This is a genomic window from Streptomyces sp. CNP082 (assembly GCF_059570535.1).
Map to the genome: position 1 here is coordinate 1 of NZ_JCANSZ010000061.1, position 42,526 is coordinate 42,526.

A 42,526-nucleotide genomic window follows, 5' to 3' on the forward strand; every position below is an offset into this window, starting at 1 on the left:
GGCGAGGGAGGCGAGGGAGGCGAGGGAGGCGGGGGTCGCGAGGAGCTGCGGGCGTTTCACGATCTGTACGTCCACACCGCCGAGCGCGACCGCTTCACCCCCCGGCCGCTGCGCTACTTCGAGACCATGTTCGCGGCGCTGCGCGCCGAGGACCCCCAGCGCATCTGGCTCTACCTGGCCCGCCACCGGGGCGACCTGGTCGCCGCCAGCATCCTGGTCCGCGTCGGGGCCCACGCGGTGTACGCGTACGGCGCCTCCGCCACCGCCAAACGCGAGGTGCGCGGCTCCAACGCCTGCCAGTGGGCGATGATCCGCGACTCGCTGGCGGCCGGCTGCGACGTCTACGACCTGCGCGGCATCACCCCCACCCTGGACGCCGACGACCCGCACGTCGGGCTGATCCAGTTCAAGACCGGCCTCGGCGGCCAGGCGGTGCGGTACGTCGGCGAGTGGGACCTGCCGCTGCGGCCGGTGGTCTACCGGGCCTTCGACCTGTATCTGAGGCGGCGCGAGTCCCTCAGGCGGCGGGCGCGTACATGAAGATCCGCTCGGCGCGCGGCGCCGACGCCCCGGCCGTGAGCGGACTCCTGGGGCAGTTGGGCTATCCGCAGGCCGGCCGGGCGGCGACGGCACGCCGCATCCAGACCTGGGCCGAGGATCCGTCCGGGGCGGTGTACGTGGCCGAGGCCGGGGGCGGCGTGCTGGGGGTCGTCGCCGTCCACGTGTGCCCGTACTTCGAACGCGACGGCGCCTGGGGCCGGATCGTGGCCCTGGTGGTGTCCGAACGGGCCCGCGGCCGGGGCGTCGGATCGCAACTCGTCGCCGCCGCAGAGTCGTTCGCCGCCGCGCGCGGGTGCCTGCGCATGGAGGTCACCAGCGCGGACCGCCGGCGCGCCGCGCACGAGTTCTACCGGCGCCGCGGGTACGCCGGCGAAGCCGGCAGGTCCTCCCGGTTCCTGCGCGACCTGCCCGGTCCCGGCTCGCCGGACGGCCGCGAGCCGGAGCGCCGCGAGCCGGAGCGCCGCGAGCCGGAGCGCCGCGAGCCGGAGCGCCGCGAGCCGGAGCACCGCGAGCCGGAGCGCCCGGCTAGGTGAGCGCGGCGGCGACCTCGTCGAGGCATGCCGCGCGGGAGCCTTTGACGAGCACCACGTCGCCGGCGGCGAGGTTGCCGCGCAGCCAGTCGACGGCGGCGTCGTTGCCGGCCAGCGCCACCGCCCCGGCCCCGTAGCCGTCGGCGATCGGCCGGGCGGCCTCGCCGACCGCGAGGACCAGGTCGGCCCGGGAGGCCGCGTACGCGCCGACGGCGCGGTGCTCGGCGTCGCTCTCCTCGCCCAGTTCGAGCATGTCGCCGAGGACGGCGATGCGGCGCCGGGCCTCGATCGCCGCGAGGGCGTCCAGGGCGGCGCGGGTGGAGTCGGGGTTGGCGTTGTACGAGTCGTTGAGGAGCGTGGCGCCGCCGGCGAGGTCGCGCAGTTCCATGCGCCACTTCGACAACGAGGCGGTGGCCAGGGCCGATGCGGCGAAGTCGAGGGGAAGTCCGGCCGCAAGTCCCGCCGCCGCGGCGGCGGACGCGTTGAGCGCCTGGTGGGCGCCCACGAGCGGCAGCGCGACGCGGGCCGAGGCGTCGGCGGTCCGCAGCGTGAAGGAGGGCCGGCCCCACGCGTCCAGCGTCAGGTCGTGCACCCGTACGTCGGCGTGCTCGGCCCGGCCGAAGGTCAGCACCGGGCCCTCGGTGAGCGAGCGCATCGCGGCGACCTGCGGATCGTCGGCGTTGAGGACGGCGGTGCCGCCGGGCGGCAGGGCCCGTACCAGCTCGCCCTTGGCCTCGGCGATGGCCTCGCGCGAGCCGAACTCGCCGAGGTGGGCCTGGCCGGCGTTGAGGACGACGGCGATGTCGGGCGTGACCAGGCCGGTGAGCGCGGCGATGTCGCCGACGCGGCGGGCGCCCATCTCCAGTACCAGGAACTGGGTGCCCAGGTCGGCGCGGAGCATGGTCAGCGGCACCCCGAGTTCGTTGTTGAACGAGCCGGCCGTCGCGATCGTCGGCGCGGCGCCGGACAGGACGGCCGCCAGCAGGTCCTTGGTGCTCGTCTTGCCCTGCGAGCCGGTCAGCCCGACCACGGTCAGCCCGTGGCGCAGCCGGGCCACGACGTGGGCGGCGAGCGCCTGCAGCGCCGCCTGGACGTCCTCGACGACGACGGTGGGCAGCGGCGTGGGCCGGGAACCGAGCACGGCGACCACGCCGGCCCGGCCGGCCTGACCGGCGTAGTCGTGGCCGTCGACGCGCTCCCCGGCGACGGCCACGAAGAGGCCGCCCGGCTCGGCCTGCCGGCCGTCGAGCACGGCCGGAGCGGTCACCGTCACGGCGCCGTCGCCCTCGACCGTCCCGCCGACGACCTCGGCGATCTCGCGGATGCCGAGCGGGATCACGCCCGCGCGGCGCGGGAGCCGGGGAGCGGGAGTGAGGCCGGAGAGGTAGAGGTAGGAGGAGGCTGGCTCGTTGGAGGTCATTCCTTCAGCGAAGGCAGCGCGGTGTTGTGAGTGCGTATGCGGATTCCGATATGCCGACGATATGCTACCGGCAGGTAATGTATCGTCAGGATATCGGAATCCGCATACGTTCCGGCGACATCGCGTCCCGTTGACTGCAGGGCATGACCACGGCGGGAATCACCCTGTACGGCTGCGAGCGCGACGAGGAGATGCTTGTCCGGGAGCTGGCGCCGCGCTTCGGCGTGGTGCCGACCATCACGGCGGCAGCGGTCTCGGAGGCCAATGCTCAACTTGCGTCCGGAAACCGGTGCATCAGCGTCGACCACAAGACCCGGATCACGGACTCCGTTCTTCGTGCGCTGAGTCGTGCCGGCGTCGCGTACATCTCCACCCGGAGCATCGGCTGCAACCACATTGACGTGCGCTACGCGGCGGACGTGGGCATCTGCGTGGAGAACGTCGCCTATTCGCCCGACAGCGTGGCCGACTACACCCTGATGCTCATGCTGATGGCGGTGCGGCACGCAAAATCCACCATCCGCCGCGCGGACGTCCACGATTACCGGCTGCATGACGTGCGCGGGAAGGAACTGCGCGATCTGACCGTCGGGGTGGTGGGGACGGGACGTATCGGCGCGGCCGTGATGGACCGGCTGCGCGGCTTCGGCTGCCGGATGCTGGCCCACGATATCCGCTCCGGGGCCCCCGCCGACTACGTTCCCCTCGATGAACTGCTGCGGCTGAGCGACATAGTGACGCTCCATACGCCGCTCACCGCGGAAACACACCATCTTCTGGGCCGCCGGCGCATCGAGCAGATGAGGCGCGGCGCCGTCGTCATCAACACCGGACGCGGTCCGCTGCTGGACACCGAGGCTCTGCTCCAGGCGCTGGAAGACGGCAGGCTGGGCGGCGCCGCGCTGGATGTCCTCGAAGGCGAGGAAGGGATCTTCTACGCCGACCGCAGAGAAAAACCCATCGAGAGCGGAACGCTGTTGCGGCTCCAGGAACTGCCGAACGTGCTCATCAGCCCGCACACCGCGTACTACACGGACCACGCCCTGAGCGACACGGTCGAGAACTCCCTCACCAACTGCCTGACATTCGAAAGCAGGAACCAGCATGGGTAGGCTGAAGGTCGGAATCGTCTTCGGGGGCTGTTCCGAAGAACATCCCGTCTCCCTGAAGTCCGCGCGGGAGGTCGCGCGGAACCTCGATCCCGAGAAGTACCAGCCGTTCTATCTCGGGATCACGGAGAGCGGCGCCTGGCGGCTTTGCGAAGGACCCGGCCCGGACTGGGAGAACGGCAGCCGCCCGGCCCTGCTGTCACCGGACCGGGGCGCACGCGGAATTCTCGTCCTGGAGCAGGGACGCTACGGGACGATCGGTCTGGACGTCGTGTTGCCGGTGCTGCACGGCAAACTCGGCGAGGACGGCGCGATACAGGGCCTGCTGGAGCTGGCCGGCATCCCCTACGTGGGCTGCGACGTCCAGAGTTCCGCCCTGTGCATGGACAAGTCCCTCGCGTACGGCGTCGTCAGGAGCGCGGGAATCGCCACGCCGGAATTCCGGGCCGTCACGGCGGACGAGGACGTCGAGGCCGACCGGCTGGCGTATCCCGTGTTCGTGAAGCCCGCCCGTTCCGGCTCGTCCTTCGGCGTCAGCAAGGTGTCCCGGCCGGAGGAACTGCCGGACGCGGTGAAGACCGCGCGGCAGTACGACTCGAAGGTGCTGATCGAGGAGGCGGTGGCCGGCAGCGAGGTCGGGTGTGCGGTCCTGGGCAACGATCCGGATCTGATCACGGGCGAAGTGGACCGGATCGCGCTGTCGCACGGCTTCTTCAAGATCCATCAGGAGCAGGACCCCGAGAGCGGCTCTGAGAACTCGACCCCCATCGTGCCCGCCGACATTCCGGCCGAGTCGCGCTCGCTCGTCCAGGAAACCGCGAAGGCCGTGTACCGCGCCCTGGGGTGCCGGGGGCTGGCCCGGGTCGACCTGTTCCTCAAGGGCGATGGACAAGTCGTCCTCAACGAGGTCAACACCTTTCCCGGCCTGACCTCCTACAGCCGTTATCCGAGGATGATGGCCGCCGCTGGCATGCCGATGTCCCAGGTGATCGACCACCTGATCACGCTGGCTTTGGCGGGCGATGCCCGGTGAACGGCGACTTCGCCTTTCTGGACGAGCTTGCCCCCGGCATACGGTGGGACGCCAAGTACGCCACCTGGGACAATTTCACCGGCAAGCCGGTGGACGGATACCTGGCCAACCGGATCGTCGGCACGCGCGCGCTGTGCCAGGCCCTGGACAGGGTGCGGGAGAAGGCGGAGTCCCGCGGCTTCGGCCTGCTGCTCTGGGACGGCTACCGCCCGCAACGGGCCGTGGACTGCTTTCTGCGCTGGTCGAGGCAGCCGGAGGACGGACGTACCAAACAGCGGCACTATCCGAACATCGGCAGAGCCGAGATGTTCGAGCAGGGATACGTCGCCGCCAAGTCCGGCCACAGCCGGGGCAGCACCGTCGACCTCACCCTCTACCGTCTGGACACCGGCGAACTGGCTCCCATGGGAGGCGGCCACGATCTGATGGATCCCCTCTCCCACCACGGCGCGGAGGGGATCACCCGGCGCGAGAGCGGGAACCGCGCGTACCTCCGCTCCCTCATGGAGACCTGCGGCTTCAGCCCGTACGCGTGCGAGTGGTGGCACTACACGCTGAACGACGAGCCCTACCCCGACACCTACTTCGACTTTCCCGTCGGCTAGCGGGGCCGCCGTCCGTCACTCCTCGCCCGCCAGCGTCAGCGACCGCAGCCGCTGCGCGGCGAACCAGGTCGTGCCCGCCGTGACCACGATCAGCAGGACCGTCGCCACCGGCAGCGCCACGTCGGAGACGACGTGGCCGCCCTGGCCGGTCTTCTCGCCCACCGCCAGCGCCCACTGCTGGATGCTGAGTGTCTTCACGCCGTCGACGAGGCTGCCGAGCAGGGCCTCCCACACCAGCGCGTAGACGAGTCCGAAGACCACCGCGTGCCGCGAGACCGTGCCGAGCATGAGGAAGAAGGCGGCGTACGCGACGGAGGCGACCGCGGCGGCCAGCGCGTACGCGACCGCCAGACGGCTGCCGTTGCCGCCGAGGATGACGCCGGCGACCAGCGTGGGCAGCGCGGAGAACGCGGCGGTCACGCTCACCGCGACGACCAGCTTGGTGAGGATGATCGTCGGCCGTGGCACGGGCTTCGACAGCAGATAGACGATCGAACTGTCGTCGATCTCCGGGCCGATGGCGCCCGTGCCGGCGATGACGCCGATGAGCGGCACCATGGTCGCCAGCGCGAAGCCGCCGAGGAGGTCGGCGGTGACCTCGTCGTCGGCGCCGACGAGGGCGCGTACGACGATGGCGATGACGATGAGCAGCACGGGCAGCAGGAGCAGGATGAGCGCCCGGCGGCGGCCGAGGATGGCCCGCTGGGTGAGCCGGGCGACGGTGGGGTGGTACAGCATCGCGTTCTTCGCTCCTTCTCAGGCCGCGACCAGGTACGAGAAGACGGATTCGAGGGACTCGTCGGACGGCGAGACCTCGTAGAGGCGGATGCCGTGGTCCCTGGCGACGCGCGGCAGCAGCTCGGTGAAGCGGGCGAAGTCGACGGCCTGGACGTGCAGGATCCCGTCGCGCCGGTCGAGTTCGAGCCCGGCCGTGGACGGGTCGGCGATGAGCGCGGAGGCGAGCGCGCGGTCGTCGCTGGAGCGTACGGCGTAGTGGTGCGGGCGGTCGGTCATCAGCCGGCGGATCTTGCGGAAGTCGCCGGAGGCCGCGTGCCGGCCGGCGACGATCACCTCGATGTGCGCGGCGAGCTGCTCGACCTCCTCCAGGATGTGCGAGGAGAACAGCACGGTACGGCCCGCGGCGCCCATCTGCCGCAGCAGGTCCATCAGGTGCATGCGCTGGCGCGGGTCCATGCCGTTGAACGGCTCGTCGAGGAGCAGCACTTCGGGCTCGTGGACGAGGGCGGAGGCCATCTTCACGCGCTGCCGCATGCCCTTGCTGTACGTGTTGATCTTGCGGTTCTGCGCGTACTCCATCTCGACCGTGGCCAGCGCCTTCTGCGCCGCATCAGCGCCGAGGCCGTGCAGCTCGGCGTTGGCGAGGACGAACTCGCGGCCGGTGAGGAAGTCGTACATCGCCTCGCGCTCGGGGACGAGGCCGATCTGGGTGTAGACCTGCTCGTTGCGCCAGATGCGGACGCCGTCGAGGGTGACCGCGCCGGTGGAGGGGGCGAGGAAGCCGGCCATCATGTTGATGAGGGTCGACTTGCCGGCGCCGTTGGGGCCGAGGAGGCCGGTGACGCCCGGGCCGATGGCCATGCTCACGTCGTTGACGGCGACGACGTTGCCGAACCAGCGGGAGACGCTGTCGATCCGGATGGTGGTCACAGCCCGGCCTTTCGGTAGCGGCGCAGCAGGAAGAGGTGGCAGCCGGCGGTGAGCGCGAGCGCGACCAGCAGCGCGACCACCCCGGCCGCGGTGGCCGGGTCGACGGGTTCCGGGCTGGCGGTGGCGGGGGTGGCGCCGAGGAACGTCGACTGGACGTTGTCGATGAGGCCGATGGGCGAGAAGAGCGCGAACCAGCCGATGGCGTCGAGGTTGTCCTGCTCCCACGCGATGCCCTGCAGCGCGCTGACCGCGCCGAACGGTACGGTGAACGCGGCGATGACGGCGGCGACGCCGAAGCCGCGGCGGGGGGTGAGGGCGGCGATGGCCAGGCCGATGCCGGCGAAGAGCAGCGACAGCAGGGCGACGGAGACGAGCGCCTGGGCGAAGCCCTTGGTCTGGTCGGTGAAGTCCAGCTTCGCCAGCAGCGCGCCGACGTAGAGGATCAGCAGGGGGGTGGCGGTGAGGATGAAGAGCGCGGAGGCCATCGCCGCGTATTTCGCGGAGACGTAGTCGAGGCGTTCGACGGGGCGGGAGAAGTACAGCGGGATGGTTCGGAACCGCAGGTCGCGGGAGACGGACACGGGGGCCTGGGCGGCGATGAAGAGGAAGATGACGGGCTGGAGGAAGATCGCGTAGTCGGTGTACTCCAGCGGCAGTTCGTCCATGCCCGTGCCGACGGCGACCGCGACGATGATGAGCGCGACCAGGCACATGATGCCGAAGAGGAGCGCGGGCGGGACCTTGGACTTGGCGGAGCGGCCGAGGCCGTACGCGGCGCGCAGGGACTGGGTGAACAGCGAGCGGCGGGCGTAGCCGCGGCCGAGGCGGGGGCCGTCGTAGTGGCGGTAGCCGATGTCGTGGATGACGTCGGTGGCGGCGGGGGGTGTGCCCGTGCCGGGGGCCTGGCCGGTGTCGCCTGTGGCGGGGGCGTCAGTGGGCATGAGGGCTTCCTGCGGTGTCGGTCGCGGTGTCGGTCGCGGGCGTGCTCGTGGAGGTGCCGGGGTCCGCGGCGGCGTGCGCGCCGGGGTCCGCGCTGGGGGCCGGGCTGGTGGTTGCGCTGGCGGTCGCGCTGGCGCTGGCGGCCCCGCTCGCCGGGAGGGTGTCGTCGTCGCGGAAGATCTCCGCGATGCGGTGCCGGCGCTGCTCCATGCGCACCAGCCCGAGGCCGAGCCCGGCCACCGCGTCCCGTACGACGTCGTACGTGCCGTCGCCCTCCGCCTGGACGTACAGCAGCCGGCCGTCCGCGGTGATCTCCAGACCCGCGCCGGCGAGCGCCTTGCGCAGGGTGGCGGTGCCGTCGGGGTGGGCGTCGGTGTCGGTCACCTCGACCGCGAGGGTGGCGGTGGACTGCGTGAAGTCGCTGGTGGAGCTGGAGCGCAGCAGCTTGCCGCCGTCGATGACGACGACGTGGTCGCAGGTGCGCTCCAACTCGCCGAGGAGGTGGGAGGTGACGAGGACGGAGATGCCGAAGTCGGCGTGTACGCGGCGGATGAGGCCGAGCATGTCGTCGCGGCCGACGGGGTCGAGGCCGTTGGTCGGCTCGTCGAGGAAGACGAGCTGCGGGTCGTGCACGAGGGCCTGGGCGAGCTTGACGCGCTGCTTCATGCCGGTGGAGTAGCCGCCGATGGGGCGGTAGCGCTCCTCGTACAGGCCGACGTGGCGCAGGGTGTCGGCGGTGCGCTCGCGGGCCGCGGTGGCGGGCAGGCCGGACATGCGCGCCATGTGGACGACGAACTCCGTGGCGGAGACGTCGGGTGGGAGGCAGTCGTGCTCCGGCATGTAGCCGACGCGCTCGCGGATGGTGGCGGCGGTGTCGCTGCCGGCGGCCACGTCGAGGCCGAGGACGGTGGCGGAGCCCTCGGAGGCGGGCGACAGGCCGAGCAGGATCTTGATCAGCGTGGACTTGCCGGCGCCGTTGGCGCCGACCAGGCCCGTGACCCCGGGGCCGATGTCGAGGGTGAGCCCGTCGAGCGCGGTGACCCGGGGAAACCGTTTGCTCAGGTTCTCGGTGGCGATGACTGTCACGTTGCACGACGGTAGTGGCGCGGCGGCGCGCGGGCGTCAGACCTGGCGACGGTTGGCGGATACGACCGGGGAGTGACGGACCCGTAGGGGGAGCGGTCCTGGAACCCTGAGGTTACCGGCGGTATCCACAGGGCGACTGAGGGCATTGACGGCGCCATGGGGTGATGTCACAGTCGTTGGTGTCAGCTTTTGGGGCGGCGCCGGCTTCGGGTGAAGTCGGGCCGGGCAGTGCGGACATGAAGTGCGGACATGCAGGTGGATACGGGGCGGGGCGGCCATGGAGGCGGCGGAGGGCCGGGAGCCGGCGGATCGGGCGCCGGGCGGCGGGCGGGGTGTGCGGCGGGAGCAGGAGAAGGAGAAGGGGTGGGTGGCATGAGCGAGTGGGGCGGCGCGGCCGTACGGGAGCGGTGGGTCCAGGCCGCCGGGGTCGAGCTGTGCGTGGCGGAGCTGGGGGAGGCCGGGCGGCCGGTGGTCGTGCTGCTGCACGGCTATCCGGACAGCAAGGAGGTGTGGGCCGAGGTCGCGTCCCGGCTCGCCGAGCACTTCCACGTCGTGCTGTACGACGTCCGCGGCCACGGCCGCTCCACCGCGCCGAAGCCGCTGCGGGGCGGGTTCACGCTGGAGAAGCTCACGGACGACTTCCTCGCCGTGGCCGACGCCGTCAGCCCGGACCGCCCGGTGCACCTCGTGGGGCACGACTGGGGCTCGGTGCAGGGCTGGGAGTTCACCACGGTGGAGCGCACGGAAGGCCGCATCGCGTCCTTCACCTCACTCTCCGGCCCGTCCCTCGACCACTTCGGGCACTGGATCAACGACCGGCTGCGCCGGCCCACACCGCGGCGGGCCGGTCAACTGCTCGGCCAGACCGCCAAGTCCTGGTACGTGTACCTGCTGCACACCCCCGTGCTGCCCGAGCTGGCCTGGCGCGGCCCGCTCGGCGCGCGCTGGCCGGCGATCCTGCGGCGGCTGGAGAAGGTCCCGGGCGACGGCTATCCGACGCCCTCACTGGGCGACGACGCGGCCCACGGCGCCTGGCTCTACCGGGACAACATCCGCGCCCGGCTGCGCCGCCCCCGCGCCGATGCCTACGCACACGCGCCGGTGCAGCTCGTCACCCCCGTCGGCGACGCTTTCCTCTCCCCGAGCCTCTACGACGACCTGGACCGCTGGGTGCCGCAGTTGCTGCGGCGCACCATCGACGCCCGGCACTGGGTCCCGCGCACCCGGCCCGACCAGCTCGCCGCGTGGATCGGTGAGTTCGTGCGCGCGCACGAGGACGGCACCCCGGCCGCGGAGATCGTCCCCCGCTGGCCGTACGCGGACCGGTTCGGCGGGCGGCTGGTGCTGATCACCGGCGCGGGCAGCGGCATCGGCCGGGCCACCGCCTTCGCCTTCGCGGAGGCCGGCGCGCGGATCGTGGCGGCGGACATCGACGCCGAGGGGGCGGCCACGACCGCGGAGTTGTGCCGGATGATCGGCGCGGCCCAGGCGTGGGCGGAGTCCGTGGACGTGGCGGACGAGGCGGCGATGGAGAAGTTCGCCGAGCGCGTCGCCGCCGCGTACGGGGTGGTGGACGTGCTGGTGAACAACGCCGGGATCGGGCTGTCCGGCCCGTTCCTCGACACCTCGGCGGCGGACTGGCGCCGGGTGCTGGACGTCAATCTGTGGGGTGTCATCCACGGCTGCCGGCTCTTCGGCAGGCAGATGGCCGAGCGCGGCCAGGGCGGGCACATCGTCAACACCGCCTCGGCCGCCGCGTATGCGCCGTCGCGGACCCTGCCCGCGTACGCGACGTCGAAGGCCGCGGTGCTGATGCTCTCGGAGTGCCTGCGCGCGGAGCTGGGCGGGCAGGGGATCGGGGTCTCTGCCGTCTGCCCCGGCTTCGTGCACACCAACATCACGGCCACCACACGGTTCGCCGGGGTCTCCGAAGAGGAGGAGCAGCGCCGCCGAAAGAGCGCCCACCGCTGGTACGGGAAGCGGAACTACCCGGCGGAGAAGGTCGCGGAGGCCGTGCTGCGGGCGGTCGTGCGCAACCAGGCGGTGGTGGCGGTCACCCCGGAGGCGCGGGGGGCGCGGCTGCTGGCGCGGTTCGCACCGCGCGCGCTGCGGGCGATAGCCCGGGCGGAGCCGAAGTTCTGACGCCGTGCCGCCGGCTCCCGGTTGCCGGGCCGCAGTGTCCGTCGTCCACCCACCACGTGACCAGATCCACCCCGCCTTCCAGGAGCCGCATCGTGAGCACTGAAGCGCACTTCCCGCACGCGGAGCACCGCGCGAGCACGCACCACCGGGTCTCGTTCGCCCGTTGGGGGATCCCGATATCCGCGCCGGTCGTACCATCCCTCCCAAGAGGGCGCGCCGCGGCCGGGCGCCGGGCGCCGGGTTGACCGGCGTGGCGGGCCGGCCGGGGCATACGGCGGTGAGCGGGGCGACGAGCGGGCCGGGGTACCCGCCCGGGTGCGGGCCGGGCGACCGGCCGAGGGGCAGGAGAGCGGTGCGGGAGCAGCAGGCGGCCGGCGAGTACCGGATCGAGGGTCTGGCGCACGCCAGCGGTACGACCGTACGGACCATCCGCGCGTACGCCGACCGCGGGCTGCTGCCCCGTCCGGAGCGGCGCGGGCGGACGAACGTCTACGGCGAAGAACACCTCGCCCGGCTCCGCCAGATAGCCGGCCTCCTCGACCGCGGCTACACGCTGGCGTCCATCAAGGAGCTGCTGGAGGCGTGGGACGCGGGCCGGGGGCTCGGCGGTGTGCTGGGCCTGGTCGCGGAGGTGCAGGGGCCGTGGACCGACGAGGAGTCCGGGCAGTTGAGCCGGGCGGAGCTGGTGGAGCTGTTCGGCGGGGCGGCGGACGAGTCCGCGGTCGAGGAGGCCGTCGAGCTGGGCGTGCTGGAGCGGGTGCCGGGCGAGCCGGAGGTGTTCCTCGTCCCCAGCCCGCAGCAGCTCACGGTCGCCGCGGAACTGCACGCGGCGGGCGTCCCGTTCGCCGCCCTCACCGGCCATCTGCGCGAGCTGCGGCTGCGGGTGGAGGAGATAGCCGCGGGCCTGCTCGACTTCACCGCCGAGCACGTCTTCCAGCGCTATCTCGACCACCCTCCGTCGGACGCGGAGGCGAGCGAGGCCGCCGGCCTCGTCCGCCGGCTGCGCCCGCTGGCGCAGCAGACGATGGACGCGGAGCTGGCCCGTGCGATGCGCACCATGGCCACGCGCCAGCTCCACGAGCACCTCGCCGGCCCGCCCCAGCCGCCGGCCGCCGCCCCGGAGCTGGTCCCGGCGACGCTCCCGGTGAGCCTGCCGGCGGCCACGGTGGCGGCGGTGCGCGACCTGGTGGGCCCGGCGGCGACGGCGGAGTTCGTCACCTCGGCGACGGAACGGGAGGTCCACAAGCGCCGGATGGACACCCTGGCGACGGGCGGCGGCGGCCCGGACGCCGGCTCCTGACCCGGCTCTGCCCTGGTCTCCTGATCCGGGCTCCTGACCCAGGAACCTGATCCGGGAACTTGATCCGGGAACCTGACCCGGTCCTGACCGAGGCTCCTGATCCGGGGTCCTGATCCGGGGTCCTGATCCGGGCTCCTGATCCGGGGTCCTGATCCGGCTCCTGCCCCGGGGCCTGACCGGGCCTGTGACCCCGGCCGGACGCGGGGTTGACCCCCGGTTACCCGCGGGTCACTCTGGCTCAGCCGTACAACGGGAGGAGAACACGCATGCGCAGACGCAGCTTTGTCAGAGGATTAACCGTCACGACCGCCGCCACCGGGCTCGGCCTCACCGCCGCCGGTCACGGCCCCGCTGCCGCCGCTGCCACCGCCGGCGAGGGCAACCGGACCACCGGCAACGCGCGGCCCTTTGCCGCCTGGCAGGAGGTTGCCGTGCCGGCCGGTGAACCCGCCGCCCTGCTCAACGCCGTCGCCGCCGCGGGTCCCGACCTCGCGTGGGCCGTGGGCGAGGAGGCCCGCAGCGGCTCCACCTCCGGCCGTCCCTTCGCCCGTACCTGGGACGGCTCCGCCTGGCAGCCCACCGACGTCTCCCACCTCGCGTTCGCCGGCAGCCTCCGCAACGTGGCCGCCGCCCCCGCCGGCGCCGCGGGCACCGTCGCCGCCTGGGCGGTGGGGTACGACCGGGCCGGCGCCGACCACCTCCTCGCCTGGGACGGCACCACCTGGCGCGAGCACGACTTCCCCGGACGCGGCGAGTCCGGCACGGAGTTGTGGGCCGTCGCCGTCGCTCCCGACGGCACCGTCCGGGTCTCCGGCACCCGCGACGGCGCCGGGCGGGTGCTGCGCTCGGCGGACGCCGCCGGCACCCGCTGGAGCTGGTCCCCGCCGCTGCCCACCGATGACGGTTCCGTCCCCAGCCTGTGGAACGTCCACGTCGACGGCGCCGGCGCCACCTGGGTCTCCGGTGACGTCGTCGTCGCCCGCTACGACGACAGCTCCTGGCACGTCCTGCCCCGGCTCACCGGACTGCGCCTGTCCGTCACCGACCTGCTCCCCGCCGCCCCCGACGACATCTGGCTCACCGGCCACGACTACGGCGCCGGCGGCCCGATCGGCAAGCCGCCGTCCGTCGTCCTGCGCCACTACGACGGCACGGCCTGGCAGGACGTCGCCGCCCCCTTCACCGTCGGCTCCCTCGGCGCCATCGCGCCCGACGCCGCCGGCCGGCCCGCCGTCATCGCCGGGTGGGACTTCTGGGACGGCACCAGCGCCCACTATCTCCGCTGGGACGGCGCCGCGTGGACCAGCGAGCGCGGCCCCGCCGCGGCGGAGGGCGTGACCCCTGTGATGTCCGCCCTCGCCCCCATACCGGGCACGGCCGGATTCTGGTCGACGGGCACCACGGCACAGTCCCCGTTCCCGCCCGCGCAGGCGCGCATCGAGCGCTACGGCTGACGGTCCGCCCCCTACGCTGGACGCCGGCAGAACGGACGGCGCCGGGAGGGTGGCTGGTGGGCAGCGGACGGATCCCCGTGGTCGTACTCGCGGGGTTCCTGGGCTCCGGCAAGACCACCCTCCTCAACCGGCTGCTGCGCAACAGCGGCGGGAGCCGGATCGGCGCCGTCGTCAACGACTTCGGCAGCATCGAGATCGACGCCATGGCCGTCGCCGGCCAGGTCGACTCGATGGTCTCCCTCGGCAACGGCTGCCTGTGCTGCGCCGTGGACACCGCCGAGCTGGACGCCTATCTCGACCGGCTCGCCGGCACCGGCCGGATCGACGTCATCGTGGTCGAGGCCAGCGGCCTCGCCGAGCCGCAGGAGCTCATCCGCATGGTGCTGGCCAGCGCGAACGACCGCATCGTGTACGGGGGACTGGTCGAGGTCGTGGACGGCGCCGAGTTCGCCGCCACCCGCGAGCGGCACCCCGAGATCGACCGGCACCTCGCCGCCGCCGACCTCGTCCTGCTCAACAAGACCGACCGGATCGACGACGGCGAACGCCGCCGCCTCTGCGAGGTGATCGGGGACCTGGCCCCCGGCACGCCCGTGGTGGCGACGGCGTACGGGCGGGTCGACCCCGGGCTGTTCTTCGACCCGGGGAGCGCCGACGGCCCCGGCGGCGCCGCAGTTCCCCGCCACCGCCAGCTCTCCTTCGCCGACCTCGCCCCGGACGACGGCACCGACGGCCACGGTGGCGACATCCCCGACGGCCACACCGGCGACATCCCCGACGGCCACGGCGGCGACCACAGCGGGCACCTTCACGCGGCGTACGAGAGCGTCGAGTTCACCACCGACCAGCCCGTCAGCCCCCGCCGCCTGCTGGACTTCCTCGACACCCGCCCCGCCGGCCTCTACCGCATCAAGGGCTTCGTCCGCTTCGGCGTCCCCGGCCACCCGCAGAAGTACGGGCTGCACGCCGTGGGCCGCTTCCTGCGCTTCCGCCCCGCCCCCTGGGGCCGCGGCGAGGAGCGCGCCACGCGGCTGGTGCTGATCGGCGCGCGGATCGACGCGGACGCCGTACGCAAGGAGCTGGACGCCTGCCGCGGCCACGGGCCGCGGGACGCGGGCGAGGACGCGATGTGGGGAGTGCTGCGATACGTGGACGGAGGTGAGGAACCGGAGGCGTAGCCGGTCCCCCGGGTTCAACTGCCCGTTGCGGGACAGAAAGTCTGCGGGCCAGAAGACGCCGCACACTTGCCCGCGTCGCGCATCCGACCGAGAGGACTGCCGCATGAGCACGTTCAGCCGCCGCGCCCTGGTCACCGGGGCCTCCGCCACCGGCCTCACCCTGGCGCTGCCCCACCGGGCACCGGCCGCCGGGCCCGCCGCCGTCACCTCCGCCGCCCACGACGACACCGCCCACGACGACACCGCCCACGACGACACCGCCAACGCCACCCCGGCCGCCGTCGCGTACGCCGCCTTCCGCCTCGTCCGCATCCGCCCCGGCGACCCCGCCGTGCCCGAGGTGACGCTCCCCGACGGCTACGAGTTCGTGCCCGGCGAGCGGTACCACGTCGCCAGCCGCGCCGAGTACTACTCCTTCGTCCGCGGCCCCGCCACCGCCGCCGGCATCGAGGTCTCCGTCCGCTGGCCCGGCGTCACCGTCGCCGCCGTCGTCCACATGGACACCCGGCTGCGCATCAGACGCGACCCCGCCGACCGCCACCGCTTCGCCTTCACCCTCCCCGTCACCCAGCCCTCCGCCGACGCCAACCAGCCCACCCTGCAGATCTGGAGCCACCCCGACATATCCCCGGGCATGTACTACAAGCTCGACCACAACGACCCCGACCGCGTCGCCGGCCCCTGGACCACCGTCCCGTGGCCCGCCGCGGAGGCCCGCTCCCAGCTCCACCAGCTCGTCGCCGCACACCGCATCCTCATCGCCTCCGGGCTCAAGGCCACCGCCGCGGCCAAGGGCCACCGCTGGTTCGTCGCCGGCTTCGAGACGAACAACACCCTGCACGCGGACAACCCGCCGCACTGGCACATCTCCTACAACTCCGGCCCCGACTTCAACTCCCCCACCCACAACCCCCACTTCTGGCTCGACGCCGACGCCAGGAACTTCTACAACGGGATGGACGTCACCGGCCTCGGCCGCCTGCGCCACTACGTCGGCGACCCGGCCCACCTCTACGACTTCACCGGCGACGCCAACGACGGCCGCGGCGAACTCGTCGCGACGATGACCATCCGCGAGGACGGCGGCATCGACATCGCCCCGCCCACCGGCCCCGCGTACGCCCTCGCCGCGGGCCGCGACGGGTCGCTGACCGAGGAGGTCACGGTCCTGCGCGACGGCCGCCCCTGGCTGCGCGTGGCGACCGGGGACCGCTACCGCGTCGGCGTGCTGACCATCCGCACCCGCGGCCTGCGCCACCCCGCCGACGACGACGTCACGGTCCTGCGCTACGACCCCCTCACCGGCGTCCTCGCCTGAGTATCCGCCCCACCCCCTGGCGACGCGCGTAGACATCGGGCATCATCCTGCGGTGTACCACCTGCTCAGCCGGCTCCGCCGGATCCCCCCACAACTCCCCCACTCCAGCAGGAGGTTCCCCATGCGGGTACGTTCCGCACTCACGGCCTTCGCCCTCGTCGCCGGCGCCTCCGCGGGCGTCGCCGCGGCCCCCGCCCAGGCGGCGGCCCCGGCGGCCCCCGCGTCCCCGGCCACGGCTCCGGCCGCGCCGCTGGTCACGAAGATCAGCCACTCCCAGGCCACGTCGATGTTCCGCTCCTCCGGCATCACCTGGTCATCCTCCGGCGGCTGCTCCGACCGCAACAACCCCACCTGCACCTCCTTCGAGCAGCTCAACCTCCCCACCGCCCAGGGCGCCCAGACGCTCAAGTCCGCGAGCGGCTGCGCCCTGAACATCACCGGCGGCACCGAGACGGGGCACGCCGGCGGCACGTACAGCCACTGGAACGGCTACAAGCTCGACTACGCCCTCAGCACCTGCCTCAACAACTACGTCACCGGCACCTTCACCTACATCGGCGAACGCGGCGACGGCGCCGCCATGTACGAGTCCGGCTCCGGCAACGTCTACGCCCGCGAGAGCAACCACTGGGACGTCACCTACTACAACTGCGGCGGCTGCTGACCCGCAGTCCAGCCCTCACCGCTCAGCCCTCACCGCGACCCTGCGGCGCCCCCGCGCAGGCCCCGCAGGGTCGCGGAGGCGAGCGCCGGGCCTGGAGCCGCACGTAGGCACCCCGGGTCCGACGTAGGCTCGGCGATATGAGCCTGCGCCTGAGCACCCTGATCCTGCCCGTCCAGCGGTGGCACTCCGGCGGACGTGCGCAGTGGCAGCGGGCGGAGGAGCTGGGCTTCTTCGCCGCGTACACCTACGACCACCTGTCCTGGCGTACGTTCCGCGACGGCCCCTGGTTCGGTGCCCTGCCGACCCTGACCGCCGCCGCCACCGCGACCTCCCGGCTCCGCCTGGGCACGCTCGTGACCTCGCCGAACTTCCGGCATCCCGTCACGCTGGCCAAGGAGTTGATCTCGCTGGACGACGTGTCGGGCGGGCGGCTGACGCTGGGGATCGGAGCGGGGGGCTCCGGGTTCGACGCGACCGCGCTGGGGCAGCAGCCGTGGGCGGCGCGGGAGCGGACGGAGCGGTTCGCGGAGTTCCTGCCGCTGCTGGACACGCTGTTGACGCAGGACACGACGACGCACGCGGGCACGTACTACTCGGCGCACGAGGTGCGGATGATCCCCGGGTGCATACAGCGACCGCGGCTGCCCTTCGCCGTGGCGGCCACCGGGCCGCGCGGGATGCGGCTGGCCGCGCAGTACGGGCAGGCGTGGGTGACCACCGGCGACCCCCGGACCTCCGCGACGGGCACCGCCGCCGACTCCCTGGCCGCCATCCGCACCCAGGTCGACCGGCTCGCCGAGGCGGGGGCCGTCGTGGGGCGGGACACCTCGGCGATGGAGAAGGTGCTGCTCGCCGGCTTCACCCCGGACCGGCCGCTGGACTCCCTGGACGCCTTCGTCGACTTCGCCGGCAAGCACGCCGATCTCGGGTTCACCGAGATCGCGCTGCACTGGCCCATCCCGGACTCGGTCTTCGCCGCCGACGAGCGGGTCTTCGAGCGCATCGCCACGGAGGCGCCGGCGCAGCTCGGAGCCTGACCGCTCACGCGACGGCCCGCCTGACCCCGCACCCGACGGCCCGCAGACCCCTCACCCGACGGCCCGCCTGACCGCTCACGCCGCGCGGAGGGCGTCCACCGCCAGGCGGGCGGTGGTGCCGATCACCGCGTCGGCCGCCGGGAGCGTGACCGCCGTCGCCGCGGCGCGGGTGCACACGGCGACCGCGTAGCGGCCCCCGTCCGGGTACTCCACGACGCCGATCTCGTGCCGCAGCGTCGGCAGCGTGCCCGTCTTCCCGCTGACCCGTACGTCGTCGAAGGGGAAACCGGACGCCAGCCGGTGCCCCCACGCCTGGGTGCCCAGCGTGCGGCGCAGGTCGGCGGCGTACGCGCCGGTGCAAACCTCGTCGCGCCAGACGGCGGCGAGGAGGGCGGTGAGTTCGCGCGGGGTGGAGCGGTTGGTACGGGCCGGGTCGAGGACGCTGAGGCGGGTGACGCGGGCGGGGTCGAGGAGCGCGGCGGCGCCGTCGTCGCCGGCGTCCTCGGCGAGTGCGGCGTAGAGGTCGCGTACCTTCTGCACGGCGGTGGTGCGGGTCAGGCCCAGGGCGGTCATGGTGCGGTTGACGGCCTCGATGCCGACGGTGTCCCACAGCACGTCGGCGGCGGTGTTGTCGCTGACGGAGACCGCGAGCACGGCCAGGTCGCGCAGCGAGAGCCGGGCGGCGTCGCGCATGGCGCCGAGCCCGGTCGGGCCGGGGGTGCGGCCGGCGGCGGGGATGTCCACGGCGGTGGTGAGGTCGACGCGGCCGTGCTCGGCCTCGCGGTAGAGGGTGGCGAGCAGGCACACCTTGTGCACGCTGGCGGTGCTGACCGGGGTGTCGGCGGCCACCGCGACCGCGGCGCCGGTGTCGATGTCGCGCGCGTGGAGCTGGCCGCTGACCCCGGCTTCCGTGAACGCCCGGCGGATGCGGGCCGCGGCGGTGCGGTGGGCCCGGGGCGCGGGAGGCAGCCGCGCGGGAGGGGGCTGCGCGGGAGGCTGCTGTGCGGGAGGCTGCCGGGGTGGGGTCACAGCGGGAACTCCGAGGCGGGGCGGGGGTGGACGGCCGCGGCGCGGGCGGGGCGCATGCCGGCGTGGTCGCGCATCGCCTCGTGGGCGGCCTCCGCGAAGCGGGCCACGGCCGGGTTGTGGCCGTCCGCCGGCCACGCCGCTGACGTACGCCAGCCGACCGGGTCACCGGCCAGCGGGCGCCACACCGTACCGGGGCCCGCGGTGGTACGGGGCAGCAGGGCGACGGCACCGCCGGGCGCGGCGGGTCCCTCCGGTTCTACGGGTTCTTCCTGCCGTTCGGGCTCTCCTGGTGCTGCTCTGGCTGAGTCGGGCGCGGCCGGGGCGGTGGCGGCGGCCGGGGCGGTGGAGAGGACGAGGGCGCGGGTGAAGTCCCCGCCGGACGCCTCGTGGACGGCGGCCGGCGTGCAGCCGTGCCGGGCGCAGGCGGTCAGCACCTCGTCGTACAGCGCGGGATCGTCGGCCCGCGGCGTGAGGACCAGCGCCCGCCCGCTCAGGTCGGCCACGGTCAGCCGCCCGCCCGCGGCGAGCGGGTCGGCGGCGGCGAGCGGGTCGGCGGCGGCGAGCAGCGCGCCGAGCGGCTGGTGGAGTACGGGCCCGAAGGCGAGCCCGGGCGCGGGGCACGGATGCCGTACGACGCCCGCGTCGAGGGTGCCGGCGGCCAGTTCGCGGACCTGCGCGGTGGTGGTCAGCTCGCGCAGCTCCAGCTCGCCGCCCGGGGACCGCTCGCGGTAGCCGGTGATGAGCGCGGCGACGGCCGCAGGACCCAGGTGCGGCGGGACGGCGGCGCGCAGCGTACCGGCCGCACCGCTGCCGATCCGCGCGACCGCCGCGGCGAGCCGGTCCGCGGCGGCGAGCACCTGGTCGGCCTCCGCCAGCACGAGCCGGCCCGCGGGGGTCAGCGTCGTGCCCTGGCTGCCGCGGTCGAAGAGCCGCACGCCCAGCTCGCGCTCCAGCCGGCGGATGCGCTGGGACAGCGACGGCTGCGCGATGCGCAGCCGCTCCGCGGCGCGGCCGAAGTGGCGTTCCTCGGCGACCGCCCTGAAGTAGCGCAGATGCCGGAGGAGGTCCATGGGCAGCGAGGATAGTCAATCGCCTATCGGCCTGTTGATGATATTGGTCTTGGACTGAAGCGCGGGGCTGCTGATCTGCTGTCCGGTATGACAGGACATGGGGTGGGGTACGGGGACGGGTCGCGGGGCTCGTACGGCGACAGTGGCCACGGGAGTTCGTACAGGGACGGGTATGACGCCGGTGCGTACGGCGCGGGTCCGTACCAGGACGGGCCCGTACGCGGGCGGGGGCGCGGGCGACGGCGGCGCCGGCGCGGTCCGGTGCTCGCCGTGGTGACGGTGGTGCTGGCCGGCGGCGGGTACTGGGCGGCGACGGCGGGGCCGCTCGACGGCGGTGCGGACGGCGGCGGGCCCGCGGACCCGGCGGCGCGGCGGACGGCGGAGCGGTACCTCGACGGCTGGTCGGCGGGGCGGATGAAGGCGGCGGCCCGGCTGACGGACTCGCCGGCCGAGGCCGAGCGGATCCTCGTGGCCTTCACGGAGGGCCTGGAGATCGCGAAGCCGGAGCTGACGGCGGGCAGGGCCCGTGCCGACGGCGACGGCGGGGCGGAGGTGACGTACACCGCGAAGATGCCCGTACGGGACCTCGGCACCTGGACGTACAAGGCGACGCTGCCGCTGACCCGCGACGACGGCGGCACATGGCGGGTGCGGTGGAAGCTGGGGCTGGTGCATCCGAAGCTGACGGACACGGAGAAGTTCCAGCTGGTGCGCGAGGAGTCGGAGCAACTGGACGCCGTCGACCGCGACGGCGAGGCCGTCTCCGCGGCGGACCACCCGTCGCTGATGGGCGTGCTGGGCCTGGGCGGCGGGCAGCCGCAGGGCGCGGTGCAGGTCGTCGACCGGCACACGGGGGAGGTGCAGAGCACGGAGGCGCGCTTCGGGCCGCGTCTTGACGCGGCGGACGGGACGGTGCGTACGACGATCGACGCGGAACTGCAGGGTGCCGCCGAGGCGGCGATGGACGAGCACGTCGGGGAGCGCAACGCCGGGCTCGTCGCCATCGACATGGAGACCGGCGAGGTGCTGGCCGCCGCCAACTCCCCGGCCACGGGCTTCAACCGGGCCTTCCAGGGCACGTACGCCCCCGGCTCGACCTGGAAGGTGGCGACGACCGCCGCGCTGCTGGACAAGGGCGCGGTCAGCCCGGGTACGACGGTGGACTGCCCGAAGTACCTGACGGTCGGGAAGCAGTTCCACAACGTGGAGACGTCGGAGATCCCCGGCGCGACGTTCCGCGAGGACTTCATCCATTCGTGCAACACGGCCTTCGTCGCGCTGCGCGACGCGCTCGGCGAGGAGGAGATGACGGCCTTCGCGCGGCAGTACTTCGGGATCGGGGAGGAGTGGAGCACGGGCGTGCCGTCGTTCGACGGGGAGGTGCCGGTGCCGGTGGACGAGACGGAGCACGCGGCGGCGCTCTTCGGGCAGGGGCGGCTGCGGTCGAACCCGCTGGTGATGGCGTCGGTCACGGCGACGGCGGCGACGGGGACGTTCCGGCAGCCGGTGATCGTCAAGGACCAGGAGGAGTCGGACCTGGCGTCGGCGGAGCCGCTTCCGGAGGGGGTGGTGACGACGCTGCGGGAGCTGATGGCGGACACGGTGACGGACGGCAGCGCGCAGGTGCTGGCGGGGCTGCCGGGGGACGTGGGGGCGAAGACGGGGACGGCGGAGGTGACGGCGACGGGGCCGAACAACGGGTGGCTGGTGGCGTATCGCGACGGGGTGGCGGTGGCGTGCGTGGTGGAGGACGCGGACAGCGGCTCGGGGGATGCGGGGCCGGTGGTGCGGGAGGTGCTGGAGGCGGTGGGGTGAGGCGGGTGGCGGCGGGTTGCGGCGGCCGTACGCGATGATGGCCGGATGACCGACGCCGCCTCTCTCGCCGCTTCCCCTTCCGCCTCCCGTCCCCGGCTCATCGCCACGGACCTCGACGGCACCCTGCTGCGGGACGACAAGACCGTCTCCGACCGCACGGTTGCCGCGCTGGCGGCGGCGGAGGAAGCGGGTCTTGCGGTCGTGTTCGTCACGGGCCGGCCGGCGCGGTGGATGGGCTTGGTCGCGGAGCACGTGCAGGGGCACGGGATGGCGATCTGCGCCAACGGCGCCGTGGTCGTCGACCTGCACCGGGGGCTGGAGTCGACCGAGGTCTGCCCGCTGCCGCTCGACGACGCCCTGACGATCGTCGGCGTGCTGCGGACCATCGCGCCGGGTACGGCGTTCGCGGTGGAGCACCTGGGCGGGTTCGGCCGGGAGGAGGAGTATCCGCTGCACCGGGCGCCGGGGCCGATAGCCCCGGTGGAGAAGCTGCTGGCGGCGGACGGGGAGCGGGCGGGGGAGCCGCTGCTGAAGCTGCTGGCGTACCACCCGGGGCTCGGGGCGGACGAGTTCCTGCAGGCGGCGCGGGCGGGGGCGGGGGCGTACGGGGAGTTCACCCGGTCGACGCCGAGCGCGCTGCTGGAGGTCAGCGGGGTGGGCGTGAGCAAGGCGAGCACGCTGGCGCGTTACTGCGGGGCGCGGGGGATCGCGGCGGCGGAGGTCGTGGCCTTCGGCGACATGCCGAACGACATGGAGATGCTGGCGTGGGCCGGCAGGTCGTACGCCATGGCCAACGCGCACCCGGCCGTTCTGGCGGCGACGACGGACCGCACGGCGGCGAACGAGGAGGACGGGGTGGCGCTGGTCATCGAGCAGTTGCTGCACGGGGTGTAGGGCGAGGGCCGCGGGGAGCACCGCTCCGGAACGAGAGCGCCGCTGCACGCCGAGAGCGCCGCTCTCGCCCAAGAGCGCCGCTGCCCATCGAGAGCACCGCTCTCGCCCAAGAGCGCCGATCTCGTCCAAGAGCAGTGCTCTCGCCCGCGAGCAGCGCTCTTGCTCGTGGGCACCGATCTCATCTGCGAGCAGTGCTCCGCCTGCAGAGCACCCGTCTACGCCGCAGCCGCCCCCGCCGCCCCCGGTCCGCCCCCCGCCTCGCGGCCCGGCGCTGCCAGCGGGACCTCCCAGATCAGCGACGTCCCCCCGCCGCAGTCCCCCAGCCCCGGCCCGTACGTCGCCTGACCGCCCAGCTCCTCCGCCCGCCGCTCGATGTTCCGCAGCCCGCTCCGCCGTCCGGACGGCGACAGCCCCCGCCCGTCATCCGCCACCGTCAGCCGCACCGCGTCCCGCCCGTCCGCCAGCTCCGCCGTCGCGTCGACCACCACCCCCACCTGCCCCGCCCCCGCGTGCCGCGACGCGTTCGACAGCCCCTCCCGCAGCGCCGCCAGCAGATGCCGCACGATCCGCTCGCCCACCCGCTCGTCCACCGCCCCCACGAAGCTCGTCGACGGCTGGAACCCCAGCGTCGCCGCCGCCGTCGCGACCTCCCGCAGCACCAGCGCCCGCAGCCCGGCCGGCGCCTGCTGCGGCTCCTGCTGGAGCGCGTAGATCGTGCCCCGGATCTCCTCGATCGTCAGCTCCAGTGCGTCGACCGCCGCGTCGATCCGCTGCCGCACCTCCGGCGCCGGCTCCAGCCGTCTCGCCCCCTGCAACTGCATTCCCGTCGCGAACAGCCGCTGGATCACCAGGTCGTGCAGGTCCCGCGCGATCCGGTCGCGGTCCTCGTACACCGCCAGCCGCTCGCGGTCCCGCTGCACCTCCGACAGCATCAGCGCCAGCGCCGCCTGCCCCGCGAACTGCGTCGCCGACTGCTTCTCCGTCTCCCGGTACAGCCGGCCCCCCGGCGCCCGCGGCAGCGACAGCGCGCCGAGTACCCGCTTCCCGCGCCGCAGCGGCAGCATCATGCACGGCCCGAAGCCCTCCGCGCCGTCGCTCACCGCCCGCGGGTCGGCGCTGGCGTCGTCGAGGAACACCTCCTGGCCCGCCAGCACCGCCCGCACCGTCGGGCTGTACGACGGCAGCACCCGCCCTATGAGGCCGTCCACCCCCTCCCCGGCCACCGCCACGACCTCCAGCCACCTCGGCCCCTGAGCCCTCCCCGCACCACCGGCACCGCCTGGCCTGCCTGCCTCACCCGTCGTGTCCGCCGCCGACCGCGGCAGCAGCACCACCCCCGCCATCGCGTCCGCCAGCCCCCGGGCCTGCTCCGCGATCACCCCCAGCGCGTCCTGCGCGTCCGCGCTCGACAGCAGCGCGGTCGTCACCGCGTGCGCCCCGTCGATCCACCGCTCCCGCTGCCGCGCCTGAAGGTGCAGCCGCGCGTTGCCGATCGCGATGCCCGCCTCGGTGGCGATGATCCGCATGAGGTGCAGGTCGTCGTCCAGGAACGGCCCGCCGCCGCGCTTCTCCGTCAGCACCAGGTCCCCGAAGTACCGCCCGTCCACGTCGATCGGCACCGTCAGCGTGGTGCCCGGCGCGTCCGGGATCTCGTCGATACGCACCCGGTCCACCTCGTCCATGCCGTACGACGCGAAGTCGTCGAGATCGCCGCTCTGCTCGTCGATCACCACGATCGACGCGCATCGCGCCCCCGCCAGCTCCGCTGCCGTCTGCGCGATCACGTCGAGCGTGGGGTGGAGCTGGAGCCCTGTGCCGATGGACCGCATGGCGGCCAGGAGCTGCGTCACCCGCTCGGCCAGCTCGCCGGAGACCCCCTGGAGTCCGCGGGTGGCGCGGGCGGCGGCGTCCATGGAGTCGGCAGCGGTCATGCCCCGAGGGTAATAAGCGGCTCTCTGTGAGGAAAGTCGGGATTGTCGGTTGCGCCGGGCGCGCCGGGCGCGCCGGGTGCGCTGGGTGCGCCGGGCGCGTCACAGCCGTCCGTCCCCTCGCACGGGTACGGAGACGGCTGCGCCCGCTCCCGTAGCAGCGTCCGCCGGAACGGGCCCTCCGCCTCGGCCAGCTCCGCGTACGTGCCGCGCTGCACCACCCGGCCCCGCTCCAGCACCACGATCTCGTCCACCGCCGCCAGCCCCGTCAGCCGGTGCGTGATGAGCACTGTCGTCCGGCCCTCGGTGGCGGCGAGGAGGTCGGCGGTCAGGGCGTCGGCGGTGGGCAGGTCGAGGTGCTCGGCGGGTTCGTCGAGTACGAGCACGGGGAAGTCGGCGAGCAGCGCGCGGGCCAGCGCGAGGCGCTGGCGCTGGCCGCCGGAGAGCCGGGCGCCGTGTTCGCCGACCGGGGTGTCGAGGCCGTGGGGCAGGGTCTCGACCCAGTCGAGGAGGCGGGCGGCGGCGAGGGCGGCGCGCAGGTCGTCGTCGGTGGCGGCGATGGGGGCACCGCCCATGCCGTTCAGGCAATGGGGGAGGGCGAGGCGGAGGTTCTCGCGCAGGGTGCTGTCGAAAAGGTGGGCGTCCTGGGCGCAGAGGCCGACGAGGCGGCGTACGGCGTCGGGGTCGCAGGCGAGAGCGTCAGCGGTGCTCTCGTCTGTGAGCGCTGCTCTCGCGGGAGAGCGGCGCTCCGAGTCGAGAGCAGTGCTCTCCGCCTCTGCCCCCATCTCTGCCTTCGCCGCCACGCCGCCCAGCCGGTACGCACCCGCCACCGGATCCAGAAACCGCAGCAGCACGTGCGCCAGCGTCGTCTTCCCCGACCCCGACGCACCCACCACCGCGACCCGCCGCCCCCGCGTCAGCGTCAGGTCCACCCCGTCAAGCGCCAGCCCGTCCTGCCCCGGATGCCGCGCCGACACTCCCGTCAGCGTCACCGGGAACGGCTCCGCCGGCGGCCGGCCCGTGCCCTCCGCGGCCGGCGGCGCCGCGTCGAGGATCTCGTCGACGCGGGCGGCGCTCCGCCGCACCCGGGCCCGCTGCTGCAACGCCAGCGGCATCCCGTTCACCGCCTCGAACGCCGCCAGCGTCCCCAGCACCACCACCCCCAGCCACACGCCGGGCAGCCGCCCCTCGTACACCGCCTGCGCCCCGGCCGCCGCCGCGCCCACCACCGTCAGCCCGCAGATCAGCGCCGAAAGACCGGCGCCCAGCGCGAGCGCGGCGGCGCTGCGGGCGGCGATCCGGGTCAGCCGGCGGTCGGCGGCGCGGAGCGCGGCGAGGCGGCGGGGCAGGGCGCCGGCGACGGCGAGTTCCGCGGTGCCGGTGAGGACGTCGACGACCTCCGTGGCCAGCGCGGCCCGCGCCGGGGCGAGCCGGGCCTCCGTCCGCCGGGCGGTCGCCACGGCCACCAGCGGCACCCCGACGCCCGCCGCCAGCAGCCCGGCCGCGAGCACGGCACCGGCCTCGGGAAGCAGGACGGCGGCGATACCGGCGGACGCGGTTCCGACGAGGGCCGCCGCCGAGACCGGCAACTGCCAGCGCAGGTAACGGTCCTGAAGCGTGTCGGTGTCCGCGACGAGCCGGGTGAGCAGGTCGCCGCGGCGGTGCGGGGCGAGGCCGGCGGGGGCGAGGCGTTCGAGCCGGGTGTACACGGCGACGCGGAGGTCCGCGAGGATCCGCAGCACCGCGTCGTGGGAGACGAGGCGCTCGGCGTAGCGGAAGACGGCGCGCCCGATGCCGAACGCGCGGGTGGCGGTGACCGCGACCATGAGGTACAGCACGGGCGGCTGCTCGGAGGCGCGGGAGATCAGCCACCCGGAGACCCCCATGAGCCCGACGGCGGACCCGAGCGCGAGCGCGCCGAGCAGCGCGGCGAGCGCCAGCCGCCCCCGGGCCGTCCTGCTGCGCAGCGCGCTGCCGCGGCGGGGCCCCGCCGGCTCGCTGCCCTCGGCACCCGCAGCGCCGTCCTCGCGTACGGAGTGGACACCCTCCTTCCGTACGGTCCGTACGGGGAGCGCCGCCTTCTCCGGTACGGAAACGGCCGCGTCCCCTCGTACGGCCGCCTGCTCCCGTACGGAGACGGCCGCCCCGGTCCGTACCGCGTCCGTCCGCGCGGCCACCGGGGTACGGTCCTCCCCCAGCCGGACCACCCGGTCCGCCACCCCCAGCAGCGCGGGACGGTGCGCCACGAGCAGCACCGTGCGGCCCCGGGCCAGCCGGGCGACGGCGGCGGTGACGGCGGCCTCGGTGTCGCCGTCGAGGGCGGCGGTCGGCTCGTCGAGGAGGACCACGGGCCGGTCGGCGAGGAAGGCCCGCGCGAGCGCGACCCGTTGCCGCTGGCCGGCGGAGAGGCCGGCGCCCGCCTCGCCGAGGACGGCGGCGGGGTCGAGGTCGCCGGCGGCGGCGTCGCGGAGTGCCTCTGCCACTTCGGCGTCGGTGGCGTCGGGGCGGGGGAGGCGGACGTTGTCCGCGATCGTGCCGGCGAAGAGCGCGGGGTGCTGCGGCACCCAGGCGACCTGGGCGTGCCAGGTCGCGAGGTCCAGCGTGGCGAGGTCGCGCCCGCCTATGAGCACCCGGCCGGCGGCGGGCCGTACGAGGCCGAGGAGCGCGCCGAGGAGCGTGGACTTGCCGGCACCGGAGGGCCCGGTCAGCGCCACGGTCTCGCCGGGGCGGAGGGTGAGGGTCGTACGCGGAAGCGAGTCCTCGGCCCGGCCGGGGTGCCGTACGACGAGGCCGTCGAGGGCGAGGGCGGAGTCGCGTGCCTCCGGACAGGCGTTGTCGGTGGGGGGACCTACCCTGGGGCGGGCGTGCGGGGTTGAGTGTGCTGACGGGGCTGAGCCGAGGGCGGCGCTGTCTGTGTCCGGGCGGGCGCCGGCCGCGTCCAGGCAGTCGCCGGCCGCGTCCGGGTGGGCGTTGTCGGTGGGGCGGCCTACCCTTGGGCGGGTGTGCGGGGTTGGGTGGGCTGCCGCGTCGCGGGCTTCCGCCCGGCGGGTCTCCCCGCGGCGGGTCTCTCCTCGGCGGGTCTCTCCTCGGCGGGTCTCCCCGCGGCGGGCCTCTCCTCGGCGGGTCTCTCCTCGTTCCAGGACCGCGAAGACCCGGTCCGCCGCCGCCAGGCCCTCCGCCGCGGCGTGGTAGTGCGTGCCGACCTGGCGCAGCGGCAGGTACGCCTCCGGGGCCAGGATCAGCACCACCAGCCCGGTGTACAGGTCGAGTTCGCCGTGGACCAGCCGCATGCCGATGGTGACCGCGACCAGCGCCACCGAGATCGTCGCCAGCAGCTCCAGCGCGAACGACGACAGAAAGGCGATCCGCAGCGTGCGCATCGTCGCGCGCCGGTAGTCGGCGGTGATGGTGCGGATGCTGTCGGCCTGCGCCTTCGCCCGGCCGAAGACCTTGAGCGTCGGCAGGCCGGAGACGACGTCGAGGAAGTGCGCGGAGAGCCGGGACAGCGTGCGCCACTGGCGGTCGGTGGCGGCCTGGGTGGCCCAGCCGATGAGCGTCATGAAGACCGGGATCAGCGGCAGGGTGCCGGCGATGATCGCTGCGGAGATCCAGTCGTCGGTGACGATGCGCGCCAGGACGGCCGCCGGCACGACGACGGCGAGGCCGAGTTGGGGCAGGTAGCGGGCGAAGTAGGCGTCCAGGGCGTCGATTCCGCGGGTGGCGAGTGCGGCGAGTTCGCCGGTACGGAGTTCGCCGGCCTCTGCGCCCCCCGCCCCCCGCGTCTCCGGCCCGGCCGCTCCCGGGTCTGCCGCTCCCGGGTCTGCCGCTCCCGGCTCGGCCGCTGCCGGGCCCGTCACCTCCGGGTCTGCCGCCGCCGCGCCCCCCGGCCCCGGCTCCCCCGCACCGCCGGAACCCCCGGTCCGTACCGCCTCCGTCAGCAGCCGCATGCGCAGCTCCGACTTGACCGCCGCACTCGACCGGTGCGCCGCCAGCTCCGTCAGCCAGCTCACCACCGCCCGCCCTACGGCCACCGCCGCGAGCAGCAGCAGCGGCGTGCGCAGACCGGCGGCCGGCAGGCCGTCCTCGAAGGCGCCGACGACGATCTCCGCCATCAGCACCGCCTGCGCGATGACCAGCCCCGCCCCGGCCGCGCCCAGCGCGACCGTGGCGAGCAGGAACAAGCGGGTGGTGCGGGCGTACCGGGCCAGGCGGGGGTCGACGGGCTTCATCTCACCGGTCCGCCCCGCCGGCACCCGCCCCGCCGCCCGCCCCGCCCGCGGCAGGCGCCCCGCCCGCCGCAGCCGCCACGGGCGCCTCCGGGGCGATGTGCTGCGTACCGATGCGCTTGCGGAACACCCAGTACGTCCACCCCTGGTAGAGCAGCACCACCGGCGTGGCGATCCCCGCGCACCACGTCATGATCTTCAACGTGTACGGGGTCGACGAGGCGTTCTCCACCGTCAGGCTCCACGCCGGGTCCAGCGACGACGGCATCACGTCCGGGTACAGCGCCAGGAAGAGCGTCGCGACCGTGGCCACGATCGTCACTCCGGAGTAGAGGAACGACCACCCCTCCCGGCCCGCCGCCACCGCACCGATCGCGCAGAACAGCGCCGCCGCCGCGACGATCAGCGTCGCCAGGCTCCGCCCGTCGCCGCTGTCGGCCTGGAGCCACAGCAGGAAGCCCAGCGCCAGCGCCGCCGTGACCGTACCGAGGACGGTGGCCAGCCGGCGCGCCCGCATCCGGATGTCGCCGACGGTCTTCAGGGCCGTGAACACCGCGCCGTGGAAGGTGAAGAGGAAGAGCGTGACCAGCCCGCCGAGCAGCGCGAAGGGGTTGAGCAGGTCGAAGAAGTCGCCCACGTACTCCTTGTCGGAGCCGATCTGCACCCCGCGCACGATGTTGGCGAACGCCACGCCCCACAGGAACGCGGGCAGCAGGGAGGTCCAGAAGAGGGCGAGTTCCCAGTTGTGCTGCCAGTGCTCCTCCGGGCGCTTGGACCGGTACTCGAAGGCCGTGCCGCGGATGATGAGGCAGACGAGGATGAGGAGAAGGGGCAGGTAGAAGCCGGAGAAGAGGGTGGCGTACCACTCGGGGAAGGCGGCGAAGGTGGCGCCGCCCGCGGTGAGCAGCCAGACCTCGTTGCCGTCCCAGACGGGGCCGATGGTGTTGATGAGCACGCGCCGCTCGGCGCGGTCGCGGGCCAGCACCCGGGTCAGGACGCCGACGCCGAAGTCGAAGCCCTCCAGGAAGAAGTAGCCGGTCCACAGGACGGCGATGAGGACGAACCAGACGGTGTGCAGTTCCATGGCGTGGTCTCCCCCCTCAGTACGAGAAGGCCATGGGCCGGTCGGAGTCTTCGCGGTCGTGGCCGCCGATCTTGGTCGGCGGGTTGAGGTCGGACTCGGTGAGTTCGGGCGGTCCCGCCTTCACGTACTTGATCATCAGCTTGACCTCGATGACAGCGAGTGCCGCGTACAGCAGCGTGTAGACGCTCAGCGAGGTGATGACCTCGCCCTGCGAGACGCCGGGGGAGACGCTGGCGGAGGTGGGCAGGACGCCGTAGACGGCCCAGGGCTGGCGGCCCGTCTCGGTGAAGATCCAGCCCCAGCCGTTGGCGATGAGCGGGAAGAGCAGGGTGAGCAGGGAGAGGCGCCAGTACCAGCCGCCGAGGCGGGCGCCGAGTTCGCGGTCCTTGGTGAGGGCGAGTCTGGGGACTTCGTCCTCGCCGGTACGGAGCCGGTCGGCGAGCCAGAAGCGGCGGCGGGTGAACCAGAGCCCGAGGATGCCGAGGGCGAGGGAGGACATCCCGAAGCCGATCATCCAGCGGAAGCTCCAGTACGCGACGGGGATGTTGGGCCGGTAGTCGCCGAGGCCGAACTTGCCGTCGTACTTCTGCTTCAGTTCCTCGTTGGTGGGGTTGATGCCCGGGACCTCTTCGGAGAAGTTGTCGTGGGCGAGGAACGACAGCACGCCGGGGACCTCTATGGCGACCCTGTTGTGGCCCTTGTCGACGTCGCCGATGGCGAAGAGCGAGAAGGGCGCGGGCCCTTCGGTCTCCCACAGGGCCTCGGCGGAGGCCATCTTCATCGGCTGCTGCTCGTACATGATCTTGCCGAGCCGGTCGCCGGTGAACGCGGTCAGCAGCCCGGCGACGACCAGCGTCAGCAGCCCCAGCCGCAGCGAACTGCGCATGACGGCCACGTGCCGGCGGCGCATGAGGTGGTACGCGGCGATGCCGACGACGAACGCGCCGCCGGTGAGGAAGGCCGCGGTGACGGTGTGGGCGAACTGCGCGAGTGCGGTGTTCTGGCTGAGTACGCGCCAGAAGTCGGTCAGCTCGGCGCGGCCGGACTCCTCGTTGACGCGGTACCCGACCGGGTGCTGCATCCAGGAGTTGGCGGCGAGGATGAAGTAGGCGGAGAGCAGGGTGCCGATCGCGACCATCCAGATGCAGGCGAGGTGGATCTTCTGCGGCAGCCGGTCCCAGCCGAAGATCCACAGGCCGACGAAGGTCGACTCGAAGAAGAAGGCGATCAGGGCCTCGAAGGCGAGGGGCGCGCCGAAGATGTCGCCCACGAAGCGGGAGTAGTCGGACCAGTTCATGCCGAACTGGAACTCCTGCAGGATGCCCGTCACCACGCCCATGGCGATGTTGATCAGGAACAGCTTGCCCCAGAACTTCGTCGCCCTGAGGTACTTCTCCCTGCCGGTGCGCACCCAGGCCGTCTGGAGGCCGGCGACGAGGGCGGAGAGGGAGATCGTCAGGGGGACGAAGAAGAAGTGGTAGACGGTCGTAATCCCGAACTGCCAGCGCGACAGCGTCTCCGGGGCGAGTGCCAGATCCACGTGGGCTCCTCTCCGCGATCACGGACACGGCTCTGACGATGATCCATGCGCCGATCGGCCCGGTAAGGCCGTGGCGGCATGGCATACGGGGGTAAACCCGCGCGAACAGCGCCGCTCGTGAATGCGTTCACATTCACAAGACTCAGTGTGGCACAGGGGTTTTCCGGCCTCTCGCGGGGGTCCCCTACGTCGCGTTTCGGGGTGTCTGGGAGGGGCTGGCGGGGGTGCTGGAGCGCTGCTCACGCCTGCTTCCGCGGGACATGACGAGAGCGGTGGTCTACGACAAGAGCGGTGCTCTACGACGAGAGCGGCGCTCTCGTCGTAGAGCACCGCTCATCACCGCGGGCGCCGTCGGACCGGCCCCGCCCTCCGCGCGCCGCGGCAGCCCCGAGGCAGTCCCGCGTCCGTAGCCCTCCAGGGGCAGCCCCCGCCGCGGCAGCCCCGCAGCGGGGGCCCCGGCCTACAGCTCCTTGCGGAAGTCCTCCGCCACCGCCAGCAGGATGTCGTTCGCCTCGCGTTCGCCCACCGACGCCCGTACCCCGCCGCCCGCGAACGGCCGTACCACCACGCCCGCCGCCTCACACGCCGCCGCGAAGTCCATGCTCCGCTCCCCCAGCCGCAGCCAGACGAAGTTCGCCTGCGTCTCCGGCACCGTCCAGCCCTGCGCCAGCAGCCCCTCGCGCACCCGCGTGCGCTCCGCCACCAGCGACTCCACCCGCTCCAGCAGCGCCGCCTCACTGCGCAGCGACGCGATCGCCGCCTCCTGCGCGACCTGGCTCACCCCGAACGGCACCGCCGTCTTCCGCAGCGCCGCCGCCACCGGCTCGTGCGCCACCGCGAAGCCGACCCGCAGCCCCGCAAGACCGTACGCCTTGCTGAAGGTGCGCAGCACGCACACGTTCGGCCGGTCCCGGTAGACCTCCAGGCCGTCCGGGATTCCGCCGTCCACGCCGTCGTCCCGTACGAACTGGCAGTACGCCTCGTCCAGCACCACGAGCACGTCCTTCGGCACCCGGTCGAGGAACCGCTCCAGCTCCCCGCGGCGCACCGCCGTGCCCGTCGGGTTGTTCGGCGTGCAGACGAAGATCAGCCGGGTGGCGTCCGTCACCGCGTCCGCCATCGCGTCCAAGTCGTGCCGCTCCTCCGCCGTCAGCGGTACCTGCACCGACCGCGCGCCCGAGATCTGCGTGATGATCGGGTACGCCTCGAACGACCGCCAGGCGTAGATCACCTCGTCGCCGGGCCCGGCCGTCGCCTGCAGCAACTGCTGTGCCACGCCCACCGATCCGGTGCCCGTGGCGACGTGCTCGGGCGGCACGCCGAGGTGTCCGGCGATCTCGGCGATCAGCGCGGTGCACGCCATGTCGGGGTAGCGGTTGAAGCTCCCGGCCGCCGCGACCGCCGCCTCCAGCACGCCGGGCAGCGGCGGGAAGGGGTTCTCGTTCGAGGAGAGCTTGTACCCGGAACCAGCCGGCCCCGCAGCCGCCCCGGAACCCGCTGCCGCCGGCTTGCCCGGCTTGTAGGTAGGTATGCCCTCCAGGGCAGCCCGCAGCCTGGGAGCCGCGGGGCCCTCAGCCGCCCCGGGGGTCTTGTCGTCCGTCACCGCGTTCCTCCTCGACCGAGCCCGTACCCTGCCGTTATCCGCCACCGGGCGGGGCGCCCGCTGCCCCCGGCCCGCCCCTACATATGCTGGGATGCATATGTAGGGGGCGCATCCACCCTCGCGCGCACGGGTGGCGGACGCCATGGCGCGCATCACCCGTGAAGGTGACTGAGACCTCTTCGAGACCTTCGCCCCATGGCAGGTGTCACCCAGCTTGCGCCATGGACCAGTGGTCGACAATGGTGCAACCACTTGGCGTTCCATGGTCGTTTGACCGTTCCGGTCCTGCAGAATCGTGCCTGTCAGTTACGGTTCGGATTCTCCCGCAATCGAGCCATCCGAGCCCTACTATCAGCTCGCGATGACAAGCCTGCCCGACTACTGCGGCTTGCACGGGGGACTACGTACGTGCTTGAAGAAAGAAGGCGCATGACCGGCTCGATCCAACCGCAAGTGAGCCGGCCGCCCAGCCGCAAGCTGGCGCGGGCGGGCATCCGGGATGTCGCCGCCGCCGCCGGCGTCTCGATCACCACCGTCTCCGACGCGCTGAACGGGAAGGGCCGGCTGCCGGAAGCCACCCGCCGCCACGTCCGCGAGGTCGCCGACCGCCTCGGCTACCGGCCCTCGGCCGCCGCCCGCGCGCTGCGCACCGGCAAGTCGGGGCTCATCGGCTTAACGGTGACGACGTACGGGGAAGAACCGTTCACCTTCACGGAGTTCGCGTACTTCGCCGAGATGGCCCGCGCCGCGACCTCCGCCGCCCTCGCCCGGGGCTACGCGCTGGTGATCCTCCCCGCGACCTCGCGGCACGACGTGTGGTCCAACGTGGCCCTCGACGGCACGGTGGTCATCGACCCGGCCGAGGGCGACCCCGTGGTCAGCGAGATCGTCCGGCAGGGCATCCCCGTCGTCAGCGACGGCCGCCCCGGTGGCTCCCTGCCGGTCACCGCCTGGGTCGACAACGACCACCAGGCCGCCGTCATGGATCTCCTCGACCACCTCGCCGAGGCCGGCGCCCGCCGCATCGGGCTGCTCACCGGCACCAGCACGGACACCTACACCCGGCTGTCCACCACCGCGTACCTCACCTGGTGCGAGCGCGTCGGACAGGACCCCGTCTACGAGTCCTACCCCGCCCACGACCCGCGGGCCGGCGCCGTCGCCGCCGACCGGCTGCTCGCCCGGCCGGACCGCCCGGACGCCGTCTACGGCCTCTTCGACCCCAACGGCACCGACCTCCTCGCCGCCACCCGCCGCTACGGCCTGCGGGTGCCCGACGACCTGATGCTCGTCTGCTGCAGCGAGTCCCCGGGCTACGCCACCACCGACCCGCCCATCACCACGCTGTCGCTGAAGCCGCGCCGCATCGGCACGGCGGTCGTCCAATTACTGATCGACGCGATCGAGGGGGTCGACACGGGCCGGCCCATCGAGCAGGTCATACCGACGGACCTGATCGTGCGGGCGTCCTCGCAGCGCCGCCCGCCGCGTACGGTCGTCAGCGCCCCGCGCCGTCCGGCGTAGCGGCGGGCGCCGCGGCCCGGCCGTCGCGCGGGCCGTCCCGTACGGCTCAGGCGACGGCCGTACGGACCCGCCGCCCGCGCCCGCGTGTCCGGTGCCGCACCCGCCGCACCCGCCGCAGCCGTGCGGCCCCGCGCGGCCGGGCCCGCCGCGGCCCGGCTCCGCTCCGCTCCGCCCGGCCCGGTCCCGTACGGCCGGCTCCGTACAACCCCGGACGGCACCGGACGGCACCGCACGGCCACCTCCGGCCCCCGGCCCGCCGTCCCACGCCGGTCGTGCCCCGTTTGCCCGGTTCTGGCGGCCCGGTGGGCGCCGTCTGACGCAGCCGGAGCCAATTGGCGGCCCCTGGTACCGCACAAGCTGCGACGGGCATTTCTATGATGGGCGCACGTACACCGCGGATCTCCTCCACCTGCGCGGGGGAGCGGTACCTGGTCCCATGGCGGCCCGGTCGTGTCCCGGTGGCAGAACGGCTAGGCGGTGGAGGGGTTCGATGCAACAGGGGGCCGGTCAGACGCCGGGGCTGCGGACCACGGCTGGGGTGCCCGCCGGGGCGGCGCCCCCCGTCCCCGCGGCGCCCGCCGCCGGCGACGCCTACGGGCACGCCGACGACGGGTACACCCCGACCCAGGCCGACCTGCCGGTGATCAGACCGGGTGAGAGCGGCGGCTACGGCCCGCTGTACGTCGTCGGCGACGTCCACGGCTATCTCGACGAGCTGCGCGCCGCCCTGCGCGCCCAGGGCCTCATCGACGAGGCCGACCGCTGGATCGCCGGCAACGCCCGCGTGTGGTTCCTCGGCGACTTCACCGACCGCGGCCCCGACGGCATCGGCGTCATCGACCTCGTCATGCGGCTGTCCGCCGAGGCGGCAGCCGCCGGCGGCTACTGCAAGGCGCTCATGGGCAACCACGAGCTGCTGCTGCTCGGTGCGAAGCGCTTCGGCGACACGCCCGTCAACTCCGGTGCCGGCACCGCCTCCTTCCAGGCCGCCTGGCTGCTCAACGGCGGGCAGCGCACCGACATGGAGCGGCTGGAGGACGTCCACCTGCAGTGGATGGCGCGGCTCGACGCCATCCACGAGGAGGACGACCACCTCCTGGTGCACTCCGACACCACCGCGTACCTCGGCTACGGCGACTCCATCGAGGGTGTCAACGACACCGTCCACGACATCCTGGCCCGCTCGGACGCGGACGAGGTGTGGGACCTCTTCCGCAAGTTCACCAAGCGCTTCGCCTTCCGCGACGAGGAGGCGGGCCCCGCGGCCGTACGGGAACTGCTCGGCCGGTACGGCGGCGAGCGGCTGGTGCACGGGCACAGCCCGATCCCGTATCTGCTCGGGGAGGTGCCCAGCGAGGACACCGACGGCGAGGAGCGGGGTGCCGCGGTGCAGGGCCCGCACGTCTACGCGGACGACCTCGCCATCGCCATGGACGGAGGGGTCACCATGGCCGGAAAACTGCTTGTCGTCCGGCTTCCGCTTGTCGGGCGCTAGCGCACGTCCGCCCGACGTGCTCTAATACGGAACCTCCTTTTCTGAAAAGACACTTATCCGCCATCCGCGAAGCGCTCTACCATCGGTAATAGGCTCTGCCGCCCAGGGCCTAGCGCCGCAGGCACGCTCGTTCCCGTTTGCCTTGTTGCCTGCCCATCCGGGGGAGCACAAGCACATGACCAGTGCGTCGCATCTGCTGACAGAGGACCGCCCGGACTTCGAGCGGCTCCTCGATACCGCGCTGCACAGTGCCGAGTTCACGGTCGGCGCCGGCGGCGGGCGACCGCTCGGCCCCGAGCAGCTCCGCGCCCGGGCCCTCAGCGCCCGGTCCGAGATTTCCGCGCGCGCGTCCGCCGAATACGAGCGTTATGTACTGCTGCGCGCGGAGTTGCGCCGGCCTTCGGGAAGCGGCGGAACTCCGGGTGGCGCGGAGGGAATCCGGTTCACCGGCGCGCGGGGCGGCGGCCAGGGCGACGGCTCGAGCGCGGGCGTGGCCGCGGCGGCGGCGGTGCTGGTGCCGGTGCTGGCCGGTACGGCGGCGGCGATCTTCCTGCTCGTCGGCTATCTGCTCCAGTTGATGAACCCCGAGCCCTCCGTGGCGTCCTCGATGCGCACGGCGGGCTGGATCTTCGCGATCCTCGCGGTCGCCGCCATCGTCATCTCGATGGTGGCGCTGCTGCTGACGGCGGTGCGCAACGGTTCGACGTCCATCAGGGCGGCGGCCAGCCGGGATCTGACCGAACAGGTCGACCGCGCCCGCGAGGAGTGGCGCACGGCCCTGCTCGAACGCGGCATCCGGCCCTTCATCGAGCAGGCCCTCGCCGGCAGCGCCGAGGGCGGCGGCGGGACGCCCCCCGCGGTACGCACCGACCCCACCGCCACCCGCACCCCGCGCCTGGGCTACTCCCGCCCGGCGTTCTCCAGCCCCGACGACGGCCAGCCGACGGACGGGCCGAGCTACTCGAGCCCGGACTTCACCAGCCCCGACTACGGTGGCCCGGAGCACGACCCGGACTGACCCGGGCTGCCCCTGTCCGACCCCGCGGAGGGGGGCGCGGCGGAAGTAATCGCTTGTCCGCGGCCGTACGCACGTCCTAGCCTCACGGTCCATGGCCCGCCTGCACCTCTTCGACATGGACGGCACCCTGCTCTACGGCACCTCCGCGAACATCGAGCTGGCGCGCCAGCTCGACCTCGTCGCGGAGTTCCGTGCGCTGGACGCGGCGTTCGGCTCCGGCGAGATCGACACGTACGACTACGCCGAGCGCGCGCACGGCATGTGGAGCAGCCTCACGCCCGAGATCCTGGGCCGCGCGTTCGCGGGCGCGCCGTGGCTCGCGGGGATCCGCGAGGTGTGGGCCGACATCACCGACCGCGGGGAGCACTGCGCGGTCATCTCGCTGGCGCCCGGGTTCTTCGTCGAGCGGCTGCTGGAGTGGGGGGTGCACCGGGCGCACGGGTCGCGGTTCCCGGCGCTGCCGTTCCGCGAGCCGGTGGACATGGCGGGCATCCTGGGCCCTTCGGACAAGGTGCGGATAGCGGACCGGCTCTGCGCGGAGTACGGGCTGACGCGGGCGGACTGCGTCGCGTACGGGGACTCCATGTCGGACGCCGACCTGTTCGCGGCGGTGCCGCACTCGGTCGCCGTGAACGCCGACCACCACGTGAGCGGGCTCGCCTCGCACGCGTACAGCGGACGGGACCTGCGGGAGGCGTACGCGCTGACGCGTACGGGAGCGTGACGGGCCGCTAGCCGGGGCCGCCACCGCAGGCGGCGCCGAAGTCGTCGGCGAGGACGGCGAGGACGCCCTCGATGTTCGCCCTCAGAAAGGCGCGCAGGCTGGGCGGGACGACGTCCACGGAGTCGACGCCCGCGCGGGTGAAGGGGATGCGGACCGCCTCGTACTCGCCGGAGGGCTCCTCGACTTCGGGGCCGTGGCGCCGGGTCAGGTCCATGGACACCAGCCGGCAGGCGAAGAAGTGCTGGACCTTCACGCCGCGTTCGTCCTCGGGGACCTCCGGGCTCCCGGGTCCCTCGGGGACGGTGTCGACGAAGACGGGGACGACGCCCGTGACGCGGGCGCCCAGCTCCTCGTCGACCTCCCGGTGCAGGGCGGCGACGACGGAGGCGTCGGCGGGCTCGACGCCGCCGCCGGGGGTGATCCAGTACGGTTCGCGGCCCGGCTTGGTGCGCTTGATGAGCAGCATCTCGTCGCCGTCGAGGAGGACGGCGCGGGCGGTGCGCTTGACCACGGGCCGGTGGGACACGGTCATGGGTTGTATGTGGCACGCCGGGCGGCGCTCGAAACCCGCGCCCGCCGGGGGAGACAACGGCGGACTGGTGCGTACGGCGGGAGCACCCGCGTCCCGCCGCGCCGGGCGCGGGGGGCGCGGGGGGCGCGGGGCGCGACGGGACGGGCGGGAGTCGGGGGTGGGCGCTGGGAGGTCACCGCCGCTGGTCGTCGCCGCGGTTGCTGCGCTCGCCGCGCTCGCCCGGCTCGTCCGTGCCGTAGACGCGGTGCGTGGTGCCGCTCTGGTCGGTGCCCGGCCTGAACTCGTGGGCGGTGCCGCCGGTGATGTCGCTGTGGCCGGTACGGCCGGGCTGGTCGCCGGCGCCGGGGGCGGGGGACGTACGGGACGACTGGCCGCTCTGCATGCCGGTCTTGCCGCCCTGCATGTCCGTCTTGCCACTCTGCATGTCCGTCTTGCCGCCCTGCGCCCCGTGCTTGCCGCCGGGCATGTGGTGCTTGCCGCGGCCGTGCTTCTCCTCGCCGGACGTGCGCATGCGGCCGGTGTTCTTGCCGTACTCGCGGCGCGTGCCCGTCGTCTGGGCGGCGCGGTCGGAGACGTCGGTGCTGCGGTGGCTGCCCGTGCCGGACTTCTTCGCGAGACCGGCGAGGCCGAGCAGGCCGGCCAGGCCCAGCAGGCCCCAGTTGCTCGCGCTGTCGCCCTTCGGGCCGCGCGGGCCCTGCTCCTGCTGGACCGTGGTCTGGGGGCTGTCCGCCGGGGCGGCGGGCTGCGCGCTCGCGCCGGTCAGGGGGGCCAGGGCGATGACCCCGGCCGCACCCAGTGCTGCGGCGATCTTACGCATGGTGTGATCTCCCTTGAGAGCTGTGCCGACGGGCGTTTCGAACGCGGCTCTCGACCCGCGTGCCCGCGGCTCCCCCACACACCATGAACACATGCGTTGCTGGTTTACGCGAGTTTTGTTCCTTTGGGCGGGATTTGCGGAGAGTTTTCGCGGGTGTGCGCGGCGTCAGCGGCCGAGCGCGTACGCCAGCGCTTCGCGCAGGTCAGCAACGAGGTCCGCGGTGTCCTCCACGCCCGCGGAGAACCGCACGAAGCCCTCCGGCACCGCGTCCCCGCCCCACCGCCCGCGCCGCTCCGCGGCCGAGCGCACCCCGCCGAAGCTCGTCGCCTCGTCGACCAGCCGCGCCGCCCCCAGGAACCGCTCCGCCGCCGCCCGGTCCGGCAGCGTGAACGCCACCACGCACCCGTACCGCCGGGCGCGCATCTGGCGCGCGGCCAGCGCGTGCGCGGGGTCGGACGGCAGGCCGGGGTGGCGTACGTCCGTCACCCCGGGCACGGTGCGCAGGGCTTCGGCGACGGCGAGCGCGTTCGCCGCCTGGCGCGCGGTGCGCAGCTCCAGGGTCGCCAGCGAACGGTGCGCGAGCCACGCCTCCATCGGCCCGGGGATGGCGCCCGCGGTCTTCCGCCAGGTACGCAGCCGGTGGGCGAGCGCGGGGTCGCGGGTGACGGCGTAGCCGAGGAGGACGTCTCCGTGGCCGGTGAGCGCCTTGGTGCCGCTGGCGACGGAGACGTCGGCGCCGAGTTCCAGGGGGCGCTGGCCGAGGGGGGTGGCCAGGGTGTTGTCGACGGCGACCAGCGCGCCGGCGGCGTGGGCGGCGGCGGCCAGGCGGCGGATGTCGCAGACGTCGAGGCCGGGGTTGGAGGGGGTCTCCAGCCAGAGCAGGCGGGCGCCGTCGAGGTGTGCGGCCTGGGCGTCGCCAACGGTGGGGGCGGTGCGTACCTCGGTGCCGTGCTCTTCGAGGAGGGCGCGCAGGCCGCCGGGGACGAGGTTGTAGCCGTCGGCGGGGAGGACGACGTGGCCCCGGTGCGCGGGTCCGCGGTGGGGGCCGTCCTGTTGCAGGCCGTCCTGCGGCGGGACATCTTGCGGCGGGCCGGGGACGGCCATGAGGACGGCGGTGATCGCGGCCATGCCGGAGGCGAAGGCCACGGCCTCGGCGGGGACGCCGGGCGACTCCAGCTCGGCGAGGGCGGCTTCGAGGCGGGTCCAGGTGGGGTTGGCGTCGCGGCCGTAGTCGTAGGGGGCGGCGGTGACATCGCCGGGGAGGTGGTAGTGCGCGGCGAAGACGGGGCCGGGGAGGGCGGGTTCGTACGCCTCGGGGGCGGGCAGGCCGGCGCGTACGACGCGGGTGGCGTCGGCGTGTGCGGCGCCGGTGCGCGGGGCGGTGCGCGGGACGGTGCCGGGCGCGGCCCCGGCGTCGGCGGCCTCGTCGGGCGGGGGCGCGTCGGTGTGCGGGGCGTCGTCGGGGGTCATCGGCCGGCTCCTTTCAGTGCCGCGCGCGCCGCGGCACCGCACTGGGCGCCGTAGCCGGCGCCGAACAGCGCGGCGTGCACGAGCAGATGGTGGAGCTGGTACAGCGGCACCCGGCCGCGCCGGCCGGGCAGCGGGCGTACGTCCTCGTACGCACCGAGCAGCCGCCCGAGCTGCGGGCAGCCGAACAGCTCCAGGAACGCGAGGTCGACCTCGGGGTGGCCGCCCTGCGCGGCGGGGTCGATGAGGTACGCGCGCTCGCCGGCGGACCACTGCACGTTGCCCGACCACAGGTCGCCGTGGATCACGGCGGGCGGCTGCGGCGGGCCTGTGACCTCGTCGATCACGTCGCAGAGGCGCTCGACGGCGCGGGTGTCTGCGGGCGTCAGGGCGCCGTTGTCAGTGGCGAGGCGTAGAAAGGGAAGCAGCCGGTGCCCGGCGTAGAAGGCGGGCCAGTCAGCGGGGGAGGCGGGCGCATGCGCGGCGTGTTCAGGAGGTGGTTCCGGAGCCGGTTCCGGGGTGCCGGGGGCGACCGGGGCGGCGGGGGTGCCGGGGGTGCCGGGGACGTTTGGGGTGCCGGGGATGTCGGGGGTGCCGGGCAGGCCCGGGGACGGCAGGGGGAGCGGGCCGATGTAGGCGGGCCAGGGCGTGCCGTAGGCGGCGGCGGGGGTGTCGTGCAGCGCGGCGAGGTCGCGGCCGAGCCGCTCGGCCTGCGCGGCGGTCGCGGGGCCGGGCTCGATCCACTCCAGCAGGATCATCCCGGGTTCCTCGCCGAGCACGGCGGGGACGGGGACCGTGCCGGTGTCCGCGAGGAGGGCGAGGCCCCGCGCCTCGGCGGCGAAGAAGCCGGCGGGGGCGCCGGCGCGGGTCTTGGCGAAGACGCGGCGGCCGTCGGCGAGTTCGAGGCGGTGGGCGGCGCAGACATCCCCGCCGCCGACGTCCGCGCGAGCGCGCACGGCGGTGCCGGCGACCGCGGCGGCGCGCGCTTCGACGCCCCGTGGGCCGCCGGCTGCCGGTGTGCTCACGGGCGGGCGGCGAGTTCGTCGCGTACGGCGTCGAGCAGGCCCGCGGCGGCGGTCTCGATCAGGTCCAGAGCCTCTTCGAAGCCGCGGGTGCCGCCGTAGTACGGGTCTTCGACGTCGGTCAGGTCGGGGTCGGGTGCGAAGGAGAGCAGCAGCCGCACCTTCTCGGCGTCGACGGGCGTCGGCGCGATCTTCAGCAGCCGGCGGACGTGCCCGCTGTCCAGGCCGAGGACGAGGTCGTGTCCGCCGAACCAGTCGGGCGTGAACTGCCGGGCGGTGTGCGCCAGCTCGTAGCCGCGCCCGGTGAGCGCGGTGGCGGCGCGCGGGTCGGCGGCCTCGCCGACGTGCCAGCCGTCGGTGCCGGCGCTGTCCACCTCGATCTCGCCGTGGAGCCCCGCCTCCGCGACACGGGCGCGGAAGACGGCCTCGGCCATCGGCGAGCGGCAGATGTTGCCGGTGCAGACGAAGCAGACGCGGAAGGCCGCGGGGGAGGTGCGTTCGCTCGTTCGCATGCGCTCCATCCTGCCTCAGCCAGGGCGCGGGCGCCCGGTGCCGGTGGCCGGTTCCCGGCGCCCGGAGTCCGCCGCTCCGCGTCCGTGGCGGCGGTGGTCTCCGCCTCAGTCCCGGTCGAGGGCCATGCTCGTCGCCCACGAGACGATGCTGATCACCAGCCCGCCGAGCACCGCCGTCCAGA

At 73.9% G+C, this 42,526-nt stretch carries 35 protein-coding genes; 18 read left to right on the forward strand and 17 right to left on the reverse strand.

What is annotated here, in order from left to right; genetic code table 11:
• A partial coding sequence (locus B124_RS31540) for a lipid II:glycine glycyltransferase FemX (protein ID WP_496506425.1) occupies positions 1 to 540 on the forward strand: 540 nt, incomplete at its 5' end.
• Entirely contained in the window at positions 537 to 1,094 is a 558-nt protein-coding gene (locus tag B124_RS31545) for a GNAT family N-acetyltransferase (protein WP_496506426.1), read from the forward strand. The genes B124_RS31540 and B124_RS31545, both read left to right, overlap by 4 nt.
• Here the strand turns inward: B124_RS31545 and B124_RS31550 are convergent.
• Positions 1,087 to 2,430: a UDP-N-acetylmuramoyl-tripeptide--D-alanyl-D-alanine ligase gene (locus tag B124_RS31550; protein ID WP_496506457.1), complete on the reverse strand. Its 1,344-nt coding sequence runs from the start codon at positions 2,428 to 2,430 to the stop codon at positions 1,087 to 1,089. The genes B124_RS31545 and B124_RS31550 overlap by 8 nt on opposite strands.
• A gap of 224 nt (positions 2,431 to 2,654) precedes the next feature.
• Here B124_RS31550 and B124_RS31555 point away from each other — a divergent pair, with 224 nt between their 5' ends.
• Genes B124_RS31555 through vanX form a run of 3 tightly spaced genes read left to right on the forward strand, consistent with a single transcriptional unit; the run spans position 2,655 to position 5,258 of the window.
• Positions 2,655 to 3,623, forward strand: coding sequence for a D-isomer specific 2-hydroxyacid dehydrogenase family protein (locus B124_RS31555; RefSeq protein WP_496506427.1), 969 nt, complete (start codon positions 2,655 to 2,657; stop codon positions 3,621 to 3,623).
• Positions 3,616 to 4,653 (forward strand): D-alanine--(R)-lactate ligase, encoded by a 1,038-nt coding sequence (vanA, locus tag B124_RS31560; RefSeq protein WP_496506428.1) that lies wholly within the window; start codon positions 3,616 to 3,618, stop codon positions 4,651 to 4,653. The genes B124_RS31555 and vanA overlap by 8 nt, the downstream gene beginning before the upstream one ends.
• Positions 4,650 to 5,258: a D-Ala-D-Ala dipeptidase VanX gene (gene vanX / locus B124_RS31565; protein WP_496506429.1), complete on the forward strand. Its 609-nt coding sequence runs from the start codon at positions 4,650 to 4,652 to the stop codon at positions 5,256 to 5,258. The genes vanA and vanX overlap by 4 nt, the downstream gene beginning before the upstream one ends.
• Before the next feature lie 15 nt (positions 5,259 to 5,273).
• On the opposite strand, the gene B124_RS31570 is transcribed toward vanX, so the two are convergent.
• Genes B124_RS31570 through B124_RS31585 form a run of 4 tightly spaced genes read right to left on the reverse strand, consistent with a single transcriptional unit; the run spans position 5,274 to position 8,951 of the window.
• Positions 5,274 to 5,993, reverse strand: a complete 720-nt coding sequence (locus tag B124_RS31570; RefSeq protein ID WP_496506458.1) for an ABC transporter permease subunit — start codon at positions 5,991 to 5,993, stop codon at positions 5,274 to 5,276.
• A gap of 21 nt (positions 5,994 to 6,014) precedes the next feature.
• A complete protein-coding gene (locus B124_RS31575) occupies positions 6,015 to 6,926 on the reverse strand; it encodes an ABC transporter ATP-binding protein (protein WP_496506430.1) in 912 nt (303 codons plus the stop codon).
• Positions 6,923 to 7,867: an ABC transporter permease gene (locus tag B124_RS31580; RefSeq protein ID WP_496506431.1), complete on the reverse strand. Its 945-nt coding sequence runs from the start codon at positions 7,865 to 7,867 to the stop codon at positions 6,923 to 6,925. The genes B124_RS31575 and B124_RS31580 overlap by 4 nt, the downstream gene beginning before the upstream one ends.
• A complete protein-coding gene (locus B124_RS31585; RefSeq protein ID WP_496506432.1) occupies positions 7,857 to 8,951 on the reverse strand; it encodes an ABC transporter ATP-binding protein in 1,095 nt (364 codons plus the stop codon). The genes B124_RS31580 and B124_RS31585 overlap by 11 nt, the downstream gene beginning before the upstream one ends.
• A 372-nt stretch (positions 8,952 to 9,323) precedes the next feature.
• Between B124_RS31585 and B124_RS31590 the strand changes: the two genes are divergently transcribed.
• From B124_RS31590 to B124_RS31620, 7 genes are all read left to right on the forward strand, one after another.
• Positions 9,324 to 11,093, forward strand: a complete 1,770-nt coding sequence (locus B124_RS31590) for an SDR family oxidoreductase (RefSeq protein WP_496506433.1) — start codon at positions 9,324 to 9,326, stop codon at positions 11,091 to 11,093.
• Between the two features lie 352 nt (positions 11,094 to 11,445).
• A complete protein-coding gene (locus B124_RS31595) occupies positions 11,446 to 12,393 on the forward strand; it encodes a MerR family transcriptional regulator (RefSeq protein ID WP_496506434.1) in 948 nt (315 codons plus the stop codon).
• A gap of 266 nt (positions 12,394 to 12,659) precedes the next feature.
• Positions 12,660 to 13,847: a hypothetical protein gene (locus tag B124_RS31600; RefSeq protein ID WP_496506435.1), complete on the forward strand. Its 1,188-nt coding sequence runs from the start codon at positions 12,660 to 12,662 to the stop codon at positions 13,845 to 13,847.
• A gap of 56 nt (positions 13,848 to 13,903) precedes the next feature.
• Complete coding sequence (locus B124_RS31605; RefSeq protein ID WP_496506436.1) at positions 13,904 to 15,025, forward strand: CobW family GTP-binding protein; 1,122 nt, start codon at positions 13,904 to 13,906, stop codon at positions 15,023 to 15,025.
• 103 nt (positions 15,026 to 15,128) lie between these two features.
• Positions 15,129 to 16,343 carry a hypothetical protein gene (locus B124_RS31610; protein ID WP_496506437.1) on the forward strand — a complete coding sequence of 405 codons (1,215 nt, stop codon included), beginning with the start codon at positions 15,129 to 15,131 and terminating at the stop codon, positions 16,341 to 16,343.
• Between the two features lie 121 nt (positions 16,344 to 16,464).
• Positions 16,465 to 17,007, forward strand: coding sequence for a hypothetical protein (locus B124_RS31615; protein WP_496506438.1), 543 nt, complete (start codon positions 16,465 to 16,467; stop codon positions 17,005 to 17,007).
• A 137-nt stretch (positions 17,008 to 17,144) separates the two neighbouring features.
• Positions 17,145 to 18,044, forward strand: a complete 900-nt coding sequence (locus B124_RS31620) for an LLM class flavin-dependent oxidoreductase (protein ID WP_496506439.1) — start codon at positions 17,145 to 17,147, stop codon at positions 18,042 to 18,044.
• 75 nt (positions 18,045 to 18,119) lie between these two features.
• On the opposite strand, the gene B124_RS31625 is transcribed toward B124_RS31620, so the two are convergent.
• Together B124_RS31625 and B124_RS31630 are read right to left on the reverse strand one after the other, a co-directional pair.
• Positions 18,120 to 19,073, reverse strand: coding sequence for a serine hydrolase (locus B124_RS31625; RefSeq protein WP_496506440.1), 954 nt, complete (start codon positions 19,071 to 19,073; stop codon positions 18,120 to 18,122).
• Positions 19,070 to 20,143 (reverse strand): LysR family transcriptional regulator, encoded by a 1,074-nt coding sequence (locus tag B124_RS31630; RefSeq protein WP_496506441.1) that lies wholly within the window; start codon positions 20,141 to 20,143, stop codon positions 19,070 to 19,072. The genes B124_RS31625 and B124_RS31630 overlap by 4 nt, the downstream gene beginning before the upstream one ends.
• A 102-nt stretch (positions 20,144 to 20,245) precedes the next feature.
• Here B124_RS31630 and B124_RS31635 point away from each other — a divergent pair, with 102 nt between their 5' ends.
• Positions 20,246 to 21,958 (forward strand): penicillin-binding transpeptidase domain-containing protein, encoded by a 1,713-nt coding sequence (locus B124_RS31635; RefSeq protein ID WP_496506459.1) that lies wholly within the window; start codon positions 20,246 to 20,248, stop codon positions 21,956 to 21,958.
• 45 nt (positions 21,959 to 22,003) lie between these two features.
• Positions 22,004 to 22,852, forward strand: a complete 849-nt coding sequence (locus B124_RS31640; protein ID WP_496506442.1) for an HAD hydrolase family protein — start codon at positions 22,004 to 22,006, stop codon at positions 22,850 to 22,852.
• A gap of 215 nt (positions 22,853 to 23,067) precedes the next feature.
• Here B124_RS31640 and B124_RS31645 read toward each other — a convergent pair whose 3' ends face one another.
• From B124_RS31645 to hisC, 5 genes are all read right to left on the reverse strand, one after another.
• The gene (locus B124_RS31645) at positions 23,068 to 24,783 is read right to left on the reverse strand and encodes a GAF domain-containing protein (protein ID WP_496506443.1); all 1,716 of its coding nucleotides are present in this window, start codon (positions 24,781 to 24,783) and stop codon (positions 23,068 to 23,070) included.
• The gene (cydC, locus tag B124_RS31650) at positions 24,780 to 29,009 is read right to left on the reverse strand and encodes a thiol reductant ABC exporter subunit CydC (protein ID WP_496506444.1); all 4,230 of its coding nucleotides are present in this window, start codon (positions 29,007 to 29,009) and stop codon (positions 24,780 to 24,782) included. Before cydC ends, B124_RS31645 begins: the two co-directional genes overlap by 4 nt.
• A gap of 1 nt (position 29,010) precedes the next feature.
• Entirely contained in the window at positions 29,011 to 30,090 is a 1,080-nt protein-coding gene (cydB, locus tag B124_RS31655; RefSeq protein ID WP_496506445.1) for a cytochrome d ubiquinol oxidase subunit II, read from the reverse strand.
• A gap of 16 nt (positions 30,091 to 30,106) precedes the next feature.
• Positions 30,107 to 31,630 (reverse strand): cytochrome ubiquinol oxidase subunit I, encoded by a 1,524-nt coding sequence (locus tag B124_RS31660; RefSeq protein ID WP_496506446.1) that lies wholly within the window; start codon positions 31,628 to 31,630, stop codon positions 30,107 to 30,109.
• Between the two features lie 460 nt (positions 31,631 to 32,090).
• Positions 32,091 to 33,233 (reverse strand): histidinol-phosphate transaminase, encoded by a 1,143-nt coding sequence (gene hisC, locus B124_RS31665; RefSeq protein ID WP_496506447.1) that lies wholly within the window; start codon positions 33,231 to 33,233, stop codon positions 32,091 to 32,093.
• 429 nt (positions 33,234 to 33,662) lie between these two features.
• Here hisC and B124_RS31670 point away from each other — a divergent pair, with 429 nt between their 5' ends.
• The 4 genes from B124_RS31670 to B124_RS31685 all read left to right on the forward strand — a co-directional run bounded on the left by B124_RS31670 (position 33,663) and on the right by B124_RS31685 (position 37,994).
• Positions 33,663 to 34,757 (forward strand): LacI family DNA-binding transcriptional regulator, encoded by a 1,095-nt coding sequence (locus B124_RS31670; RefSeq protein ID WP_496506448.1) that lies wholly within the window; start codon positions 33,663 to 33,665, stop codon positions 34,755 to 34,757.
• 490 nt (positions 34,758 to 35,247) lie between these two features.
• A complete protein-coding gene (locus B124_RS31675; RefSeq protein ID WP_496506449.1) occupies positions 35,248 to 36,252 on the forward strand; it encodes a metallophosphoesterase in 1,005 nt (334 codons plus the stop codon).
• A gap of 175 nt (positions 36,253 to 36,427) precedes the next feature.
• Positions 36,428 to 37,270 (forward strand): hypothetical protein, encoded by an 843-nt coding sequence (locus B124_RS31680; protein ID WP_496506450.1) that lies wholly within the window; start codon positions 36,428 to 36,430, stop codon positions 37,268 to 37,270.
• A 91-nt stretch (positions 37,271 to 37,361) separates the two neighbouring features.
• Positions 37,362 to 37,994 (forward strand): HAD family hydrolase, encoded by a 633-nt coding sequence (locus tag B124_RS31685; protein WP_496506451.1) that lies wholly within the window; start codon positions 37,362 to 37,364, stop codon positions 37,992 to 37,994.
• Positions 37,995 to 38,001: 7 nt separating this feature from the next.
• On the opposite strand, the gene B124_RS31690 is transcribed toward B124_RS31685, so the two are convergent.
• The 5 genes from B124_RS31690 to B124_RS31710 all read right to left on the reverse strand — a co-directional run bounded on the left by B124_RS31690 (position 38,002) and on the right by B124_RS31710 (position 42,353).
• Positions 38,002 to 38,526 (reverse strand): NUDIX domain-containing protein, encoded by a 525-nt coding sequence (locus B124_RS31690; protein WP_496506452.1) that lies wholly within the window; start codon positions 38,524 to 38,526, stop codon positions 38,002 to 38,004.
• A gap of 172 nt (positions 38,527 to 38,698) precedes the next feature.
• Positions 38,699 to 39,343, reverse strand: a complete 645-nt coding sequence (locus tag B124_RS31695; RefSeq protein ID WP_496506453.1) for a WGxxGxxG family protein — start codon at positions 39,341 to 39,343, stop codon at positions 38,699 to 38,701.
• A gap of 165 nt (positions 39,344 to 39,508) precedes the next feature.
• Complete coding sequence (locus B124_RS31700) at positions 39,509 to 40,813, reverse strand: PLP-dependent transferase (RefSeq protein ID WP_496506454.1); 1,305 nt, start codon at positions 40,811 to 40,813, stop codon at positions 39,509 to 39,511.
• Positions 40,810 to 41,835 carry a fructosamine kinase family protein gene (locus tag B124_RS31705; protein ID WP_496506455.1) on the reverse strand — a complete coding sequence of 342 codons (1,026 nt, stop codon included), beginning with the start codon at positions 41,833 to 41,835 and terminating at the stop codon, positions 40,810 to 40,812. Before B124_RS31705 ends, B124_RS31700 begins: the two co-directional genes overlap by 4 nt.
• Positions 41,832 to 42,353 carry a low molecular weight protein-tyrosine-phosphatase gene (locus B124_RS31710; RefSeq protein WP_496506456.1) on the reverse strand — a complete coding sequence of 174 codons (522 nt, stop codon included), beginning with the start codon at positions 42,351 to 42,353 and terminating at the stop codon, positions 41,832 to 41,834. Before B124_RS31710 ends, B124_RS31705 begins: the two co-directional genes overlap by 4 nt.
• Positions 42,354 to 42,526 lie beyond the last annotated feature (173 nt).

Coding starts and splice junctions, on each gene's coding strand:
- B124_RS31545 (WP_496506426.1), top strand. CDS start 537: ATGAAGATCCGCTCGGCGCGCGGCGCCGACGCCCCGGCCGTGAGCGGA.
- B124_RS31555 (WP_496506427.1), top strand. CDS start 2,655: ATGACCACGGCGGGAATCACCCTGTACGGCTGCGAGCGCGACGAGGAG.
- vanA (WP_496506428.1), top strand. CDS start 3,616: ATGGGTAGGCTGAAGGTCGGAATCGTCTTCGGGGGCTGTTCCGAAGAA.
- B124_RS31580 (WP_496506431.1), bottom strand. CDS start 7,867: ATGCCCACTGACGCCCCCGCCACAGGCGACACCGGCCAGGCCCCCGGC.
- B124_RS31590 (WP_496506433.1), top strand. CDS start 9,324: ATGAGCGAGTGGGGCGGCGCGGCCGTACGGGAGCGGTGGGTCCAGGCC.
- B124_RS31600 (WP_496506435.1), top strand. CDS start 12,660: ATGCGCAGACGCAGCTTTGTCAGAGGATTAACCGTCACGACCGCCGCC.
- B124_RS31610 (WP_496506437.1), top strand. CDS start 15,129: ATGAGCACGTTCAGCCGCCGCGCCCTGGTCACCGGGGCCTCCGCCACC.
- B124_RS31615 (WP_496506438.1), top strand. CDS start 16,465: ATGCGGGTACGTTCCGCACTCACGGCCTTCGCCCTCGTCGCCGGCGCC.
- B124_RS31620 (WP_496506439.1), top strand. CDS start 17,145: ATGAGCCTGCGCCTGAGCACCCTGATCCTGCCCGTCCAGCGGTGGCAC.
- B124_RS31630 (WP_496506441.1), bottom strand. CDS start 20,143: ATGGACCTCCTCCGGCATCTGCGCTACTTCAGGGCGGTCGCCGAGGAA.
- B124_RS31640 (WP_496506442.1), top strand. CDS start 22,004: ATGACCGACGCCGCCTCTCTCGCCGCTTCCCCTTCCGCCTCCCGTCCC.
- B124_RS31645 (WP_496506443.1), bottom strand. CDS start 24,783: ATGACCGCTGCCGACTCCATGGACGCCGCCGCCCGCGCCACCCGCGGA.
- cydC (WP_496506444.1), bottom strand. CDS start 29,009: ATGAAGCCCGTCGACCCCCGCCTGGCCCGGTACGCCCGCACCACCCGC.
- cydB (WP_496506445.1), bottom strand. CDS start 30,090: ATGGAACTGCACACCGTCTGGTTCGTCCTCATCGCCGTCCTGTGGACC.
- B124_RS31670 (WP_496506448.1), top strand. CDS start 33,663: ATGACCGGCTCGATCCAACCGCAAGTGAGCCGGCCGCCCAGCCGCAAG.
- B124_RS31675 (WP_496506449.1), top strand. CDS start 35,248: ATGCAACAGGGGGCCGGTCAGACGCCGGGGCTGCGGACCACGGCTGGG.
- B124_RS31680 (WP_496506450.1), top strand. CDS start 36,428: ATGACCAGTGCGTCGCATCTGCTGACAGAGGACCGCCCGGACTTCGAG.
- B124_RS31685 (WP_496506451.1), top strand. CDS start 37,362: ATGGCCCGCCTGCACCTCTTCGACATGGACGGCACCCTGCTCTACGGC.
- B124_RS31690 (WP_496506452.1), bottom strand. CDS start 38,526: ATGACCGTGTCCCACCGGCCCGTGGTCAAGCGCACCGCCCGCGCCGTC.
- B124_RS31695 (WP_496506453.1), bottom strand. CDS start 39,343: ATGCGTAAGATCGCCGCAGCACTGGGTGCGGCCGGGGTCATCGCCCTG.
- B124_RS31700 (WP_496506454.1), bottom strand. CDS start 40,813: ATGACCCCCGACGACGCCCCGCACACCGACGCGCCCCCGCCCGACGAG.
- B124_RS31710 (WP_496506456.1), bottom strand. CDS start 42,353: ATGGAGCGCATGCGAACGAGCGAACGCACCTCCCCCGCGGCCTTCCGC.